The sequence below is a fragment of the Pseudomonas sp. NCHU5216 genome (genome assembly GCF_052156495.1).
Classification (GTDB): domain Bacteria; phylum Pseudomonadota; class Gammaproteobacteria; order Pseudomonadales; family Pseudomonadaceae; genus Aquipseudomonas.
In genome coordinates, this window is record NZ_JBQLIX010000024.1 from 1 (window position 1) to 56,163 (window position 56,163).

Here is a 56,163-nt window from a genome sequence, read left to right on the forward strand (position 1 = left end):
ACTTTGCCCGCAAAGTGACTCGCCCGGGAGGGCGAAACCAAAAACATCAACAAAAACGCGGCAATCCGGAACAAGCAACAAACACACACACAAACTTGCCAGTCCGGTATCAATACTGATTCCCCGAGATTCCGCGAAGAACCCACTTTTTCCGCGCGCCTCAAACCTGCGCCTGAATCACCCGTACCAAGCCCGGCTGCCGCGCCTGCGGCAAGCCCAGGCGCGCCGCATCGGCGCTGGGATCCAGCACCTGCACCTGAGCGAAACCACAGCGCTGAAAGCCTGCAATTATCTCGTTATGGTCACGGTAATGCAGGGGGTAGCTGCCGCGCGTCAGGCGGCCGACCAGATCCACGCCCCAACGCAACTGGCGATAACGCGGATGTTCGCGTAGATCCGGGTACAGGTCGGTGAGGTAGGTGCCGCCGGCGAATGCCCGCAGCTCTTCGGCCAGCCGCGTCCAGAAGCCCTCGATGACCGGCAGCTCGAAGTAATTGACCAGGCCTTCGGTGATCACCAGTACCGGCTGGCGCCGATCCAGCTCGGCGAAGAGGCTGGCCAGGCAATGGCCACCGCGCGGTGCGAGGATGTCCACGCTGCGCACCAGATGCTCCTCGCTCAGCCAGCCGGCTTCACGCAACAGCGAGCGCTTGCGCGCCGCCATCGCCGGCAGATCCGCCTCGACGTAGCGCAGCTGTGGGTAGCGCTGGCGAAAACGTCGACCACGTGGCGACAGACCGCAGGCGATTTCCACGACCTGGCTCACACCGCCCTGCTCGATGGCCTGGGTCAGTTGCGCATCGATCTGCAGATGCCGCTGCAACAGCAAGGTCTCGATATCCAGATCGAAGCCAGCCCGCGCGCCCCAGCTGATGGGCCAGAGCAGGCCATGCACGAAACGCCCGAAAGGTGTGACGAAAGCCGGGTCGGATAGCTGATGGCGATACCAGACGTAGCCGGTGTAATGTGCCGAGGGGCTGATATGGGCGCTGCTGACCCGGGCGCGTTCAGGCATTTTTAAGGCTCTTATTGGTATGCTCGCGCCCTCAGATTAGATGGCTGCGAGCCCCTTCGACAGATCATGTCCAGCGAACCCACCCTTAGTTTGCCCTGGCCCGGTGCCCGCCCCCTGCCCGATACCTTCTTCGATCGCGATGCTCAGCAGGTGGCTCAGGAGCTGCTCGGCAAGGTGATCCGTCATCGCGTCAGTGGGCTCTGGCTCAGCGCAAGGATCATCGAGACCGAAGCCTATTACCTGGTCGACAAAGGCAGCCATGCCTCGCTCGGCTATACCGAGAAGCGCAAGGCACTGTTCGCCGATGGCGGGCATATCTACATGTATTATGCGCGCGGCGGCGACTCGCTGAACTTCAGCGCCCAGGGCCCGGGCAACGCGGTGCTTATCAAGTCCGCCCACCCCTGGATCGATGCCGTCAGCGGCACCGAAGCACTGGCAGTCATGCAGCACAACAACCCCGACACCCAGGGCCAGACGCGCTCGCCTGAGCGCCTGTGCGCCGGCCAGACCCTGCTGTGCAAGGCCCTGGCGCTGAAGGTGCCGGATTGGGATGGGCAACGTTTCGACCTGGCGCGGCTATTCGTCGAGGATGTTGGCGAGCGTCCGCAGCACATCGTGCAATGCGCACGCCTGGGCATCCCCCACGGGCGCGACGAACACCTGCCGTACCGCTTCGTCGACGCGGCCTATGCCCGTCATTGCACGCGCAACCCGCTGCGTCGTGGCCAGGTCGAAGGCCGCGACTATCGTTTGATCACCCTTTGCGGAGGAGTTGCATGAGCGCCTGGCTCGACACCCTGACCACCTGGCTGAGCGGCCACCCCCAGTGGCTGGGGCTGGCGATCTTTCTTATCGCCCTGCTCGAGTGCCTGGCCCTGGTGGGTATCCTGCTGCCAGGCGTGGTGCTGCTGTTCAGCGTCGCGCTGCTCGCCGGCAGCGGCGTGCTCAGCCTGTGGGAGACGCTGCTGCTGGCCTACGCCGGCGGCCTGTGTGGCGATGCGCTGTCCTATGCCCTGGGTCGACGCTTCCAGAACGGCATCACGCGCCTGCCGATCCTGCGCAACCACCCTGACTGGTTGATGCATGCCGAGGCGTACTTCCGCCGTTACGGCGTTGCCAGCCTGCTGGTGGGGCGCTTCATCGGCCCCCTGCGACCGATGCTGCCACTGGTCGCCGGCATGCTCGACATGCCGCTGGTGCGCTTCATCGCCGTCACCCTGGTGGCCGCCGCCGGCTGGGCCGTGGCCTATCTGCTGCCGGGCTGGGCCACCGGCGCGGCGCTGCGTCTGCCGATGGCACAGGGGTTCTGGACCGAAGCCGCCGTACTGCTAGGTGCCATCGGCCTGATCCTGCTGCTGACCATCCAGGCCAGCCTGGTCGAGAAACGCCGCGCCAGCCTGATCGCTGGCGGCCTCAGCCTGCTCCTGCTGCTGGGGATGATACTCGGCTGGCCGCATCTGGACGCGCTCGACCAGGGCCTGCTGACCCTGGTGCAGGAACAGCGCCAGGCGCACCTGGACAAGTGGATCGTGGTGCTGACGCGCCTCGGCGACTTCAACACCCAGCTGATCGCCGCCCTGGTGCTGTGCGGCCTGCTGCTGCTCGCCCGGCAATGGCGCCACCTGCTGTTTGCCGGTTCGACCCTGTTGTTCACCGCACTGGCCAATACCACCTTGAAGCATGGCTTTGCCCGCGCCCGCCCGGACATCCTCAGCGAGCCGCTGACCAGCTTCAGCTTTCCCAGTGGTCACAGCTCGGCAGCCTTCGCCTTCTTCCTGGTGCTGGGGGTGCTGGCCGGGCGCGGCCAATCCGCCCGCCTGCGCCTGGCCTGGCTGGTGGTAGCGGGCCTGCCGGCACTGGCCATCGCGCTATCGCGGGTCTATCTCGGCGTGCACTGGCCCAGCGACATCATCGCTGGCGCCGTGCTGGCCTCGGCCATGTGCGGCCTCAGCCTGACCTTCTGGCAACGTCATCAGGTGCTGCCAGCGCTGCCGGCGCGCCTGTGGTGGGTGGTACTGCCGGCCTGCCTGGCGGTGCTTGGCGGCATGGCCACCTGGCAGTTGTCAGCGGCTTTGCTGCGCTACAGCTATTGAAGTCAGGCCTCGCCCTGGAGCTGATCGAGCAGTGCATGCAGGCGCTCCAGACGCAAGGTGGGGTCGCACTGCTGCAGCAGTTCGAGCTTTTGCAGCGGATCCAGAGGCAGCAGGTAGGCGAGCTGATTGGCCAGTTGCTGTTGACCGCCAACCAGGCTGGCCATGCCCAGCCCGGAGACCAGTGGGTGTTCGGCCAGGGCCGTGAGCAAGGCGGCGAGGTCGGCATGCTCGGGCAGCAGGGGCTGATCGGCCTGCTCGCCCAGCCAGGCCACCTCGGCGATGGTCAACTGATCGGGCAGCACCTGCGCGCGCTCCACGCGAAAGCGCCGCCCGCCCTCGACACGAATGCCGAGCAAGCCGTTGGGCCGCTGCTGAAAATCGCGCACCAGGGCCTCGCAGCCGATGCTGGCAAACCGGCTGGCGGCCTCACCCACTTCTTCCCCCTCGACGATGCACACCACGCCGAAGCCACTGCCCTGCTTCATGCAGCGACTGATCATGTCCAGGTAACGTGCCTCGAATAGCTGCAGATCGAGCATGCAGCCGGGAAACAGCACGGTATTGAGTGGAAACAGAGGCAGGTTCATCGGCAGGCGACCTTGCGCAGCATATCGGTGCTGCGCAGTGTGCCAGAGAGCAGCGGTCGACTCACACCAGCAAAGCGATGGCCAGGGGCAGCAACACGGCAGTGATCACCCCCATCAGGCTCATGGCCAGGGCGGCGAAGGCGCCACACTCGTCGCCTTCCTGCAGGGCCCGCGCCGTGCCCACGGCATGCGCGGTGATGCCCAGCGCCATGCCCTGGGCCGCCGGATGTCGCACCCGGCACAAACGCAGCACGGACGGCCCGACCATGGCGCCGATGACCCCGGTGATCATCACGAACACCGCTGCCAGCGCGGCGATGCCGCCAATCTGATCGGCCACCAGCATGGCGATCGGCGAGGTCACCGATTTCGGCGCCATGCTCATCAGCATCAGGTGCTCGGCACCGAACAGCCAGGCCAGCCCCACCCCCAGCACGGTGGCCAGGGTACCGGCCAGCCCCAGAGTCAGGATGATCGGCCAGAACAACTGGCGGATGCGCCGCAGGTTCAGGTACAGCGGCACGGCCAGGGCCACGGTGGCCGGGCCGAGCAACAGGGTCAGTGCGGCTACGCTGTTCTTGTACTCGGCGAAGCTCAGGCCACTGAGCAGGAGAATACCGATCACTGTGAGCATGGACACCAGCACCGGCTGCAGGAATACCCAACGGGTGCGTTCGTAGGCGGCCATGGCGAGCTGGTAGGCCCCCAGGGTGATACCGATACCGAACAGCGGATGATGGATCAGCGCCTGCCACGCGCCCTGCCAATCGAGGCTCATGCTTCCTCCCGACCTTGCTGGCGCTCGATCAGTTTCTGCATCAGCCAGCCGGCGAACGCCACCGACAGCAGCAAGGACAGCAGCAAAGCACCGGCCACCGCCCAGAAGTCCTCGGCGATATCGCTGGCATAGGCCATCACCCCCACCGCAGGCGGCACCAGAATCAGCGGCAAGTACTTGAGCAGGCTGCTGGAGGCCACACTCAGAGGCTCGCCCACCTCGCCACGCAGCATGAGAAAGACGAACAGCAACAGCATGCCGAGGATCGGCCCGGGCAGCATGGGCAAGAACAGTACGTTGAGGACGGTGCCGAGCAGCTGGCACAACACCAGCCAGGACAGGCCGCGAAGCAACATGAACAGGATCTCCAAACGACGAGCGATGACTACAGCCCAACCAAGGAAGGGGATTGTGGTCATCCGTGAAGGCAAGTCAGCAATTATAGGGCGCCTCTAAAAACGTAGGCGAGGCAGCCAGCACAAGGCAAAAACAGGCGAAAAAGCGCAGTTTACGCGTTGTAAATGAGCATTTTGAGCCTGTTTTTAACGCAGCGATGGCAACGCAGGTAGTTTTTAGAGGTGCCCTATAGGGGCTCTGGCCCCTGTATTGCTTATTCAACCTGGTCTATGCCGTGTCATTCAGGGCGCGGCGGCAGGGTTGACCGGGCGATAGCCCCATGATGATCTACCCTCAGGACATCACGCCAACAACAAGAACACCCGCGTCTTCAAGGAGAAACCATGCAGTTAGTCCCCGTTGCAGAACTCAAGGATCATGTCGGCAAGGAACTGGGCAAGTCCGACTGGCTGACTATCGATCAACAGCGCATCAACCAGTTCGCCGAATGCACCGGCGACCATCAGTTCATCCACGTCGACCCGGAAAAAGCCAAGCACACGCCATTCGGCGGCACCATCGCCCATGGTTTCCTGTCGCTGTCGCTGATTCCCATGCTGATGGAGGGCATTATGGTGCTGCCCCAGGGCCTGAAGATGGCGGTCAACTATGGCCTGGACAGCGTGCGTTTCATCCAGCCGGTGAAGGTCGACTCGCGCGTGCGCCTGGTGGTGACCCTGACCGACGTCAGCGAGAAAAACCCCGGTCAGTGGCTGCTCAAGGCCCGCGCCGTGCTGGAGATCGAAGGCCAGGAAAAGCCGGCCTACATCGCCGAACCGCTGACCCTCTGCTTCGTCTGATCCAGAAATCGTCGTTTCGCCACGAAACGACGGCGCCGCCAACGCGGGCCTTGCGGCCCGCCATTCTTCGCACCTGGAATGTGCACGGCTACAGCACGAGCCGACAAGCATGGGGCATACTGCGTGCCGATGCTCTCGACCAGGATGTCCGTCATGATTTCGCCCACCCTGCGCCTTGCCCCTCTCTGTCTGAGCCTGCTGCTCGCTGCCTGCGACGATGTGCGCCAGGTACTGCCGCCCGATGCCGTGCTGCCCGATGGTGCGCAGTACCGTGGCGAGGTGGTCAATGGCCTGCTGCAAGGGCCAGGGCGGCTTGACTACCGCAATGGCAGCTGGTTCACCGGCCAGTTCAAGGACGGCCAACTGGAAGGCCCTGGTGAATGGCAAGGGCCAGGCGGCGAGCACTATCAGGGCGACTTCCATGAAGGCATGTTCCACGGCCAGGGCACCCTGACGTATCCCGATGGCAGCCGCTACGAGGGCGGTTTCGCGCGCAACCGTTTCAGTGGTGAAGGCCTGCTGGAGCAAGCCGGGCAGAAATATCAGGGCGAATTCCGCGATGACCGTTTCCACGGTCTGGGCACCCTGGAGCTGGCCGATGGCAGCAGCTTCCAGGGGCAATTCGTCGATGGCCAACCGAAGGGCCAGGGTGTGCGCAAGGACGCCTACGGCAACCAGTTCAGCGGCCAGTTCAGCCAGGGCCTGCTGGATGGCCAGGGCAGCTACGGCAACGCCGATGGCGACACCTACAGCGGCGGCTTCAAGGGTGGCGAGTTCCACGGCAAAGGGCGCTACCAGAGCGCCAGCGGCGACGTCTGGGCCGGCGAGTTCGTCGAGGGCGTGATGCAGGGCGAGGGCGAATACGTCGGTGCCGATGGCAGCCGCTACCTCGGCCAGTTCGAGGACTGGCAGTACGCCGGCGAAGGCCTCCTGACCCTGGCCGACGGCAGTGTCTACCAGGGCCATTTCGCCGATGGCCAATACAGTGGCAAGGGCACCCTCACCCTGGCCGATGGCACACGCCAGGCCGGCACCTGGCAGCGCGGTCGGCGAATACGCGACGAACAGGGTCGTCGCCTGCCGGACAGCCTCGAGCTGGGTCTGCTCGATCAGGGCCGTCTGCTCGACGAGGCCATCGCGGCCATTCCCGCCTCCACGCCAGCACGCGAACTCTACGCCCTGACCCTGGCCGGCGACGGGAAGCAGAGCGTGTTCATGCGCGAGGCCGATTACGTCAGCCGGATGCTGCGCGAGCGCTTCGGTGCCCATGGCAGCATCAGCCTGGTCAACCACCGCGACCACCTCGCCGACCGCCCCCTGGCCACCCGCGAGAACCTGGCCCGCGCCGCCCAGGCCCTGGCCGAACGCAGCGGCGCAGAAGACCTGGTGTTCATCTACCTGACCAGCCACGGCTCGCGCCACCACGAACTGAACCTCGACCTGCCGCGCCTGCAGCTCGACGATCTGCCGGCCAGCGAGCTGGCGGCCGTGCTCGCCCCCTTGAAGGATCGCTACAAGGTGGTGGTGATCTCCGCCTGCTACTCCGGCGGTTTCATCCCACCACTGAAAGACGACAAGACCCTGGTGATGACCGCTGCACGCGCCGACCGAGTGTCCTTTGGCTGCAGCGAGGAAAACGACTTCACCTACTTCGGCCGCGCCCTGTTCGCCGAGGCCCTGGGCGAGACCGACAATCTCGAGCGAGCCTTCGAGCTGGCCAAGGAACGGGTCGCCGAACGCGAGCAGAGCGATGGCTTCGAGCCCTCCGAACCGCAAATCTGGGCACCGCGCGAGGTGCTCCAGCAATGGCGCAATCTGCGCCAGAGCCAGGCCGAGCGCGCCTTGAACGCCGTGGCCAGCAAAGCCGTAAACCATTAAGCTGGCTCTAACGGACAAGAGACCCCTGCATGCACCTGACCCCACAGCACATTCTCATCGCAGGCGCCACCGGCCTGACCGGCGAGCACCTGCTCGACCGCCTGCTCAGCGAACCCACCATAGCCCGCGTGCTAGCGCCTACCCGCCGCCCGCTGGCCACGCACCCGCACCTAGAAAACCCGGTCGGAGACCTCGCCGAGTTGCTGCCGAGCCTGAGCGGCCCGGTGGACACCGCCTTCTGCTGCCTGGGCAGCACCATCAAGCAGGCTGGCTCGCAGGAGGCCTTCCGTGCGGTCGACCATGACCTGATCCTGGCTTTCGCCCGCCGCGCTCGCGAACTTGGCGCCCGCCATCTGGTGGTGATCAGCGCACTCGGCGCCAACCCCGGTTCCTCGGTATTCTACAACCGCGTCAAGGGGGAAACCGAAGAGGCGCTGAAAGCCATGGGCTGGCCACAACTGACCATCGCCCGCCCTTCCTTGCTGCTCGGCACCCGGCATGAGTTTCGTCTCGGCGAGCGCCTGGCCGCGCCGCTGCTGCGCTGGCTGCCGGGCAAGTACCGGGCCATCGATGCCTGCGTACTGGCCCGTGCCCTGTGGCGCCTGGCGCTGGAAGAACAGGACGGTACCCGCGTGATCGAATCGGCCGATCTGCGCCGTCTGGGGCGCTGAGGGAATGGCAAGCCTGATCGTGGCGCTACAGAGCGCCGACATGCTGGAAATCGATGGCCTGCACGCCTGGCAGTTCGAGCTGGACGACGGCCTGCTGAGCGACCCGCAGGCCAATGCCGGGCAGCCGCTGCTGTGGATCGAATGCATGGACGGCCGCACCCGGCGCACCTGGCAATTCAGCCTGGCGGCCGTACAGGCCGCGCGGCACGAAGTCTCCAGCGATAGCTGGCAACTTGAGGATGAACACGGCAGCCATCGACTCAAGTGCTTCGCAGCCTTCTGCGGTGACAACCTCGAAGACGATGCTTAGGGTCTGTTGCCGTTTCGTCATGAGCGCACAGTAACAGCCCCTGGAGCGAAACGAGCCGGATCGCGCCGCGAAAACGAGGCATCTACCGGCCAAGTGCCAGCAAAGGCCTTGACGTGCCGGGCATGCAGCGAGAGCATGGCCCCTTCGTTCAGACGTGGTTGCCACCACAGGGCGCAGCATGACGAAAACGCGCTTGGCCCGCAGGAAGCTGGCAGTGGTGAAGTCGCCATCTCGACAGACCTGGGGAAACGCTTCATGAGCCTGGCCTCTGTACGCGCCTTCTTTGCCGCCAAGGCACCCGACATCGCCATCATCGAGCTGGAGACCAGCACCGCCACGGTGGCGCTGGCTGCCGAAGCCCATGGCGTATCGCCGGGACAGATAGCCAAGACCCTGGCCTTTCGCATCGCCGAGCGCGACCTGCTGATCGTCGCCCGTGGCGATGCACGCATCGACAACCGCAAAATGAAGGAATGCTTCGGCGCCAAGGCGCGCATGCTCGACGCGCAGACCGTCATCGAGCTGACCAGCCATCCGGTTGGCGGCGTCTGCCCGTTCGGCCTGGCTACTCCCTTGAGCGTCTACTGCGACCGTTCGCTGCTGGCCTTCGACGAAGTGCTGCCCGCCGCCGGCGCCACCCACAGCGCCGTGCGTATCGCCCCGCAGCGCATGGCCGAACTGGTGGATGCCGAGTGGATCGACGTGTGCCAGGAAGTGGAAACGGAGCCCTGCTGAACGGGTCAACCTACCCGTAGGGTGCGCCGTGCGCACCGAAACATTGCGGATTGACTCAAGGCAACACAGCGCCGCAGAAAACCGGTGCGCACAGCGCACCCTACGGCGTCATAGCCGCCTCAAGCCTTATCCTACAACCCGCCGCTGACACCCAGGCTCACACCGAGGGCCGCAGCCAGCGAGAACGGCAACAACAGGGTATCGAGCAGGGCGCTGGCCGGCAGATCCAGCCCGGCATATCGCGGCGCCTCGGCGCCGAAACGCTCCAGCGGGCAGCAGCCACCCCGGATGGCGTACCAGTCCAGCCGCGTGCCGGCATACACCACCGGTGCGCCCGGCTTGGCCGCATCCAGCGTGCGCACGGTAGCGCAGCCGGTGAGGCTCAGCAGCGCCAAGCCGACCAGCAGCGCCTGCCTCATCCGCGCGTAACCCGGATCTCGACCAACTTGCCGTCGAGAAAGCGCAGGTAACGATACATGCCGTTGCTTGGCCCGTAGACCCACTGCTCCACCGTTACGCCGCCACCTTGCGGACTGCTGGGTGGGATCACCTCGCGGTGGTCAGGCTCGCCGCATTTGCGTCGGACATCCACCGTCAGATCGCCCTCGTTTATCAGCATAGTGCCGCAGCGCATCGAAGCCTGCGCAGCAGGCATCATAGAAAGGGCCAACAGGCAGCCCAACAGGTAACGATTGGCCATGGACATGGATCTCCCTATTCGTCCGATACCAGATGATGCTCGCCCCACCGGGGCAGCATGTCCTGGGGGATGCCCAGGCAATTGAGAATGCGCGCGACGACGAAATCCACCAGATCATCCAGCGTCTGCGGCTGGTGATAGAAGCCGGGCGAGGCCGGCAGGATGGTCACGCCCAGGTTCGACAGCTTGAGCATGTTCTCCAGGTGGATGCTGGAATACGGCGCCTCGCGCGGCACCAGAATCAACTGGCGACGCTCCTTCAAGGCCACATCCGCGGCGCGCTCGATCAGGTTGTTGCAGGCGCCCGTGGCGATGGCCGACAGAGTGCCGGTGCTGCAGGGCACCACCACCATGGCGGTCGGCGCACCGGAGCCGGAGGCCGCTGGCGCCATCCAGTCTTCCTTGCCATAGACGCGCACCTGCCCAGGCGCCGCGCCGGTGTACTCGGTGAGAAACTGCGCCATGGCCTGCGGCTTGGCCGGCAGCACCACGTCGGTTTCGGTGGCCATCACCAGTTGTGCGGCCTTGGAGATCAGGAAGTGCACTTCGCGATCTTCCTGCACCAGGCAGTCGAGCAGGCGCAGGCCGTATTGCGCGCCAGAGGCGCCGGTCATGGCCAGGGTGATTCTCTCAGGGCCTGACATTTATCCCTCCAGGGCCTTGGCCAGCTTGCCGTGCAGACCGCCAAAGCCACCATTGCTCATGACCACCACCTGGGTGCCGGGGCGCGCCAGGGTCTTCACGCCGTCGATGATCGACTCCAGCGAGTCGCACACCCGCGTCGGGTTGCGTGCCTGGGCCACGGTGGCGGCCAGATCCCAGCCCAGATTGGGCGGCGCATACCAGAACACCGCATCGGCCTGTTCGGCAGACTCGGCCAGGCCGTCGCGGTGGGCGCCGAGCTTCATGGAATTGGAACGTGGCTCGATCACCGCAATCACCTGAGTGTTATCACCGACGCGCTTGCGCAGGCCATCCAGGGTGGTGGCGATGGCGGTGGGGTGATGAGCGAAATCGTCGAAAATGGTCACGCCATTCACCTCGGCAACCTTTTCCATGCGCCGCTTGGCGTTGATGAACTGGCCCAACGCCTCGATCCCCAATGCCGGTACCACGCCGACATGGCGCGCCGCCGCCAGCACGGCCAGGGCGTTGGCGACGTTGTGCTGGCCGGTGAGGTTCCACTGCACAGTGCCCTCGACCTTGCCGTCGAAACTCACCTCGAAGCGCGAGCCGTCGGCACTGAGCAGGCGCGCCTGCCACTGGCCGCCCTCGCCAGTAGTCTGCACCGGCGTCCAGCAACCCATCTCGATCACCCGCGCCAGCGCGGTTTCGCGGGCCGGGTGGATGACCAGACCTTCGCTGGGAATGATGCGCACCAGATGGTGGAACTGCCGCTCGATGGCCGCCAGATCCGGGAAGATATCCGCATGGTCGAATTCCAGGTTGTTGAGGATGGCCGTGCGCGGGCGGTAATGGACGAACTTGCTGCGCTTGTCGAAGAAGGCGCTGTCGTACTCGTCGGCCTCGACCACGAAGAACGGCGTGTCGCCCAGGCGCGCGGAAATCCCGAAGTTCTGCGGTACGCCACCGATCAGAAAGCCCGGGCTCATGCCGGCATGCTCCAGCACCCAGGCCAGCATGCTCGAGCTGCTGGTCTTGCCATGAGTGCCGGCCACCGCCAGCACCCAGCGCCCCTGCAGCACGTGATCGGCCAGCCACTGCGGGCCGGAGACATAGGGCAGGCCCTTGTTCAGCACGTATTCGACCGCCGGATTGCCCCGGCTCATAGCGTTGCCCACCACCACCAGATCGGGCGCCGGCTGCAGGTGCGCCGGGTCGTAACCCTGCATCAGCTCGATGCCCTGAGCTTCGAGTTGGGTACTCATGGGTGGGTAGACGTTGGCATCGGAGCCGGTGACGCGGTGGCCAAGCTCCTTGGCCAGAACGGCCAGCGAGCCCATGAAGGTGCCGCAGATGCCGAGAATATGGATATGCATGGATGACCTCGATACGTGCCCTGTTGAGGGCCTTGGCGCAATGGCGGCAGGTTAGCACAGCGCCGACGCCATGGCCGTCGCTGCCGCCGTTTGACCGAAGCGGGCGGATAAAGATCGCCGCCGCGGTAACGGCATCACGAAGCCAGGATGGACAAAAGGGGCTTGCCAAAAATCCGCTATTCGCCCTAGGCTCGACTGGTCTGACCGGTAATACCACAACAATGAATAGTGTTCGCTGTCGACGCCTCTTCAGGGAGCGCCACGAACCTACCGAACGGAGACCCCCGCCATGCTGCTCAAGCTTTGCTCCCGCTCGATATTCCTGCAGGTCATCATCGGCCTGATACTCGGCATCCTCGTCGGGGTCGCCCTGCCGGATCTGTCATCGCAGCTCAAGCCGCTCGGCGACGGCTTCATCAAGCTGATCAAGATGCTCATTGCACTGATCGTCTTCTGCGTCGTGGTCAACGGCATCTCCGGCGCCGGCGATCTGAAAAAGGTGGGGCGCATCGGCCTGAAATCGGTGATCTACTTCGAGGTGCTGACCACGGTCGCGCTGGTCATCGGCCTGGCCGTGGCCTATGGCCTGGGCCTTGGCTCCGGCGCCAACATCGACCTCGCCAACCTGTCTGGTAACGATGCAGCGGCCTTGAGCTCAGGCGCCCATCTGCACGGCCCGATCGAGTTCATCCTCGGCCTGATTCCCACCTCGGTGTTCAGCGCCTTCGCCGAGAACAATATTCTCCAGGTGCTGCTGTTCGCCGTGCTGTTCGGCAGCGCCCTGAACCTGGTGGGCGAGCAGGCGGCTGGGCTATCGAAGCTGATCGGCGAGGTCAGCCACGTGATCTTCCGCATCATGGGCATGATCGTGCGCCTGGCGCCCATCGGCGTGTTCGGCGCGGTGGCCTTCACCACCAGCCGCTACGGCCTGGAATCCCTGAGCCACCTGGGTGCACTGGTGGCGGTGTTCTACCTCACTTGCATCCTCTTCGTGGTACTGGTGCTGGGCAGCGTCTTGCGTGTGTGTGGCCTGCCATTGCTGCCGTTTCTGCGTTATTTCCGCGAGGAACTGGTGATCGTCTTCGGCACGGCCTCCTCCGACGCCGTGCTGCCGCAGGTGATGCGCAAGCTGGAACGCCTCGGCATTCGCAGCTCCACCGTCGGCCTGGTGATTCCCACCGGCTATTCCTTCAACCTGGACGGCTTTTCCATTTACCTGACCCTGGCTGTGGTGTTCATCGCCCATGCCACGGGCACGCCACTTTCGTTTGGCGATTTGCTGACCATCCTGCTGGTGTCGCTGGTGACCTCCAAGGGCGCCCACGGCATTCCCGGCTCGGCGCTAGTCATCCTCGCCGCCACCCTCAGCGCCGTACCGGCCATCCCTGCTGCCGGGCTGGTGCTGGTACTCTCGGTGGACTGGTTCATGGGCATCGGCCGGGCGCTGACCAACCTCACCGGCAACTGCGTCGCCACCGTGGCCATCGCCCGCTGGGAGAACGACATGGATCTCGAGCATGCCCAACAGTGCATCGCCAATCCGGCCCAGGCCAGCGCCGACGAAGCGCGCGCACAACTGGCGCGCCCGGGCAGCACGGATGCCTGACGGCCTGCAGGCTCAATACAGAGGAAAGGCTCAGTGTTCGCATCATCCAAACGGCTCAACGCCATCGTGCAGAAGCTACTCGAGCCCATAAAGCGTGGGCAGTGGCCGGCCGGGCAGATGCTACCCGGGCAGCGTGAACTGGCCGAGCAACTGCAAATCAGCCGACCAAGCCTGCGCGAAGCCATCACCGTGCTGGAAACCCTCGGTGTGCTGCGCTCCCTGCCCGGCAAGGGGGTGCTGGTGCTCGACGCACCGCAGCCCGTCGATGTTGCGGCAACGCAGGCCAGTGCCAGGGCCGCCACCCTAGAGAACGTGCTGCAACTGCGCTACGCCCTGGAGCCCTTCATCGCCGGCCTGGTAGCGCAGTCGGTGGACGACAACGCCCTGAGCCAGTTGCGGCTGCTGGTCATGGACATGCGCGAGGCCGTCGAGGATCGCGACCCGCCGGCGTTGGCCAGTGCCTACACGGCCTTTCATCGCAAGCTGGTCGCCATCACTTCCAACCCCATCTTCCTCAGCGTCTCTCAGCAAACCGCCGGGGCGCTGGAGCAGAGCGAAGGCCCGGTTCTGCGTGAACCCGAACACGCCGAGCAGATTCTCGAGGAACACGAAAGCATCCTGCGCGCCATCCGCCGCCGCGACAGCGAGCTGGCCAGCCGCGCCATGCGCCAGCACATCCTCAACGAAGGCAGCCGCCTCGGCCTGCAGTTGCAGCTACCCGCCACCTGAGCCCACCGGCCTGGAAGCCTCGCTGCCCCGCAACTCAGACGCTCTGCATCCCTGCGCATAAAATCAAACGCTTGCTTGGATTGCGCTTTCAACTGGCTTTGAGGCAGCATCGACAGGCCTGCCACACAACAACTCCAGCCCACCACAGAAGTCGAGGCCCGCCATGCGCATCGTCCAAGCCACCCTGGAGCACCTGGATCTGTTGACCCCGCTGTTCGTCAAATACCGCGAGTTCTACAACGAACTGCCGTTCCCGGAGTCCTCGCGCAAATTCCTCGAGAAGCGCCTGCGCCGCAAGGAATCGGTGATCTACCTGGCCCTGGCCGACGATGAAGACAAACTGCTCGGCTTCTGCCAGCTCTACCCCAGCTACTCCTCGCTGTCGCTCAAGCGCGTGTGGATTCTCAACGACATCTACGTGGCCGAAGACGCACGCCGCCAACTGGTGGCCGACCGCCTGCTGCACACCGCCAAGCAGATGGCCAAGGACACCAACGCCGTGCGCATGCGCGTGGCCACCAGCCGTGACAACGAGGTGGCGCAGAAGGTCTACGAGTCCATCGGTTTCCACGAGGACGAGCAGTTCAAGAACTATGTGCTGCCCATCAACGAAGACTGACTCGCCAGCCGCGCTGGCTTGCCGCAAGCGGCCAGCGCTCTCATGATTGTCGGGTTTTCAACCGCGAAGCTCTCCCCATGTGGTCACTCAAGGCCTGGCGCCGTCGTCGCACCCTCGAACGCAACCCGGTCGCTGCCGAGCACTGGGCCGCAGTGCGCCAGCGCCTGGCGATTCTCGACGGCCTCGACGAGCTGGAGCTGCAGCGCCTGCGCGAACGCGCCGTGCTGTTCCTGCACGACAAGCACCTGACCGCCCTGCCCGGCCTCGAGCTCGGCCCGGTCGAGCATCTGCTGCTGGCCACCCAGGCGCAGTTGCCGCTGCTGAACCTGGAGGAGCTCGACTGGTATCGCGGCTTTCACGAGATAGTCCTGTATCCCGACGATTTTCTCAGCCCTCAACGCCACCGCGACGCCGCCGGTATCGAGCACGAATGGGACGACGCGCGCAGCGGCGAAGCCTGGCTGCAAGGCCCGGTGATCCTCGCCTGGCCCGGCGTCGAGACCAGCGGCGGCTGGGAGGGTTACAACCTGGTGATCCATGAGCTGGCGCACAAGCTGGACATGCTCGACGGCAGCGCCAATGGCCTGCCACCGCTGCACCGCGACATGCGCGTGCAGGACTGGGCTAACGCCATGCAAGGCGCCTATGACGCGCTGAACGCCGAGCTGAACGCCAACCTCGAAGCCGAAACCGCCATCGACCCCTATGCCGCCGAAGACCCGGCGGAGTTCTTCGCCGTGACCAGCGAATACTTCTTCAGCGCTCCGGATCTGCTGGCGCATGCTTTCCCCGAGGTTTACCGGCAACTGGCGCTGTTCTACCGCCAGGACACCCTGGCCCGCTTGCAGCGACTGCAGGCGGAACACCCTGACTACCAGAGGGTCGAAACCGCGACCAATGCCTGAGACCAATTGCTAATTAGGCTGACGTAGTAACGCCACGCGAATCTGCCTATAATGCGCCCCACTTTTTGGCCCTCCCTGGGAGTTCCCCCATGAGCTACAGCAAGATCCCGGCTGGCAAAGACCTGCCGAACGACATCTACGTTGCCATCGAAATCCCGGCCAACCACGCGCCGATCAAATACGAAATCGACCATGACACCGACTGCCTGATGGTCGACCGCTTCATGGCCACGCCGATGTTCTACCCGGCCAACTACGGTTTCATCCCGCACACCCTGGCCGACGACGGCGACCCCCTCGACGTGCTGGTCGTGACCCCTTACCCGGTCGCACCGGGTTCGGTGATTCGCGCCCGTCCGGTGGGCGTACTGCACATGAGCGACGAAGCCGGCGGCGACGCCAAGCTGGTTGCCGTACCGCACGACAAGCTGACCGTTCTGTACAAGGACGTTCAGGAATACACCGACCTGCCCGCGCTACTGATCGAGCAGATCAAGCACTTCTTCGAGAACTACAAGGATCTGGAGAAGGGCAAGTGGGTCAAGGTAGAAGGCTGGGGCGGCGCTGAAGAAGCCCGCGGCCTGATCAACAAGGCAGTCGCGGCATACCAGAAGTAAGCCCTGACACCTCCGAAAAGCCGGCCACAAGCCGGCTTTTTTATTGTCTTTCCTAGGGTCTGTTGACGTTTCGCTCGCGGCCGCGACGGAGCCAGTTTTTGCGTGGGGCTAGGCGCGAGACGCGAAGTTTGGTCGCCCAAATGAGCCGTCGAGTAACGACGCGCCACGCAAAAATTGGCCCGCCCCTTCGGGTTGCGCGGCAAATTGCGCCATGCGTCGTTGCAGGATTTGGCAAGGGAACGACCATTACCTGCATCCTGCGCCTAGCTTGGCGCAATTTGGCGCAGCAACGCGGTTCGCGCCGAAACGTCAACAGACCCTAATCTTTTCGCATTGCGCCATCGCAGCTTTTCACGCCAGCCGCTGCGAGACCGCTATGCTGTAAATCGACACTCGCAGGGATCAGCCAGGGCACCGAGAACGATGATGAACCTGACCTTACGTAACCGAATCATTGCCAGCTTCACACTGGTCATCGCCATCCTGGCTCTGCTCGCCGCCGCCTCCTATCTGCGCCTCAAGCATATCGAGAACAGCACGCAGAGCATGCTCAGCGACTCCGTGCCGGGCGCCTATTACGTCAGCAAGGCGCAGAATGAGTGGGCTCGGCACATGCTGGAGACCCGCCGCACCCTGATCGATGCCATCAGCGGCAGCAACGTCGACAAGCTCGGTGCCCATCTCGAAGCCTTCGGCCAGATCGAAGCTGAGCTCGATGACTTGCTCGCGCTCTACCAGAAAACCATCCGCGAAGAGAGCGACAAGGCCCTGTTCGAGGCGTTCGAGGCGCAGCACGAGCAGTACATGACCCGCCATGGGCAACTGCGCGAACTGCTCCGTCAGGGCGCGCCCCAGGAGGCCAGCGCCTTCAGTTTTCAGAACGTGTTTCCCGCCTGGGACAAGGGGCAGAAGACCCTAGACGATCTGATCGAAAGCAATCGACTGCAATCGGATCGTGCCGCCAATGGCATCCGCGACGAAGTGCTCGGCCTGGAGGTCGACCTGCTAATGGCCATCCTCCTCGCCGTGCTCGCCGCAGCCGTTTGCGGTTGGCTGCTGATGCGCGCCATCACCCAGCCGGTGGAACGCATCGTCACCACCCTCAAGACACTCGAGAGCGGTGACCTGTCGGCGCGCCTCGACCTGCAACGGCGCGACGAATTCAACGCCATCGAGCTGGGTTTCAACAGCATGGTGGCCGAACTCAAGACCCTGGTCGGCAGCGCCCAGCGCTCCGCCGTGCAGATGACCACCTCGGTCACCGAAATCGCCGCCACCTCACGCCAACAGCAGGCCACCGCCACGGAAACCGCCGCCACCACCACGGAGATTGGCGCCACCTCGCGGGAGATCGCCGCCACCTCGCGCGACCTGGTGCGTACCATGGGCGAGGTGTCCGACAACGCCGAGCAGACCTCCATCCTCGCCGGCACCGGGCAACTTGGCCTGGCACGCATGGAAGAGATCATGCATCAGGTGATGGGCGCCGCTGACGTGGTCAATGGCAAGCTGTCGATCCTCAATGAGAAGGCCGGCAACATCACCCAGGTGGTCACCACCATCGTCAAGGTGGCCGACCAGACCAACCTGCTGTCGGTAAACGCCGCCATCGAGGCGGAGAAGGCCGGCGAATACGGCAAGGGCTTCGCCGTGGTGGCGGTGGAAGTGCGCCGCCTGGCCGACCAGACCGCCGTGGCCACCTACGACATCGAGCAGATGGTGCGCGAGATCCAGTCCGCCGTGTCGGCCGGAGTGATGGGCATGGACAAGTTCTCCGAAGAGGTGCGTCGCGGCATCGGTGAGATGACCCAGATGGGCGACCAGCTCAGCCAGATCATCCAGCAGGTGCAGGCCCTGGCACCGCGCATCCAGATGGTCAACGAAGGCATGCAGGCGCAGTCCACCGGCGCCGAGCAGATCAACCAGGCGCTGGTGCAACTGAGCGAGGCCAGCAGCCAGACCGTCGACTCCCTGCGCCAGGCCGGCAGTGCCATCGACGAGCTGAACCAGGTGGCCAACAACCTGCGTGTTGGCGTCAGCCGCTTCAAGGTCTGAGCATGCAAGCCTCCAGCAAGGCGTCGGCCGGCGAACTGCACCTGCAGTTCCAGCTCGGCGAGGATCGCTATGCGCTCGCTGCCCGCATGGTGGTCGAGGTGCTGCCGCTGCGCCGCCTCAAGCAGATTCCCGAGACGCCGGACTGGGTCGCCGGCCTGCTCGCTCATCGCGGGCAGATGATCCCGGTGCTCGATCTCAGCCGCCGCGTGCTCGGCCGCCCAGCCCTGGCGCGCAGCAGCACGCGCCTGGTACTGGTGCATGTCGCCGTACGCCCAGGCACGCCGGATGCCGTACTGGGGCTGATTCTCGAACAGGCCACCAACACCCTGCGCCTGCCCGACGAGGCCTTCCAGCCCACGGGCCTGGAAGCAAGCCAGCCCGACTACCTCGGCCCGGTACAGGGCAAGGGCGCCGGCCTGATCCAGCGCATCGAGGTGAACGGCCTGCTCGATGCGGCCATGCGCGCCCTGCTGTTCCAGGCGCAGGAATGAGGCTGAAGGCATGATCGAGCACATCGAACGCCTGCTCAAAAGCCGTATCGGCCTGGACGCCGAGTCCATCGGTCGCAGCGTGATCGAGCGTGCCGTGCGCCAGCGCATGACGGCGCTCGGTCAGAGCACGCTGGAAGAATACTGGGCGGGCCTGGGCGGCTCGCCGCGCGAACAGCAAGCCCTGATCGAAGCCGTGGTGGTGCCGGAAACCTGGTTCTTCCGCTATCCCGAGTCCTTCACCGCGCTGGCCAGCCTGGCCCTCGAGCGTCTGCTGCCGCTGGCCGGCAGTCGCCCGCTGCGGCTGATCAGCCTGCCCTGCTCCAGCGGCGAGGAGCCCTACTCCATCGCCATGACCCTGCTCGACGCCGGTCTGCTGCCCGCACAGTTCCAGATCGACGCGCTGGACGTCAGCGACAAGGTGCTGGAACAGGCACGTCGCGGCCTGTATGGGCGCAACTCGTTCCGTGGCGAGCAACTGGCATTTCGGCAGCGCCACTTCCAGCAACAGGCCGATGGATATCTGCTCGATGCCCAGGTGCGTGACTGCGTCAGCCTGCGTACCGGCAACCTGCTGGATCCCGCGCTGTTCGCAGGGCAGTCCCCCTACGATTTCATCTTCTGCCGCAACCTGCTGATCTATTTCGACCGCCCCACCCAGGTGCGCGTGCTGGAGTCGCTCAAGCGCCAATTGCAGGAAGGCGGCACCCTGTTCATCGGCCCAGCCGAAGCCAGCCTGGCCAGCCAGAACGGCCTGCAGGCCATCGGCCGACAACAGACCTTCGCCTTCCGCCTGGCGCCACCCAGGCCGGCGCCCGCTCCCGTGCCGCGCCCCAGCACGCCGCCGCTGCGCCAGGCGCCGCTGCCGGCACCACGGCCCAGTGTCGCGCTGCGCCCGCGCCCCAGCCCGGCAGTGCAGGCACCGGTCGCACCTGCCAGCCAAGCGCGGGACATCTGGCAAGAGGTCGCCGCGCTGGCCAACGCCGGGCGCAGCGACGAAGCCCGACAACGCTGCGAGCAGCATCTGCAGGCACAGGGCCCCAGTGCCGAGGGCTACTATTGGCTGGGCCTGCTCAGTGATGTGCAAGGCAACGCCGAGCAGGCCTGCGCCTACTACCGCAAGGCCATCTATCTCGACCCGCAACATCGCGAGGCGCTCACCCACCTGGCCACGCACCTGCAAGCCCAGGGCGACGCCAGCGGTGCACAGCGCCTATATCGGCGTGCGCAGAACACGGAGGTAGGCAAGCGTGACTGAAATCCTGCTCGAACGGACGCAGGTGGACGACTGCTGGAACCGCATCGGCGTGTTCGGCGACAAGAGCTGCCCGCTCCTGGCGCGTCATATCCACTGCCGCAACTGCGAGGTCTACGGCGCCGCCGCCATCGCCCTGCTCGACCGCTACGGCAGCCTGCAGAACGAAGCCCCGGCAGAGGACGAAACAGAGGCGGTAGCAGCGCCGGTCGGCGAGCAGCGCTCGCTGCTGATCTTCCGTCTCGGCGAACAATGGCTGGGCATCGCCACGCGGCGCCTGGCCGAGGTGATGCCGGTGTCGCCGATCCACGTGCTGCCGCATCGCAACGAGCAAGGCCTGCTTGGGGTCACCAACGTTCGCGGCACACTGGTCGCCTGCCTGTCGCTGGCCGACCTGCTCGGCCTGCCGAGCCAGGCAGCGCCGAGCGACACTCGCCGAGTGATCCCGCGCATGCTGATTCTGCACAGCGAAAGCGGGCCGTTGGTGATCCCCGTGGACGAAGTCAGCGGTACCCAGCGCGTGCCGCTGGCACGCATCAGCAACCCACGCCACGAAGATAGCCGCGCCATCAGTCGCTTCAGCGCCGGAGTGCTGCAGTGGCAGGAACGCAGCATCACCGTACTGGATGACGACGCACTGCTACAGCACATGATCAGGAGCCTCGCGTGACACCGGATCAGATGAGGGATGCATCGCTGCTGGAACTCTTCCGCCTGGAGGCGGAGGCGCAGAAGCAGATGTTCGACAGCGGCCTGCTGACGCTCGAGCGCGACCCGGTCAATGCCGGGCAACTGGAAGCCTGCATGCGGGCAGCCCACTCGCTCAAGGGGGCCGCGCGCATCGTCGGCCTGGACAATGGCGTTCAGGTCGCCCATGTCATGGAAGACATGCTGGTAGCCGCCCAGGAACACCGGCTACGCCTGTCGCCGGAACATATCGACGCCCTGCTGCAGGGCTCCGACCTGCTCCTGCGCATCGGCCAAGCCCAGCCCAACGAGGCCCTCGACGCCGAGGTGGCCAGCCTGACCGCGCGCCTGCGCACGCTGTTCGGCCAGCCCGCAGCAGCCCCGACAGCGGCAACCGTGCCCAGCGCGACCGCCGCTCAAGGGCCGGCAAATCCTGCCGCTGCCGCGGCATCCAGCGAGCCACAGGCGGACGAACGCAACGCCCGAGTGCTGCGCGTATCGGCCGAACGCTTCGATCACCTGATCGACCTCTCCGGCAAGTCACTGGTGGAGTTCCAGCGCACCAAACCCTTGAGCGCAGCTCTGCAGCGTCTCAAACGCCAACAGGAAGCGGCGCGACGCACCCTTGAGTCACTGCGCGAACACCTGCTCGGCAGCGCGCTGGATGCCACCGCCCAGGCCCTGTTCAACGAGAGTCGCAACCTGCTGATCGAATGCCAGCAGCAGTTGCAGGCTCATCAGGAGTTGTTCGACGACTTCGTCTGGCATGGCGGCCAGCGCACCCAGCAGCTCTATGACCTGGCCCTGGCGGCGCGCATGCGCCCGTTTGCCGATGTCCTCGGCGGCCAGGCGCGCATGCTGCGTGATCTCGGCCGTTCGCTGGGCAAGCAGGTGCGCCTGGAGATCGAAGGCGACAACACCCAGGTCGACCGCGACGTGCTGCAACGCCTGGAAGCGCCACTGACCCACCTGCTGCGCAATGCCGTCGACCATGGCATCGAGCAGCCGACCGAGCGCACGCGCAAGGGCAAGGCGGAGGAAGGCTGCGTGCAACTGCGCGCCCGCCACCATGCCGGCATGCTGGTGCTGGAAGTCAGCGACGATGGCGCCGGCATCGACCTCGACCGCGTCGCCCAGGCCGTGGTGAACCGTCAGTTGGCCTCGGCGGAACAGGTGGCGCAGATGACCGAGGAAGAACTGCTGGCCTTCCTCTTCCTGCCCGGCTTCAGCCTCAGCCAGCAAGTCACCGAAGTCTCCGGGCGTGGCGTCGGCCTGGATGTGGTGCAGCACGAGATTCGCCGCATGCGCGGCAATGTCCGCCTGTTGCGCAGCCCACAGGCGGGCTGCCTGTTCCACCTCGAACTGCCGCTGACCCTGTCGGTGGTGCGTGCCCTGGTGGTGACCATCGGCGGCGAGGCCTATGCCTTCCCACTGGCACAGATCGAACGCATGCTGCGCCTGCCGCGCAGCGCCATCGTCCAGCTCGAAGGGCGCCAGCAGTTCTGGCTGGAGGACGAACATATCGGCCTGATCTCCGTCGCCCAATTACTGCAGCGCCCCGAAGCACAAGGCGAGCAGGACGACATCCCGATCGTGCTGATCCGTGATCGCGAGCGCTGCCATGGCCTGGCCGTGGAGGCCTTCGTCGGCGAGTACACCCTGGTGCTGATGCCACTCGACCCCCGCCTGGGCAAAGTGCGCGACGTGGCGGCAGGCGCCTTGCTGCACGATGGTACGCCGGTGCTGATCCTCGATGTCGATGACCTGCTCAACTCGGTGGGCAAACTACTCGGCACCGGCCACCTGCAGCGGGTCGACCATGGCGGCCAGGCGCGCCAGACACAGGCCAAGCGCGTGCTGGTGGTCGACGACTCGCTGACGGTGCGCGAACTGGAGCGCAAGCTGCTGCTCAGCCGCGGCTATCAGGTGGAAGTGGCCGTCGACGGCATGGACGGCTGGAACGCCCTGCGCGCCGGGCACTTCGACCTGCTGATCAGCGACATCGACATGCCGCGCATGGACGGCATCGAGCTGGTCACGCTGGTGCGCCAGGATCCGCGCCTGCGCTCGCTGCCGGTGATGGTGGTGTCCTACAAGGATCGCGAAGAGGATCGCCGCCGTGGTCTGGAGGCCGGTGCCGACTATTATCTGGCCAAGGCGAGCTTCCATGACGAAGCACTGCTCGATGCCGTACAAACCCTGATCGGTGAGGCCCGCGAATGAGGATCGCCATTGCCAATGACATGCCACTGGCCATCGAGGCCCTGCGCCGCGCGCTGGCCACGGAGCCGCAATACCAGGTGATCTGGGTAGCGGACAATGGCGAGGAAGCCGTGCGCCGCTGTCAGGAGGATCGGCCCGACCTGCTGCTGATGGACATGCTGATGCCCGGCATGGACGGCGTGCAGGCGACCCGCCTGATCATGCAGGACACCCCCTGCGCCATCCTCATCGTCACCTCCGATGTCGAGCGCAACATGACCCAGGTGTTCGATGCCATGGGCGCCGGCGCCCTGGACGTGGTCGCCGTGCCGTCGCTCGGCCCGCAACAGACGCTCGACGCGGCGACCCTGCGCCGCAAGATCCACAACATCGCCTGGATGATCGGCCACAAGACCTCGCGCTCGGTCAGACAGTCGCCTCTGAGCGGTAACGAGAACCGTGGCCGGAGCCTGGTGGCCATCGGCGCCTCCGCCGGTGGCCCGGCCTCGCTGGTGGAGCTGCTCAGGGAAATTCCCGCAGACTTTGCCTCCAGCATCGTGCTGGTTCAGCATGTCGACGAGGTGTTCGCCGCCGGCATGGCACAATGGCTGGCCAGCGAGTCGCAGATGCCCGTACGCCTGGCCCGGGACGGCGAAGCCCTGCAACCCGGCGCCGTCTTGCTGGCCGGCACCAACAATCATCTGTATCTGACCGAGCAGGGGCATCTGGAATATCGTCGCGAACCGCTCGATCAGGTCTATCGTCCCTCTATCGATGTGTTCTTCGAGAGCGTGGCCAGCCACTGGCGCGGCGAGGCGATCGGCGTACTCCTGACCGGCATGGGGCGCGACGGGGCACAAGGGCTGAAACGGATGCGCGAACGCGGCTTCCACACCATCGCCCAGGATCAGGCCAGCAGTGCCGTGTATGGCATGCCCAAGGCCGCCGTGGCGCTGGATGCTGCGGTCGAAGTCCTGCCACTGGGCAGGATCGCGGCGCGCCTGGTCGAGCGACTGGGCTGAGCGCCTTCAACATTCACATATTGGCGGAGACAAGGTAATGCAACGGCCCATAGGGGACTCCAACCCGCACCATGGCATGCACGAGCAGCCCATGATGGTGCTGCTGGTCGATGATCAGGCCATGATCGGCGAGGCCGTGAGACGGGCGCTGAGCGCAGAGAGCGACATCGACTTCCACTTCTGCTCCGACCCGCAGCAGGCACTGAGCGTGGCGCAGCAGATCAAGCCGACGGTGATCCTGCAGGATCTGGTCATGCCCGGCATCGACGGCCTCGAACTGCTCGGCCAATATCGCGCCACCCCGGGCCTGCGCGACGTACCGATCATCGTGCTGTCGACCAAGGAAGATCCCCAGGTCAAGAGCGCCGCCTTCAGCGCAGGCGCCAACGACTATCTGGTCAAGCTGCCGGACGTGATCGAACTGCTGGCACGCATTCGCTACCACTCGCGCTCCTACCTCACCCTGCTGCAGCGCGACGAAGCCTACCGGGCGCTGCGCGAGAGCCAGCAGCAATTGCTCGACACCAACCTGGTGCTGCAGCGGCTGATCAAGTCCGACGGCCTGACCGGCCTGGCCAACCGCCGCTATTTCGATGAGTACCTGGAAATCGAATGGAGCCGCGCCATGCGCGAGCAAAACGAGCTGTCGCTGCTGATGATCGATGTGGACTATTTCAAGGCCTACAACGACCAGTACGGCCATGTGGAAGGTGACGACGTGCTGCGCCGCGTCGGTGACACCCTGCGCGCCAGTTGTTCACGCTCCAGCGACCTGGCCGCACGCTATGGCGGCGAGGAATTCGCCGTGATCATGCCCAGCACCGCAGCCGGCGGTGCGCGCCTGCAGGCCGAGAAGATCCGCCGCGCCGTGGAGGCGCTGGGCATTCCCCATGACCTGCCCACGCCAGGTTCGTCGATCAGCGTCAGCATCGGCCTCGCCACCTTGCGACCGGCGATGGGCAGCGAGCCGCTGAGCCTGGTGATCAAGGCGGACGAAGGGCTCTACCTGGCCAAGCACAGCGGCCGCAACCGCGTCGCGCAGGTCAGCGACCAGGCGTGAGTGCAGTCCCGGATTGCATCCGGGCTACGCCATTGCTGGATGGGCGCAGGCTATTCGGGCGCCCACTCCACGTAGCCTTTGCGGATTTTCTCCTCGATCAGCTTCGCGCGCTCCCTTTCTGCTTTTTCGATGCTGTCGAATGTCTTGATCAGCGTTTGCCCCTTGTTGCCCAGGCGCCCGAAGCAAATGGTTAGCTCATCACCCTGCACCGCGACCTTCCAGAACTTGGCCGAGTTACCTTGCGTGAAACGGAATTCACGCATTTTAAGTTCCATCGGTGCACCAGGATCATGCGGCAAAGCCGTTAGGCATTGCACATCGTCTTCGATACAAGGGGTGGTGACCGACTCTGTGGAAATGGCAGAGTTATCCCTAAGCACGTATTCAATACGCGCAATGACACCCGCCTGGTCACTCAGCCATTGTTTACCGGGTATATCGATGACTTTCCAACCAAAGCTGCGCAATACAGTAGGCTGGAATATGTAGCGCCCACGGACGTCCGCATGGCCTTGGGCGCGCGAGCTGTCCAAGAGAATGCCAAGGGCGTAGCTCTCTCCACTCTCATCGACGATAGCCAAATCACAACGAAACTGAGAGCTACCGACATGCTCATGTACCTGATGGCCACGCTCGCGCAATGCCTTGGCGAGTGCCTCACGCAGAGGGTTGGCAGGCATACGGGTGTCGAAAGAGCGTTGCGCACCGGGGTTGAGCGTGCCGAGAATACTTTGCGCATGCTCGGTTTCCCCACGAGAACTCGCCTCGGCAAATTGTAGAAAGGTCTTGAACGCCACCGCACCGTCATTGTGCGTATTGGTGATCGCTTGCGCATGGATGCTAGTGACCACGCCCATCCGATGACGCGCTCGACTGAAAATGACGTTGAGACGCTTCTCACCGCCGCGCTGGTTGATCGGCCCGAAGTTCATCAACATGCGGCCGTTAGGGCCTGGGCCATAGCAGATGCTAAGTAGAATGATGTCTCGCTCATCGCCCTGGACGTTTTCCAGGTTCTTCACGAACAAGCCATTGAATTGGCCATCGTCTTCGCGCAGATATTCGCGCTCCAGCAACGTGGCGAACTTCTGATCCTTCGCGGCCAGAACATCCAGCGCGTTTTCAATCTCACCTTGCTGCGCCTCGGAGAAGGCAACGATGCCTATGCTCATCCCTGTATCACGCTTGAGTAACTCGCATACGGTCGCAGCGATGACCTCGGCTTCGGCCTGGTTACGACGGTTTTCGTAGACGCCATCGGCCACCTTGAGGAAGCTGATTGGCTTGTCCAGCAAGGCATCGCAGGCAAGGCTCGGCATATTTGGGTCAGCTACCTGCAGATCACCACTTGGCGCGATCCGTTGGTTGATCCGCCGATCGGGAATCGTAATCAAACGCCCTTCGTAGAACGCCGCGTTGGAAAAACTGATGAGCGCTTCATGGCGACTGCGGTAGTGCCATGCCAGCAGTGTTGCCGGCAGATTACGAGCCGCCTGGGTCAGCAAGCTGTCAGCATCCAAAGGAATGGCGACCAACTCGCCATTCTCCTCGACCATGAGCTGATCTTCGTCATCATCGCCGCTGACCGAAAAGAAGTTCGAGGGCGGCAACTGCATTTCATCCCCGACGACCACCGCCTGCCGTGCCCGACTCAAGGCAGGAACGGCTTCCTCATTGGTAATCTGACTGGCTTCATCGAAAATCACGACGTCAAACAGACTGGATTGCAAAGGCAGGGTATCGGATACGGACAGCGGGCTCATAAGCCAGATGGGCTTGAGGTCATTGATTACCCCACCGGTGTCACCACTCGCCAACTCGCGAATGGCGCGATAACGCATGCTCTTGCCGAACTCATGTTCAAGCTCACGACGGCCTTTGGCATAAGACCTTTTGAACGACTTGTCCGCCTCGTCGAGTTGGCTGTTCACAAGCGTGGAACGCTTGACCTGCTCGAGAAAGTTCTGCTGCTGCGTGGCTTTGATGATCTGAGCATTCAAACGTAGTAAATCGCGTTCGGCGACACTGATTAGATTCACCGCCTCGGTCAACTCACGCTCATCAAACCTGGCCAATGCCGGGTCGAGTCGGTAAACGCGTGCAAGCGACTCCGCCGCAATTAGCGCTTCCAGCTCATCACGCCCCATTGCGTGCGTCTGCAACGCAGTGACATAAGTGGGGTCGGCGCCATGCAGTTCACGCAGCAAGGGTATCCAGTCCGGCAACGCTTCAAGATCTTCACGTAGGTCGCGCAGGAACTCGCCAAGCTCACCCAGCGTTAGCTGTGTACCAGCCACGACTTCTCGCAACTGTTCCTCTAGCGACGCAAAAGCCCGTGCCGCACTCAATGCCCGCTGCGCCTGCCTGGCTCTATCGGCGCTACTGGCAGCCAGGCTCTTGAGCCAATCACGCAACAGAGTAGACATCTCCATGGCCTGCGTGACCTGACTCAAGGCCGTCATCAACTGGTCACTGCTGGTGACGCCGTAGCTCGTTGCCAACACCCTTTCGGCCTTGGCGGTAGCGGCCTCAGCACTGTGAACCACGACGAGCTTTTCCAATAAGCTGCGATAGCTCGGAGCAATGGCATGCTGACTGAAGTCATAGCGCCTGTGCAATTCACGACGCAAACGCCACCATGCGGGCTTGAAGAAACGCAGCAGCGAATCCCCAACTTGCTCTTCCAGCGCCAAGGCGGCCCTGGTGTCCTCCTCGCTCAAGCGTTCACGCCAGTGAAGCGCATGTTCTTGCACTTGCTGCTGTTCAGCCATGAGCGCTTGCACGGCACTCCATCGCTCATGCAATGTTTGCCGTGCCCGCGAATGCTCATCGAGCAGATCCAGGTTGGCAATCAGGTTGGCATCCACCAACCGCGCCAGGGCCTGGGCCACCGCCTGCCCATTGGCCAAGGAGGTGTCTGCCATGAACAAGCTACCTGGTTCATCCATGTAGCTCTCGAGCGTATCGAGCAAGGGTGTCGACTTGTCGAGGAACGCCGAGAGGCGACCATAGACCTCCTCACCCTGCAGCGCTTGAGCACATAGTTGGCTGAATGGGTGGGACGCGAAATTGACCAGGCCGAACGATTCCCACAGTCGTGCATTCAGTCGCTCGGTCAGCTCTCGATTCGCGTCCCAAACAGCCCAGTTCGGCAGACGCTCACGAGCCGCAGCCCCCACCTCGACAGGCACCTGCGGCAGCATGATCAGACGCTGGATCAATTGCCGTACACTGCTACCGATCTGTGAGGTGCTATCACTCATCGCCCGATCGAAACATTCGATCTTGCTCAGCGACTCTCTCATCCGTTCGAGTGCGGTATTGCGCCGTGCTTCGAGCACCTCGCGGTTATGCGGAGTGCTCAACCAACCTTCGTAGCAATCGCGCAGATTTCCGATGAACGCCTTCTTGTCGGTTTGCGAGTCATGGATCAGACAGCACAGATCATCCAGACCGTTCTGCTGCAGTCGGTGGAAGACCACGTCGAGCGCTGCACGCTTTTCGCAGACGAACAGCACCCGCTGCCCACGCCCGGCATAATCGGCAATCAGGTTGGTAATGGTTTGCGACTTGCCCGTGCCAGGAGGTCCCTGAATGATGAAGCTGCGCCCAGTACGGGCCAGGCTGACCGCCGCATTCTGCGTCGCGTCGGCGGCGACCACGTTCCACTGCTGATCCAACGCAATGGGCGGCGGAGCATCGACCTCAACCTCTCGCGGCTCGATGGAAAACATGCGATCAAAGCCGTCGTTGGCCGCTGCCTCATCGAGCAGTTGTGCGTAGTCACGCACCAGGGACATCTTCTTGTAGTTGAAGTTGGCCAGCGTGACCTGAGTCAGGTCTATGTCCCACGCATACCTGTGCCCTTCACTCTCGGACAGGCTGTATGTCGCGCTATCGGCGCTCTGCCCATTGGCAACTGCATGCTGAGGGGCATCCGGCCCGACCGGCCGCACGCCAATGGCGTCACGCAATGGCGACTTCACAGGCTCGACCCACTGACAGAACAACGCCAGCCCCAGAGGCCGATAGTCATTGCGATCGTAACTGAAGTCCGGACGCAGCATGATCGAAGATGAAAATGCCCTGCCGCGCTTGCGATGAAACTGCTGCAAGCGTTGCACCGCCTTCTGGTGAATCAACTTGATAGCCGGTTTGCTCTGTAACCGTAGCTCGACGTTCGGTTCACTCTGATGAATCTGCTGACTGATATCAGCATGCAGATCAGCGATAGACACCTTCTGCAGGTCGATGGTTTCGGGTAGCTGGATATCATAGAGCTGGCGCAGTTGATGACGCAGCACCGGATTGAACTCGGCTATCGACTCCTCGCACTTCAATACATATTGATCTTTGACCCCCTTTTTCCTGACCAGCTCCACCGGCAACCACAACAAGGGAGAAAGGATCCGCTCGTCGGCATTGTCCTTGAGGTTGTGCCAGTGCATGAAGGCGACCACCAGGCGCAAGTTGCTGAACCCGTACTCGGCACGATCACGTCGCATGTCCTGGATCAGTTTATCCAGATGACTGGAAAGAAAGGGTTGCTCCTGAAAGCGCAGCCACTTATGCAGGCTGACTGCCTTGCCACTCAGAGCCTGTGAGGCGAAGCTGCCACCCCAGGTACAGAGTTGATCGGCGCGAATGCTCTGAATATTCATGACCATCGGCACACTGGCAATGGTCAAATTGACGTTGGCCAAGGTTGGGCGGAAGTACAGCAGGCGATTGCGTCGCGACAGGTCGAACAGACGATCACGCAAGTGTTCCAGCACCAGCAAACGTCGACTGCTCGGTTCTTTGACACCATTGAGCACACTCTCGACATCACGCCCCAGCGGCTGATCACGCCAGCTCTCCAAACGGCGAATGATCGAACCCAGGTCGCTGGCGCGTTGATGACGGTTGAGTTCGGTCATCTCGACGATGATGCTGGCCAGCACTGGATTGAGCTGATCGACCAACATGAAAAGGTTGGTACGGTGCTGAACGAAGTCACGCAGATCCTGAGCATGGCGAAAATCCAGGCCACAGGCCAGACACGCCAGAATCTGTCCCATCAGGAAGATATCCGTCACCTGATCATGATGGCCGATCAACAACTCCCAGGAGCGGAATCTGGGTACGAACACTGGCTTGTCGATGTCCCCATGCTCACTCTCCATGATCCGCAGATCCTCCACGCTCACGCCGAACTCGGAATCTCGAGTGAGGCGTAGGTCGCCGACGATGTTCAGCGCAGAACCGTGGGAGGGCTGCACCTGCTGCAAACGCTCTGTGGCATAGCTGGGCTCGAGCCCGACGGGATTACGCAGGCACAGTAAACCCTGGGCGTTACACAACACCGAGCCGGCGTCCAGATGCGCTACGAAGCCACTGTCGTGTAGACGGGCAGTCTCACGCATCAAAGGCAGGATCATGTGCAATACATCATCGATGGATGGCTGGACATCCTCCTGCTCAGACAGCAGATCTCCCAGCGTCCGTTCAGCTACTTGCCCAGTCATGCGCTGATTCCTTCCTTCAACTGTCTGGTAAGTGTGTTCAGCTCACGTCGACTCAATTGCAGATCGCGCTTGAGTATTCTCATGAATCCCGCTTGGCGATCTTGCTCGTGAGCGATATTGGCGGCCCGTAACAGCCCAGGCTCACGCAACTCCTCATCGGCCAGCGCCAGATCCAGCAGCACGTAGTGCAAGTACTCCTGAACGCTGGAGTCAATGCACTCATTATTCAGCGTGGACAGTTCTAGGGGCGGGGAGTCGTCGCACCAGTCAGGAAAGAACTGGCGCACTTGAGTCATGACCCGCTCGGAACGCAGGTCATGGTGCTGGAGAAAGTGGGCGATCAGACCACGAGTGATCTCGTACAGAGCCACCTGCCCCATCAGATCCAGGCTTGCCAGACGCAACGGGCCTCTCAAGCGCTTGTTCAGCCAATGATCCAGTTGCTCATCCCGGCGCCACCACTTGTCGATTGCCTGAGAGCGCATGAAGAACTCCGGATGAGAAAACTCCAGAGATGCTTGCTCATCCTTGCTGTCGATCTCCTGTGCCTGCTTCAGGTAGGCATCGACATCGACATCGGTGATGCCTGTGTGCACCTTGACCAACATGGCAATTGCAGCCTTCGGACAGTTGGCCGCAAGCGCGGCACCTCGGTCTGCGTACAGCTCGGTATGCAAAGCGTAAAGACGTGCCGTTTCGCTGTAACAGGGGCTATCGCGCTCCTCCGCCGAGCTGTGACCGAGCACACGATCAGCCACCAGATATTCGCCGTCATACTTGGACCAAAGGTGGTAATGAGCCAGTTCGTGACCAAGCAGGGCAAGCAGCTCGTTGTCTTGCAAACGCTCGATAACGGGGCCTTGTAGGACAATATGGGCCTCGCCAGGCAAGTAATGCAACGTGGCGTTCATACCCGCGCCGCTCGCCTGGTAAAGGGTGACAGATACGTCGAGTTGCAGCCTTTGTACAGCCTGCTGGCAGAGATCGTAGACGGCTGTATGACTCGCGGGCATCAATCGATAGGTGTCGCGTAGCAGATCAGCGCGAACCTCTTCGCTGTGCTGCTCCTTTACCACTAGCGAGGTGGCCCAGGCCCACACTTCAGGCTCTCTATCCTTCAGGAAGGACATAACTTCGGTCTGATAGGGCAGAGGGCTGAGCTCGCCGGCCTGTACCGATGCAGTAGTAGTCATTTTGAGCCATCCCTGTGCATGAATGATCGTGGGTTTATATCACGTTGCAGAAGCTACCAAGGACGGCATCGGCCTCGCCACCCTGCGCCCAGCGATGGGCAGCGACCAGGCGTGAGTGCAGCCCCGGACTGCATCCGGGCTACGCCATTGCTGGATGGGCGCAGGCTATTCGGGCGCCCACTTTGCGGACTTTCTCCTCGATCAGCTTCGCCCGTCGCAGCGCCTCAAGCGCGTCGGCTCTGCCACGCAGCCGCCAGGCCGCTCAGGCAGATGATGACGATACCGATCAGCGCGGTGGCGTCCGGTGTGTGCTGGAACACCAGCCAGCCCAGCAGCCCGGCGAAGACGATCTGCACGTAGCCGAAGGGCGCCAGCAACGCCGGTGCGGCATGGCGGAAGGCGTGGGTCAGCAGCAGGTGAGCGCCCATGCCGCAACCGCCCAGGGCCAGCATCATCAGGCCATGAGTGAGGCTCGGCACCTCCCAGACGAAGGGCACCAGCAGGCTCATCACCAGGGTATTGACCAGGCCGGCGAAGAAGTTGCTGGTGGTGGCGCTGTCCACACCGCTCAGACGGCGAGTGAGGATCTGGTAGAGGCTGAAGCACAGTGCCGCACTCAGCGGCAGCAATACCGCCGGGGTGAACAGGCTGCCGCCCGGATGAACGATGACCAGCACGCCGATGAAGCCGATGATCACCGCCACCCACTGGCCGACGCTGACCCGTTCGCCCAGCAAGGGCACCGACAGCGCCGTGACCAGCAGCGGCGCGAGGAAGATCACCGAGGTCGCCTCGGCCAGCGGAATGAACATCAGCCCCGTGGTGAACAACAGGCTGACCCCCAGCAGGCACAACGCCCGCAACACCTGTAGCCCCGGACGCTTGGTGCGCAACACGCGCAGCCCGGACTGCGGCAGGAAGATCCCGGCCATCAGCAGGGTATGCACCAGATAACGCGCCCAGACGATGAGGATGATCGGGTAGAAACCCGACAGGTACTTGGACATGGTGTCGTGACTGGCGAACAGAAAAGTCGCCAATACCATCAGGCCGATGCCCTTGAGGGGATGATTGGCGCCGGATAACGGGGTGAGGCTCATGAAATACCTGGGGACAGTGCGCAAGGCGCAAGAAAGATAGCAAGGTAACTAACTATACACCGGCCCTCCCCTCGGGCGCGCGGGTCAACCGACCGAACACCCTTGCCTGACGGCCATAGGCAAGACCATCAGGTCTGACCCGCGGCGCTCCCTTCGCTATGCCAGGGACTACGATGCCATGCGCTGGACTCGCCACAGATACAGGAAGCCGGCCACGATGGGCCGGCGTCAAGGCGGAGCGAGAGCGATGGCTGCTGGCCTCCAGAGCGACAATGTCATGTCGTTTCAAGCTGGTTATCTGTACCCTACTGGCCTCGTAAAACGTGTTTGAACTGCGCAAGACCAGCCTCCGCCTTCGGCGAATCACCGACAGAACCTGGCGCGCATCAGGATTCAGGGAACCACTATGAGCAGTGCCAAAAGAGGCAATCTGACGCGTTCCAGCCCATCAGAGCCGGCCGCCGCTTCCAGAAAGAAAGACAAGACCGAAGCAGCCACTGCGCCTCGCGTGTCACGCCGTAAAACAGAAGCCTCCACCGCGACCCAAAAGACGCCTCGCCCGGCCATGAACCGCGGCAAGGCGACCTTCGACAAACTGGTCAGAGCCGCCGCCGAGTTACTCGCCACGACAGGCTTCGAGAAACTCACCTCGAACGCGATCTGCAGCCAGGCAGGCGTCACGCCACCGACCTTTTACCACTACTTCAAGGACAAGTACGAAGTCCTCGAAGAGCTGGCCGACCAGCTTCTCGGCAAACAGAACGAAGCTTTTGCCAGTTGGCTCGAAGAATATGCAGCAGGCCAACAACTCGCCCCAACACAGGCCATGGTCGAGCGCTGGTTCTTCACCGTGGCGGACTTCGTGGCGCAGGAACCGGGAGGCATCTGGACGATAAGAGCCCTGCGCGCCTTGCCAAACCTCAGCCATGTCAGGCTCGACTGGCAACGCCGCTACACCGAACAGATCTTCGAGGTGGTTCGCCGCTTCGTCGATCAAAGCCAGTGGCCACAGCTCTGGAGCCGTATCCGTATCGTGGTGGAGTTCAGCTACGTCGTCGATGAACTGATCTACGAAGAAGACAGAATCACGCGTGACACCACCATTCGGGAAGCAGCACGCATGATCCATGCACTGCTAGCCAGTCTCACGGACTGAACACCTCAGAGATCGAGCATCAGCCGCGCACTCGCGGCACGCGAGCAACAGGGGGTGAAGCAGTCGTGCCTGTCCCGCTCCGCATCCGTGAGAAACGAGTCTCGATGCTCCAGGCGGCCATCGAGAACGCGGGTCACACAGGTGCCGCAAAACCCCGACTCGCACGACAACGGCAGCTCGACACCCAGCTCGAGCAAAACCGATGCGACCGACCTGTCAGCGGGTACGACATGCACACCACCGGTTCTTTTCAGCTCGATCTCGAAGGCGCTGTTTACCTCTCCCTGCTGGCCGCAAGCTGCACCGAATGACTCGTGGTGGATGCGTTCGGACGCCCATCCCAAGGATCGAGCAGCACCGATGACCCTGTCCATGAACCCTTGCGGCCCACACACGTAGAGATGGGCGGTCTCGACATGGGGCGTCAATACCGACGGCAGATCCAGTTGCTGGGACGCATCGCCCTCATCGAAGTGACAGAACGTCTTGCCCCCAAAGCGTGATGTGCGCAGGCGCGCCAGGAATGCAGCACGCTCTTGCGCTCGCGCACAGTAGTGCAGGGCGAACTGGCCGTGGGTGTTGCTCAACTGCTCAGCCATGGCGAGCATCGGCGTGATGCCAATGCCCCCCGCGAACAACAGGGAGCAAGCAGCCGGTTGCAGCGGGAAAAGGTTGCGCGGGGTGCTGATCTGCAACAGATCCCCTTCCCGCACCTGCGCGTGCATGGCTGCGGAACCGCCACGCGATTGCGTTGCGTGCAACACCGCGATGACATAGCGGTGGGAGTCGGCGGGGTCGTTGCAGAGCGAGTACTGACGGACGGTGCCCCCCGGTATGAACACATCGATGTGTGCACCTGCGGTGAAAGGCGGCAGTTCCCCGCCCTGCTCATCTGCCAGCTCGAACAGGCAGATATCCCTGGTTTCATGGCTCTTGCGGGTCACACGAACCCACAGACTCTCTGGTTGGGCATACATGGGCGACAGGCCTCACTGCGCGCGCTTGATTGCGACGGGCATGGCCGCGAACTGGCGCATCAGCGACATGGGCAACAGTGAGTAGTGTTCACCAACCCGTTCGATCTCCACGCCAGGCGCAGTGACGGCCTCGATCACCGACTCGATGAGCAACTGCGCCACACCACGCCCCATGCACATGCGTGTACCGCCACCGAAGGTAGTGGCACCACGTGGCGAGCGGCTGAGGTCATAGACATCTGGCCCGGCATAGACCTCGGGATCCCGATTGCCTGCGCCCCACATCATCACCACCTGCGTCCCCTTGGGAATCAGCACCCCTTCGAACAGAAAGTCTTCCAGGGCATAACGCTGGGACAACGTCAGAGGCGGATCGAGGCGTAGCCCTTCGCTGGCGGCACTGGCGATCAAAGAGGGTTCATGGCGTAGCCGCTCGAGCGAGTCAGGGTTGCTCAGCAGCCGATAGACGCAGTTGGCCGCCCCCACTCCCGCCGTGTGGAAACCGTCGAACAGGTTCGAGGCGACCAACATTCCAACGCTCTCAGGCAACTCATCCGCAGGCGCCTGCACGGACGAAGTCACTGCAGTGAAATCGGCAGCAATGGTGTTGAGCAGATCGTTATTGCCTCTTTCCAACGCTCGCTCGACAGCGTCGGATACGATGGACATGTATTCGCCCATCGCCTGGCCTGCCATCTCGAGGTCACCCTGGGACATGAGGATGTTGAACATCGGCACGATACCGTGCATCAGTTCGACGATACGCTTCTCTTCCTGTGCCGTGAGATCGATCAATACCCCCCAGAATCGAGCGGCAACCAGCCCGGCGAAATCATCGACAAAGTCGATTCGCCCTCGATTCACCACCGAATCCAGCAGATCCTTGACGATACCGCGCATGATGGGCGCATAACGCTCGATGTTGCTGCCCATCAGGTGGCGCCCCAGCACGTTGCGGTATGCACGATGCAAGGGAGGGTTGAGCGTGAAGATCTGGTTCTGCAGATAACGCGCGAGTATCGCTGCGTGATGACGAACTTCGTCTTCCTTTCCGTCATCCGCCTGCGCGCTGTAGAACGCCTGCTGCGCGAGCATCGCAGCGGGCGTATTGCCCGTCAGCGCCGGGTGAATCATCAGGCTGCGCAAGTGACGATTGCGAAATACGGCCAGTTTCAACGGACCGAATCCCTCGACCTTCATAAGCCCGAGCCCAGGATCGGCGAACAGCTCGGGATACACCGCCGCGAAGCCGTCCTCCTCGGTGAAGAAGGGCACGAAGGAAGGAAGATCGGCCAGTGCTTTCAGGTTTACTTGCTGAGTATCCGTAGACATTTCACGACTCCGGTAGTGGTCAGAGGGCGTTACATCCGCGAGAAGTCGAAGAGGCTGGTCAGGCGCATGCCCAGATCCAGATCCCCCTCTGCCTTCAGCTTCCTGAGCATCAAGCCCATGGCGGGATTCAGTTTTCCCTTGAGCAACTCCGTGAGGTTCTGCTCGGAAAGGGTGACCACCAGATCGGCACTCGGCGCAGTGCCGGCCGTCACGGTGCAGGTGCCATCGGCGATGCTGACGTAAGTCGCTTCATCGGTGACGAACTGGATGACACAGGACAAAGAGCCCGCTGCGCTCGCGTTGAATACCGTGGGGAGCTGGTTGAGCAATTTCGTGGAAGACATGGGAGAACCTCGACATGGCCTGTTGTATTTGTATAGCTAAAGCTACATTCAAAGTATAGTTATTACTATACGTAAAATGAAATTTTTCCGTCTCGCGGGTACGAAAGCGCAGTCGGAAAAGATGCTCAGGGCTCGCCGTGCAGACGAAGAAGGGCAGCAGGCTCACGCCTGAAATGGGAGGTATTGCGGTACAGAACGAAAAAAGCCGGCCACGATGGGCCGGCTGAGGACGGAGCGCGGGGCGTCAGGCGTTACTGCAGCGCGCGCGGGCGTGCATTGCGCTGTTCGGCATCCGGTGCCGGGGCCTTCTGCAACTGGAAGTCGAATTTCACCTCGGCGAAACGGTTGCCCTGGAAGCCATGGTCACGGGCGGCAGCTTCGCTCTCGACGAAGTTGATATCGCCGATCAGGCCATCGCGGGTGGCGTAGGCGAAGTCGTCCCACAGGTACTCGTCACCGGCCAGGTTGACCTGCGTGGTCAGGTGACGATAGCCGGGCGCGGAGATGAAGAAGTGAATGTGCGCCGGGCGGTTGCCGTGACGACCGAGCAGGTTGAGCACTTCCTGAGTGGTGCCGTCGGGCGGGCAGCCGTAGCCGGACGGCACGATGCTGCGCGCGCGGTAGCGGCCTTCGCTGTCGGTGACGATGCGCCGACGCAGGTTGAACTCGCTCTGGCTGGAGTCGAAGTAGGAATAGGTGCCCTTGGTATTGGCGTGCCACAGGTCAACCACAGCGCCGACGACCGGCTTGCCTTCGGCATCTAGCACCTGGCCATGCAGGTACATCGGCGTGCCCGGATCGGTGCCGTCGTCCATCCGCGCCTCGCCCTCGCTCATCGGCGCGCCAGCCACATACAGCGGGCCTTCGATGGTACGCGGGGTGCCGCCGAGCAGGCCGGCGGCTTCGTCCTGCGCATCGAGCAGCAGGTCGAGGTAGTGCTCCAGCCCCAGGCCGGCCACCAGCAGGCCAGCTTCGCTACGGGCGCCCATGCGGTTGAGGTAATCCACCGCCTTCCAGAACTCCTCGGTGGTCACTTCCATATCCTCGATGAGACGGATGCTGTCCATCAGGATGCGGTTGACCAGCGCCTTCATGCGCGGGCTGCCCTGGTCGTTGTCGAGGCCGCTGACCTCCTTGAAGAATTTCTGCACGCTTTCGGTATGCGACAGTTTGATGCTCATGATTATTTCCTCATCTTGTTTTTATCGACTGGAAGATTGATCAGCGATCGTCCTGGTGGATCGAAGACGGGTGGCGGCACAGGCCGTTCACCTCGATGTCCATGTAGGGGAACAGCGGCAACTGCATGAGGGTATCGTGCAGTTCCTCGACACTGGCGAGGTCGAAGACGCTGTAATTGGCGTAGTGCCCGGCAATGCGCCACAGGTGGCGCCACTTGCCCTCGCGCTGCAGACGCTGCGCCAGTTCTTTCTCGTCGGCCTTGAGCTTGGCGGCCTGGGCGGGATCCATGTCGACCGGCAATTTCACGGTCATCTTCACGTGGAACAGCTTATTGGCTTGCCTCCTTCAGGCAGGGTCAGGAACGGCGGAAGCGCGACAGGCGCTCCTCGTCGAGGGTCAGGCCGATACCCGGCAGGCGCGGCACGTGCAACTGGAAGTCACGGTACAGCGGCGGCTCGGTGACGATGTCTTCGGTCAGCAGCAGCGGGCCGAACAGTTCGGTGTCCCAGGCCAGCTTGTTCAGAGTGATGAAAGCATGGGCCGAGGCCAGAGTGCCGACGCTGCCCTCTAGCATGGTGCCGCCGTACAGGCCGATACCGGCCGCCTCGGCGATGCTGGCGGTGCGCAGCACGGCACGCGGGCCACCATTCTTGGCGATCTTCAGGGCGAACACCGGAGCGGCGCCGTCACGAGCCAGGTTGAAGGCGTCTTCCACGCACTCGATGGATTCGTCGGCCATGATCGGCGCCAGACTGGACTGATTCAGTCGCACCTGGCCGCCGCGGTTGTGACGCGAGATCGGCTGTTCGATCAGATCAATGCCGTTGTCACCGAGGATGCGACAGGCGCGCAACGCCACCGCCTCGTCCCAGGCCTGGTTGACATCGACACGCACGCTGGCGCGCTCGCCCAGAGCCTTTTTGATGGCGATGACATGAGCCAGATCCCTGTTCACCTCGCCGGCACCGATCTTCAGTTTGAAGATGCGGTGGCGGCGGGCTTCGAGCATCTGCTCAGCCTCACTGATGTCCTTACGGGTGTCGCCGCTGGCCAGGGTCCAGGCCACTTCCAGACTGTCGCGCACGCGACCGCCGAGAATCTCGCTGACCGGCAGGCCGAGGCGCTTGCCCTGAGCGTCGAGCAGCGCGGTTTCCACCGCCGAACGGGCGAAGGTGTTGCCCTTCACCACCCGATCGATGCGCTGCATGCATGCGTTGATGTTGCTGGCGTCCTGACCGATCAGCAGCGGCGCGAAGTGACGATCCAGGTTGACCTTGATGCTGTCCGGGCTCTCGTTGCCATAGGACAGGCCACCGATGGTGGTGGCCTCGCCGATGCCCTCGATGCCGTCGGCGCAACGCAGGCGCAGGATCACCAGAGTCTGGTTCTGCATGGTGTGCATCGCCAGCTTGTGCGGGCGGATGGTCGGCAGGTCGACGATGATCGCTTCGAGCGACTCGATCGCGGCGTGGCTCATTTCAATACCCATCAGGTTGTTGTTATCCATGACCCGATATTGATACCGCCTTTACAGAGGTTCCAATATTGATTTTGTCTGCAACAATACCCTACAGGTATCGTCACCCCTGAAGGACAACCGCCCATGGAGCTTCGCCATCTGCGCTATTTCCAGGCGCTCGCCGAAACCCTCAACTTCACCCGCGCCGCCGAACGCCTGCACATAGCCCAACCGCCGCTGAGCCGGCAGATCCAGCAACTGGAAGACGAGCTGGGCGTGGCCCTGATCGAACGTGGCCGCCCCCTGCGCCTGACCGAGGCAGGGCGCTTCTTCCACGAGCACTCCAGTGCCCTGCTGGAACAACTGGGCAAGGTCTGCGACAGCACCCGGCGCATCGGCTCGGGCGAAAAGGCCTGGCTCGGCATCGGTTTCGCCCCGTCCACCCTCTATGGCGTGCTGCCGGAACTGATCCGCCGCCTGCGCAGCGATGCCGGACTGGAACTGGGCCTGTCGGAAATGACCACGCTACAGCAAGTGGAGGCGCTCAAGGCCGGGCGCATCGACATCGGCTTCGGCCGCATTCATATCGATGACGCCGCCGTGCAGCAGCAAGTGCTGAGGCTCGACCCGCTGGTCGCCGCCCTGCCCGCCGGGCATCCGCTGCTGCCGGGACCGGTGAGCCTGGCCGAACTGGCCCGCGAGCCGTTCGTGCTGTATCCGGGCAATCCGCGCCCGAGCTACGCCGATCATGTACTGACGCTGTTCGCCACCCATGGCCTGCAAATCCGCGTGGCGCAGTGGACGAACGAGCTGCAGACGGCCATCGGCCTGGTCGCCGCCGGCATCGGCATCACCCTGGTGCCGGCCTCGGTGCAGGTGCTGCACCGCGACGACATCGACTACGCGCCGCTGCAGGAAGCGCAGGCCACCTCGCCCATCATCATCAGCCGCCGCGTCGGCGAGGCCGCGCCAGCGCTGCAACATTGCCTGGCGCTGGTGGATGAGCTGTCGCGCGCACGCGATAGCTGACGGCACAGGAAGAAAAAAGCCCGCAAGGAGGGAAACGGGCATGAAAGAGACCCTCTGCCCTACTGCAACGGCGAAAACGCCGCCGGTAGATAGAGGGTGGAATGCATTTCGCGCAGTTGCGGCCCGGAGTTTTCCGGCGGCCAGACGCCGTCGGCGACGGCGCGGGTGCGCACGTCCAGGCGTTGTGCCTGGGTCGCGTAGGGCCAGATATGCAGGTAGCGCGGAGTACGCCCGTCGGTGGCGAAGAAGGCCGCGTAAACCGCCGAGTAACCCGCGCTGGTACGCGGGCCGATGGCTTTTTCCCAACCCGCCATGGTCGGCGCCAAGCCGGAGGGAATCAGGTTGTATTCGCGCAGTTCGTAGAACGGTCCGTGCTTGCCAGGCGCCAGCGGTTCGAGGAAGGGGAATAGCGTGTAGTTCTCCACCTTCATATCGAGCATGAAGGCTTCGATGCCAAAGGCATCCGCTGCCTGAAGGAAACGCTCACGTTCCGTTTGCCGCGCCACTTCGTCACGGAAACCACGCAACACGGCGATCTGGTTCAGCGGGCCGATTTCGGATGACCAGCAGCCCATCAGCACGCAGCCATCGCGCGTCTCGCCGAGGGTTTCGCGCAGGCGTTTCAGGGCTTCGGCCGGGGTGCGCACGCGTAGGGTGAAGGTGATCAGTTCGTAGAGTCGCATGGTCTTCTCGCAGCCTGTGAATGCAGGCGGAGCCGGATCTGCACCCGGCCCCGCCGTCGGTCAGAACTTGAAGGTGTAGGAGGTGATCAGGCGGTTTTCCTGGTAGTCCGCACCCGACGCCGCGCCATTGCCGTAACGGGTCTTCACGTCGATGTTGCGCCACTCGAAGGCCACGTTCTTGAGCGGGCCACTCTGCACCACGTAGCCGAGGACGATGTTGCGCTCGCTCTCGACATTCTGATCCAGATCGTTGTTGCCGCGGTCGATACCGGTGCCGCGCAGGTAGCGGGTCATCAGTTTCAGCCCGGGCACGCCGTAGCTGGCGAAATCCAGGTCATAGCGCAGTTGCCAGGAGCTTTCGTTGGGCTTGACGAAGGCCACGGTGGACCAGTTCACCAGGTAGGGCTGCGGCGCGTAGCCGTTGAGGGTCGGGAAGGTGCTGTCGCCGAGCATGCGCTGGTAGCCGACGCCGATGGCGTGGGCGCCCTTGCGCAGGGTGGTCATCACGCCGTAGGAGCGGTTATCGATGTCACCATAGAGCGCCTTGCCGTCTTCGCGGTTGTCGAAGTAGCGCAGGTCGGTCTTCAAGCCGAAGCCGTTGCCCAGGTCGGCGTTGTAGGTGCCGCCGAGGTACTGCTGTTGGTAGATGTCTTCCAACTGACCGTAGAAGTAGGTGGCGGACAGTGCCGGGGTGAAGGCATAGGTGGCGCCGGCGAAGTTCAGGCCGTCGCTGCGGCGCTGGATGTTCGGGCCGTTGAACAGGTACATCTTCTCGCGGTTGGACGACTCACGGCTGCTGATCTCGGTGAAGCGGCCAGCGGTGAGGGTCAGCTTGTCCACCTCGCGCGACTCCAGCATGAAGCCGTGGTAGGTGGTGATCAGTTGCCGCGAGTCATCGTAGAAGGCCACCGGCAGTGTCGGGCGATGCTCGCCGATCTTCAGCTCGGTCTTGGAGTAGCGCATCTTGGCGGTCAGTGCGGCACGGCCGTAATCGCGCACCTGTTCGCCCTTGCTGTCATCGTAGGGAATGATGCTATCGGGCCCGCGACCACCGCCGCCATCGAGGCGATAGGCATATTGCGCGGATACGTCGAGACCGAATTGCACAGTGCCCTCGGTATATCCGGAAATGGCGCGGAAGTCGAAACCCTGAGTCCAACTGCCAATACGTGACTTGGGGGCGTCATGTTGTTTGAAGTCGCGGTCGATATAGAAGTTGCGCAAACCAAGACTGACTTGCCGATCATCGATGAAGTCCGCCTGGGCGGAAAGCGACGCGAACATGCCCATCAGGCCAACAGCACCAATGCTGCTGGCCAGCCAATTGTTCTGGAACATTGTTGTGATCCTTCGTTACTTGCGCAAAGCACAATGAGTGGGAGCAGATTAATTGGCAGGAAGGTGCAAATTTGGCAGTTAATCCGCAGTGTTGTTTTTATAACCACTGACTGCAAAAACGGTCGTAGCAAGGCACTGCCCTTGATAACTGGACAGTTGATTTCTTATTCAACGCTTACTGCATTTGCCAGAATGAATGATCCATTCACTCTGCATTCCGAAAGGCTTCGGAATTCCTGGAGCGGGTGAGCGAGGCCCACCCGCAAAACCTCAGCATGCCGAGCGCGACTGCTCACCCAGGCGGTGATAGGCGCGGTTGAAATACACCAGCCCGTCCTGGCTGTTGCCGTTACGAATACCCAGCACCTCGCAATAGAAGATGGTGTGCGAACCCACCTCATGGGCCTGGGTGATACGGCAATCGAAATTGACCAGGGCGCCGTCCAGCAGCGGTGCGCCGCTTTCCAGGGTGCTCCAGCGGGCCTTGGCGAAACGCTGCTCGGAATCCAGTTCGCGATTGGCGAACACGCCGGAGATGTCCTTCAACTCGGCGCTCAGCACGTTCACGCTGAGCACGCCGTTCTGTTTGAAGTGACCATTGGAGAAAGATGAACGATTCATGCACACCAGCAGCGTCGGCGGCTGGTCGGTGACGCTGCATACGGCCGAGGCGGTGAAGCCCCAGCGCCCGGCGGCGCCGTCGGTGGTGATGACTGAAACGGCGCCGCCCAACAGCGCCATGGCATTACGGAAACCTGTGGTGTCGACCATGATCTTGTCCTCTCAGATACCCAGCACCAGTTTTTTTGACTTGGCGCGCGAACAGCAGACCAGGATCTGGTCGTTGGCGGCCTTCTCGTCATCGGTGAGGTAGACGTCGCGGTGATCCGGCTCGCCTTCCAGCACGTCGCACAGGCAGGTGCCACAGACGCCCTGCTCGCAGGAGATCTCCACCTTGATGCCGACGGTGGCCAGGGCATCGATGATGGTCTGGCCTTCGGCGACCTGAACGCTCTTGCCGCTGCGCTGGGCGACCACCTCGAAGCTGTCGCCGGACGCATCCACTTCCACCTGGAAGTATTCGCGGTGGATGTGATCCTCGGCGTAGCCGGCCTGGCGTGCGCCTTCGATGACCCAGTCCATGAAGCCGGCAGGGCCGCACACGTAGACGTGCACGTCAGCGCCCGGCTGGCCGAGCACGGCCGGCAGGTCGAGCTTCTGCGCATCGCCTTCGTCATCGAAGTGGGTGCGCACGCAGGTGGCGAAGTCGGCGCTGGCCAGTTCGTCGAGGAAGGCAGAGCGCTGGCGCGAACGCCCGCAGTAGTGCAGCTCGAAGGGGCTGTCCTGGGCGGTCAGTTGGTGCGCCATGGCGATCATCGGGGTGATGCCGATACCACCGCCGATAAGGATCGAGCGGCTAGCGCCAGTGGCCAGGGGAAACAGGTTACGCGGCGCGCCGACGCTGACACTGGCACCTTCGGTGAGCAGCTCATGGACGGCCACTGAGCCACCGCGCGAAGCCGGGTCGCGCAGCACGCCGAGGCGATAGACGCTGGCGTTGGCCGGGTCACCGCACAGCGAATACTGGCGCACCAGGCCCGGCTTGAGGTGGATATCGACATGGGCACCGGCCTCGAAGGCCGGCAGATTGCTGCCCGTCGGATCGGCGAGGTCGAGGATCACCACGCCCTCGCCTTGTTCCTGCCGCTTGCGTACCACCAGGTTCAACACTTGCTCAGTCATAGCTGACCTTCCCGCACCCTTCGGGGTGCTGATTGTTCTCGTTCGTTACAGTCCGCAGCTCGCACGCGCGGCATTCTTTCTTTGTCCGCGGCGGCTGTTGGGCCGCAGCGGACGGGGTTCAACGCATAAACAGGCCGCCGTTCACGTCCCAGGTCGCCCCGGTGGTGAAGTAGGCTTCCGGGCGCGCCAATTGCACCACCAGGTCACCGAGAAAATCCGCATCGCCGAGGCGCTTCACCGGGATGTTGGCCAGCAGCCCGGCCATGCGCTCCGGCGGCACCGCCGCATGCACGGCGGGCGATTCGATGGGGCCAGGGGCGATGGCGTTGACCGTCACCCCGGCGCCGGCCAGCTCCTTGGCGAAGATCTTGGTCAGGGTGACGATGGCGCCCTTGGAGGCGGCGTAGTGCGCGCCGGTGGCGGTGCCGCCGTTCTGCCCGGCCAGCGAGGCCATGTTGATGATCCGCCCATAGCCGGCGCCGGCCATGTGCCCGCCGAACACCTGGCAACCGAGGAAGATGCTGCGGGTGTTGAGGCTCATGACCTGGTCGAACTCTTCCGGGCTGATCTGCATGACCGGCGTGGTGCGGGTCATCGCGGCGCTGTTGACCGCCACGTGCAGCGCGCCCCAGCGGGCCAGCACGGCGGCCAGCGCGGCCTCGAAGTCGGCCTTGCTGGCGACGTCGAGTCGCAGCGCCAGGCTGCGCTGACCGCTTGGATCGAGGTGGTCGGCGGCGGCCTGGGCATGCTCCAGCGTCAGGTCGGTGATCACCACCGCGTAACCGGCTGCGAACAGACGGTTGGCGATGGACAGACCGAGGCCCTGGGCGGCGCCGGTGACGAGGGCTACCTGAGTCATGACGGCGCCCTCACAGGATGTAGCCGATACCGGCAAGGGTATCGGTGGAGTTGATCAACTGGATCAGCTTGCGCTGGATCTTGAAGCAGTCACCGTCGCGCTTGAGCTGGAAGGTGACATCCGCGGTGTAGTGCTTGAGCACATCCTTGCGGAACTCGCGCAGGTTCTGCGCGCAGCGCACGGTGACCACGCCGTCTGCCTCGCCGAGCACGCGAAAGCGCGACAGGCTGCGTACGGTGCGGGCACGCGGGCTGGTGGAAATGGACTCGCCACCGATCAGGCGCTGCACGCGCAACTGGCGCATGTGGTGGTCGTCGTAGGCGTAGTTGAGGGTGTTCTCGAAGTCGGTCTCGTTGGGGTCGATGGGGATGATGTAAGTACCCTTGTCGGCCCACAGGTTCAGCCAGGCGTCGAACTCGCCGTGGTCGAGCATGTCCGCTTCCTGCCAGATGAAGGCGCTGACGTGGTTGAGCAGTTCAAGATTCATATTGGTTCTCTTCAAATAGGTGCGTGACGGGCCCCTCTCACCCACGCGGGCAGAGGGGCGCGGCGGCTCAGGCCGACATCATCTTTTTCCACTGCTGGTAGGCCGCGCGCATGCCGGTCTCGGCGCTCACGTCGCTGACCAGGCCGTCCGCGCTCGGCTTCTCGCCGGGCAGGCCGCGGTTGAGCATGATCCACAGGTCGCTGCCGGCCTGGGCGCCCTTCTGCACGCGTTCCCAGGCTTCGGAGTCGTCGGGCGTACCGAAGCCCATCGGGCCCTGGAAGTGTTCGTGCAGGCGCAGGCGGTAGCGGTTGGCCACGGCCGGGCCGCCGTCCATGGTGATCACCGCGTGGTGGATTTCGGTCTCGTTCACCGAGACCGGCTGCAGCACGCGGAAGAAGGCCATGGAACAGGCGACGTTGGGGAACAGGTTGAGGTTGAAGCCCGAACCGCCGACGGCGCGGACGATGCGGCGTACCTGCTGTTCCTCGATGCCTTCGTCACGCAGCTCCTGGGCCAGCGCCTCGAAACGCTCGGGGATCGGCTTGTCGAGGTCGGCTTCCAGATCCACCAGCTCGGGGATCATCACCATCACGCTGTGGCCGTTGCCGAGGTCTTCGACGTAGCCGGGGCCTTCGACGAAATCGAACAGCTCCAGGGTCTGCTCGTCCACCGAGGACAGGAACGACTTGTGCACCAGCGGGAAGTGGTAGGCGTCGGTGGTGTTCTCTAGCTGGATCTTCCAGTTGCCGGGGAAGCGGAAGCGATGCTCGCCGGACACCTTCACGCCGTAGCCGGCGCCCTGCTTCATGAACAGGTCGATCCACTTCTTCGCCGCGCCGAGGAAGTCTTCCAGCGGCTCGATGTCGTCCTTGAAGGTGGCGAAGATCATGCCGTTGTATTGCTCGACGCGCAGGCTCACCAGCGGCAGCTCACCCTTGTCCAGGCAGTCGGCGTAGCTCTCCGGGTGCGGCACGCCGCGCAGGCTGCCGTCGAGGGCGTAGCTCCAGCCGTGGTAGGGGCAGACGAAGCTGTTGGTCTTGCCTTTCTTGTGCTCGCAGACGGTGGCGCCACGGTGGCGGCAGCGGTTGAGCAGCACGTGCACGTCCTTCTTGCGGTCGCGCACCACGATCACCGGCTGCTTGCCGATGTAGGTGCTCTTGTAGCTGCCGTTGTCGGGAATCTCGCTGGCGTGCGCCACCCACACCCAGGTGCTGTAGAACACCTTCTCCAGCTCTTCGTCGAAGATGCGCGCGTCGGTGTACAGGGAGGTGTGCACGCGGTCGTGCAGCACCAGGTCGGCCGGCGAGCTGGCCAGGTTCACGGTTTCGATCAGATTGGTCACGGTCACTCCTCGTCGGCGCAGGTCACCGACTCATCAAAGTCATTCTTCGGTCTGCCCCGGCACGGGCAGGTGGGCATCGCTGTTCCAGGCATCGACCGGGCGACCGAACAGGTTTTCGGTCTGGAAATGGGCCATGCGCCAGACGCCTTGCTCTTCGCGAAAACGCACCGTCAGGCGCGCTGCGTTGAGGTGCGAGGCGCCGCTGGCGAAGGTGGAGGTCTGCAACATCACCCAACTGCCGCTGGCCTCGTCGCCCTCCACGCGGATCAGCTCCGAGCAGAGGAAATGCACGTTGAGGGCGAAGTGCGCCGGCTCGCTCATGTAGCCGGCGAACATGGCGCGGATCGCCTCGCGCCCCCGGTAGCCGCCGAAGCTCTTGGCGTACTTGGCACCCTTGCCTTCCCAGATGGCGTCGGCAGTGAACAGCCCGGCCAGCTCGTCCAGCGGGGTGCGTGCGTCGAGTGCGTCGCACAGCACCATGTAGCGGTTCATGCAGGCACGCACGGCGTTCTCGCTTTCCAGCTGGCGCAGGCGGGCTTCGAGGGATGGGCTCATGGCTCAGGCCCGCTGGATGATCAGTTCACGGCCGGTACGCGCTTCCACCTTGCAGTAGCGCCACAGCTTGTACGGGCCGCTGCCCACGGCGGTGGTGCGGAACAGGTTGCAGGCAGCGTGGACGGTTTCGATGTCCGGCACGTCGGCCAGCAGGTAGGTGGTCCAGGGGTAGCCGGTGGATGGGCCGACCATGCTCTGGTCGTCGTCCATGTTGCCGAATACCTTCACTCCGGGCAGGTCGTGGATGCCGTTCCACATGGCGCTGAACGCCGCCCAGACTTCCAGTTGCTCTTCACGCGGGGCGTCGAAGAAGTTCTGGTTGATGCCCATGCAAAACAGCACGCGCAAGGCTTTTTTCTCAGTCATCACAGTCACCGCTATTGAAGTTGTCGATTACAGGTAGCCGGGCGTCGGCTTGCCGCCGAAGAAGATCGCGCCGGCGTTCTGGTAGGTCATGTCGCCCATGAAGGCGTGCTGGGTGACCACCTGGGCGTCGTTGACGAAGCGCGCCAGCGGGCTCTGGCGGTACACGCCGGTCATGCCCGAGAGCATCTGCGCGGTGCGCGCCACTTCGGCGGCCACGCGGGTGGCGTGAGTCGAGGACAGGCGCAGCAGGTTGGTTTGCTCGACGCTCACCGCATCGCCGGCCAGCACGCTGGCCCAGGCGTTCTCCATGGCTTCGTAGAACCAGGCGCGAGCGGCGCGCAGTTCGGCTTCGGCCTTGGCCATCTGCATCTGCGCCAGCGGGCGGTCGGCCAGGGCTGGTGCGCCGGTGACGGAGAAACGGCCGCTGGCCATGTCGGCCAGGTAGTCCAGCGCGGCACGGGCGACACCGAGGCCGACCACGGACAGCACCTGAGTGGCGAAGGACAACGACGGATAACGGAACAGCGGCTCGTCGAGGTTGGCCGGGCCACCACGAACGAAGGTCCACTCCTCAGGCACCACCACGCCTTCGATCACTACGTCGTGGCTGCCGGTGCCGATCAGGCCGACCACATCCCAGGTCTCCTCGATCTTCACCTTCTCTCGCGGCATAACCGCGAGGCGCGGCAGGCCCAGGGTCTCGCCGTTCTTCGGGCTGATGCCGACGCCGATCAGGCTGGCCCCCATGCAGCCACTGGAAAACTTCCAACGGCCGTTGACCTTGAGGCCGCCGTCGACGAACTCCGCCGGCTGCGGCGGGAAGATGCCACCGGCGAAGACCACGTCAGGGCCAGTGGCATAGATCTGCTTGAGGGTTTCCAGCGGCAGCGCCGCCAGGTACACCGGATTCATGCCGAAGCTGGCGACCCAGCCGGCGGAGCCGTCGGCGGCGGAGATGTCCTCCACCATTTCGCAGAACTCCATGGGGCTGCGCTGCTCGCCGCCGAAGCGCGTGGGCACCAGCGCGCGATAGACGCCAAGCTCCTTGAAACGCTCGATCACGTCATGGGAGATGTAACGCTGCTGATCGAACTCCTCGCGGCGGGCGCGCTCGCGGATATCGGCCAGCAGCGTCTGAAAGGCTTCGTTCGCGGTGATCGGGGCAAGGCGCTGGTGATCCAGCTGGCTTAGGGAAGACATGGGCTTCTCCAGGATGGGCACGGTTATTGTTCGAGGCGCTGCAACAGCTCGCGGGCGACTGCCAGGAGCAGTTCGTCCGCGCCTTTGGCGGCGACCAGTTGTAGTCCTACCGGCAATTTCGAAGCGCCCTCGAAAGGGATGCTCAGGGCCGGGTGGCCAGTCAGGTTGAAAGGGCGTACGAAAGCGGTCATGCCGATCGCCGCGCGGGTGTCGGCGGCGTCTGCGACGAGCGCCGGGTAATCCGGCATGGTCGGCAGGGCGAGAATCGGGCACTGCGCCAGGGCAGCGTCCACCTCGGCGGTAAAGGCGGCGCGGCAACGTTCGGCCTCGGCCAGAGCGTCGTCGTGGGTGTCACGCGCAGCCAGCAACCGAGCGGCGACATCGGCGCCCACCAGGCCGGTTTCCAGCAGGTGCCCGCAGGCATTCCAGGTCTCGCGGTTGATCACCGCCAGGCCGGCGTCGTAGGCCGCCGGCATGCCTGGCAAGGGCGCCTCGTGCAGCTCGAAATCCGCAGCTTCGAGCACGGCATCCAGAGCGGCCTGCACCTCGGCATTAGCCTGCACCGGCACCACGCCGATGCGGATGCCGTTCACGCTCGGCAGCGCCTTGAAGGAAGGGTCGATGGCTTTCATCGCCGCGATCAGCGTGTCGATGTCGGCAGCGAAGGGGCCGACGCAATCCAGCGACGTCTGCGCCGGCATCACCCCGGCGCGACTGACGCGACCGAAGCTGGGCTTGAGACCGAATACACCGCAGCAAGCGGCGGGAATGCGCACCGAACCACCGGTGTCGGTGCCCAGGGAGAAATCGCACAGGCCGGCGGCCACGGCAGCGGCCGAACCACTGGAAGAGCCACCGGGAATGCGCCCGGGATAACGCGGGTTCTCCGCCGTGCCCGTCCAGGCATTGAGCCCGGTGGTGCCGAAGGCCAGCTCATGCAGGCTGGTCTTGCCGATCAGGTGGCAACCGGCGTCGAGCAGCGCCTGAACCACATCGGCATGGCGCTCGGCATCCGGCGCACGCTCGAGGGCACGACTGGAAGCACGGGTGGGATGACCAGCCACATCGATGGTGTCTTTCACCATCACACGGGGGCCTTGCCCACCGAGATCGAGTTTCTCGACCACTGTCGCCATCTGCTTCACCCATCACCGTTCTTGTTGGAGGTCAAAGCCGCCTCAGGGGGAGCGGCTCGCGTAAATCCAGAATCGGAAGAATTACGTGAATTGTCAATTGAATTATCAACCAGAAAACAATGGGTAGATTCGGTGCATTTTTGACACATCAAGCACCTTTACCGTGCAGTTTGGTAACAGTAAAAACCTGTAACTTTCATGCTTATCAATATATAAAATTCAATAAAATCATATAGTTAAACTACAAAAGAGATGAATTATCGTTTACCGATGACTTTCTTACGCATCAAGCCCGAATCATCAGGACGACCGATAATCGCACAGAAAATGCAGCATCAAAGCAGCCTTTAAAAGCCAATTTAAAGCTAATTTTCAAACCTAAAAAACACCTGAAAAATGCACCTCGAAGGCCTCCCAAAATGCGCCTCAAACCCTTTGTGAATCGGCCTTGAGGCGCTGGCAGACAGGCTCGCCATAACGGCTCCCTCAGGCCCGCCTCGCAGCACCGCTGCCTCTTCCCAGCCAAGCCAGGAACAGCCGTGCGCCATCTGCGCGCACGCCTTTCTGGCATGGGAGGTGCAAAACCGGCCTTGTCGGAGGGAAACCCACCGGCAGCGCCCACAGGCGCCAGAACAACAAGAAGACGACACGCCACTCGACCACCGGCCGCGATGCCGACAGCCGAATGGCCTCTGCCTCTCCAATAGCCTTGCAAACCTGGGAGTCCTCATGAATTTCAAACGAGCCCTGTCCGCCCTGCTGCTCAGCACCGCCTGTGCCTCCTTCGCGCAGGCCGAGGTGAAAGTCGGCGTCATCACCTCCTCCACCGGGCCCATCGCGCTGGTAGGACAGCCGCAGAAGAACTCCATACCGCTATTGCCCACCCAGGCCGGCGACCAACCGGTGAAGTACATCGCCCTGGATGACGGCAGCGACCCCACTGCCACGGTGAAGGCGCTGAAGAAGCTGATCAGCGAGGAAAACGTCGATGCCATCATCGGCCCGAGCGGTTCGCCCAATGCCATGGGCGTGATCCAGTTCGTCGCCGAAGCCGGCGTGCCGCTGCTGGCACCGGTGGGCACCGCCGCCGTGGTGCTGCCGATGACCGAGCAGAAGAAGTGGGTGTTCAAGACCACGCAGAACGACGACCTGATCGCCAAGGCCCTGGTCGAGGACATGCAGGCACGCGGGGTGAAGACGCTGGGCTTCATCGGCACCGCCGACCCCTACGGCGAGAACTGGTCGAAGGTGATGAGCGCACTGGCGGCCGAACACGGCATCAAGATGCTGGCCAACGAGCGCTTCCAGCGCCAGGACACCTCCGTCACCGGGCAGAGCCTGAAGGTGCTCGCCGCCCGCCCTGATGCAGTACTGGTAGCCGCACCGGGCAGCTCCGCAGTCCTGCCGCAGACCACCCTGTTCGACCAGGGCTATCGCGGCCAGATGTACCAGACCCACGGCGCCGCCCTGCCGGACTTCCTCAAGCTCGGCGGCAAGAAGGTCGAGGGCACCATCCTCGCCGCCAGCCTGATGCTGGTGCTCGAGCAGATACCCGACAGCCATCCTTCCAAAGCCATCGCCAGTGAATACGTGACGGCCTACGAGAAACTCAACGGCAGCAAGCCGGCCACCTTCGGTGCCAATACCTATGACGCCGGCCTGCTGCTGCAACGGGCCATTCCGCTGGCTGCCGCCAAAGCCGCGCCGGGCACGCCGGAGTTCCGCGCCGCCCTGCGCGACGCACTGGAGAGCACCCACGAGTTCGCCGCCACCCAGGGCGTCTACAACATGACGCCCGAGGATCACAGCGGCTTCGACGAACGTGGTCGCGAGTTGATCCAGGTGAAGAACGGCACCTGGACTCTGCTCGAGGGCAACTGATCGCAGGCACGGGTTCCCCGTAGGGTGGACAGCGCTTTTCTGTCCACCGGATGGAGCCCGGCCCCACGCCGAAAGGTGGATGAAAAAAGCGTCATCCACCCTACGCCCCGGTCACGCCGCCCCCACACGTACGCCCCATACCGCTAACGAGTTTCCGATATGAACTTCCAGATTGCCCTGCTGCTCGGCCAGGACGGCATTACCAACGGCGCCATCTACGCGCTGCTGGCGTTGTCGATCCTGCTGGTCTTCACCGTGACGCGCATCCTGCTGATCCCTCAGGGTGAGTTCGTCACCTACGGCGCGCTGACCATGGCCACCCTCCAGGCCGGCCACCCCACCGCGCTGGTCTGGCTGCTGCTGGCGCTGACCCTGGCCGACTGCGCCATGGATCTGTACGACGCCGCCCGCGCCAGCCGCCCCTTCCGCTTGCCGAAACGCATCCTGCTCAAGCTCGCCTACGCCCTGAGCATGGTCGGCCTGATCCGCAGCCTGCCGCTCGCGGAGCTGCCCCTGGCATTGCAGGCCCTGCTCACCCTGGCGCTGGTGGTGCCGCTCGGCCCGCAGCTCTACCGCCTGGTGTTCCAGCCGCTGGCTGCGGCCAGTGCACTGGTACTGCTGATCGTCTCCATCGCCGTGCACGTGGCCATGGTCGGTATCGCCCTGCTGCTGTTCGGCCCCGAGGGTGCGCGTACCGAGCCGTTCTCCGAAGCAGGCCTGACGCTCGGCCCGGTGACGCTCAACAGCCAGACCCTGTGGGTCATCGCCGTGTCCCTGGCGCTGATCATCGGCCTGTTCCTGTTCTTCGAGCGCAGCCTGTATGGCAAGGCCCTGCGCGCCACCGCAGTGAATCGGCTGGGCGCGCGGCTGATGGGCATTTCGCCGACCCTGGCGGGCAAGGCCACCTTCGCCCTGGCCACCTTCATCGGCGCGCTGTCGGGCATCCTCATCGCCCCCATCACCACCCTGTACTTCGACTCCGGCTTCGTCATCAGCCTCAAGGGTTTCGTCGGCGCCATCATCGGCGGCCTGGTCAGTTACCCGGTAGCGGCCCTGGGCGCGCTCGCCGTGGGCCTGATCGAAGCCTTCTCGATGTTCTGGGCCAGCACCTACAAGGAGATCATCGTCTTCACCCTGATCATCCCCTTCCTGCTCTGGCGCTCCCTCACCAGCCGTCATGTGGAGGACGATGAATGAAACCGCGCTACCTGATCCTCGCCCTGGTCGCCGTGCTGGCCGTGGCGCCAGCGGTGCTGCCGCCCTACTACGTCACCCTGCTCAACTACATCGGCCTGTACACCCTGGTAGTGCTCGGCCTGGTGCTGCTCACCGGTGTGGGCGGCATGACCAGCTTCGGCCAGGCCGCCTTCGTCGGCCTCGGTGCCTACACCAGCGCCTACCTGACCACCGTGCAGGAACTGCCAAGCTGGCTGGCCTGGGCCAGCGCCTCGCCCTGGCTGACCCTGCTGCTCGGCCTGGCCCTGACCGCCGCCGTGGCGCTGGTGCTCGGTGCGCTGACGCTGAAACTGTCCGGCCACTACCTGCCGCTCGGCACCATCGCCTGGGGCCTGTCGCTGTACTACCTGTTCGGCACCCTGGAGTCGCTCGGTGGCCACACCGGCGTCAGCGGCCTGCCGAGCATTTCCCTGTTTGGCTGGGTCTTGGACAAGGGCGAGAAGATCTATTACCTGATCTGGGCCATCCTGCTGGGCGCCATGCTGCTCACCCAGAACCTTTTGGATTCGCGTGAAGGCCGGGCCATCCGCGCGCTCAAGGGCGGCCAGCTGATGGCCGAGTCGATGGGGGTGAACACCTTCCGCGCGAAAATGGTGATCTTCCTCATCTCGGCATTGTTCGCCGCCCTCTCCGGTTGGCTCTACGCCCATACCCAGCGCTTCGTGAACCCCACGCCGTTCGGCCTGCACATGGGCATCGAATACCTGTTCATGGCGCTGATCGGCGGCGTGGCCAGCGTCTGGGGCGCCCTGCTCGGTGCCGGCGTGCTGACCATGCTCAAGCAGTGGCTGCAGGATCTGCTGCCGCAACTGCTGGGCAATACCGGCAACTACGAGGTGATCGTCTTCGGCATCGCCATCGTGCTGCTGATGCAGCGCGCGCCCGGCGGTCTGTGGCCACTGCTGATGCGCCTGCTGCCGGATAGCTGGAAGGCCCGCCGCGCCGCACTGCCCATCGACGACGCCAGCGAGTTGCCGCAGCGCCAAGCGCCGACTGCCGGTGAGGTGCTGCTGCAAGCCCGCGACGTGACCCGCCGCTTCGGCGGCCTGGTGGCCAACGACGCGATGAACCTGGAAGTGCACGCCGGCGAGATCCTCGCCCTGATCGGCCCCAACGGCGCTGGCAAGAGCACCCTGTTCAACCAGCTTTCCGGCGTCGATACACCCACCTCCGGTGAGGTGCTGTTCCGTGGTCAGCGCATCAACGGCATGCCCTCGCGGCGCATCGCGCGCATGGGCATGAGCCGCACCTTCCAGCACGTCAAGCTGTTGCCGGAGATGAGCGTGCTGGAGAACGTCGCCCTCGGCGCCCACCTGCGCGGCAGCAAGGGCGTGCTCGCCGCCGCCCTGCGCCTGGATCGCGCCGAGGAGGCACGCCTGCTCGGCGAGGCGCGGCGTCAACTGCAGCGGGTCGGCCTCGGTGACTACCTGCATGTGGAAGCCGGCAGCCTGGCCTTCGGTCAGCAACGCATTCTCGAAATCGCCCGCGCATTGTGCGCCAACCCCTGCCTGCTGCTGCTCGACGAGCCGGCCGCCGGCCTGCGTCACAAGGAGAAGGAAGCCCTCGGCCAGTTGCTCAGTCGCCTGCGCAGCGAAGGCATGGCGATCCTGCTGGTGGAGCACGACATGGACTTCGTCATGGGCCTGGTCGATCGCGTGGTGGTGATGGAATTTGGCCAGCGCATCGCCTTCGGCCTGCCGGCCGAGGTGCAGAAGGATCCCGCGGTGCTGGAAGCCTATCTCGGAGGAGCGGAGTGATGAACATGCCCATGCACAACCTGCAGCACACGCAGAACCAGGTGGCCAACCCGCTGCTGGAGGTCAGCGACCTGTGCGTCGCCTATGGCAAGGTGGAGGCGCTGTCCAACGCCAACCTGCGCGTCGGCCAGGGCCAGATCGTCACCGTGATCGGCCCCAACGGCGCCGGCAAGACCACCCTGCTCTCGGCCATCATGGGCGTGCTCGGCTCCCGTGGCCGGGTCGCCTTCGACGGCAGCCTGGAAGCAGTGCCGGAAGTCGAGGTGATGGTCGGCCGCGGCCTCGGTCTGGTGCCGGAGAAGCGCGAGCTGTTCAGCAGCATGACGGTGGCCGACAACCTGCTGCTCGGCGCGTTCCAGCGCCACCGCAGCGGCCAGCGCGACCACGGCCAGACGCTCAAGGAGGTCTACGAACTGTTCCCGCGCCTGTGGGAACGCCGCGAGCAACTGGCCGCCACCCTCTCCGGTGGCGAGCGGCAGATGCTCGCCGTCGGCCGTGCGCTGATGGCCAAGCCCAAGCTGCTGATGCTCGATGAACCGAGCCTGGGCCTGGCGCCGCTGATCACCCGCGAGATCTTCCGCATCATCACCACCCTGCGCCAGCAGGGCGTGTCGATCCTGCTGGTGGAGCAGAACGCCCGCGCCGCCCTGCGCGTGGCGGACTACGCCTACGTGCTGGAAACCGGACAGATCGCCATGCAGGGCCCGGCCGCGCAGTTGGCCGATGACCCTCGGGTGATCGAGGCCTATCTGGGCCTGGCCAGCCAACACCAGGAAATGCTCGCCACCTGAACCCACGGCGCCCGCCTGACGGGCGCTGTCGTCAGCCTGCAAGGAAACATGCCCATGCCCAACTCCAAGCCACTGCGTGTCTGCATCGCCGGTGCCGGTGCCATCGGCTGCACCCTTGCCGCGCGCCTGGTCGCAAGCGGCCAGCCGGTCAGCCTGCTGGCGCGCGGCAAGACGCTCGCCGCGCTGCGTGAAACCGGCATCCGGCTGAGCGACCTGGACGGCGAGCACCAGGTGGACGTCAGCGCCAGCGACGACTGCCGCACGCTCGGTGAACAGGATCTGCTGTTCATCTGTACCAA

Annotated in this window: 54 protein-coding genes (1 of these 54 only partly in view); 26 read left to right on the forward strand and 28 right to left on the reverse strand. The window is 63.6% G+C overall.

From position 1 onward, the window contains the following. Nucleotides 1–160 precede the first annotated feature (160 nt). The gene (locus ACSVIK_RS16715; protein WP_442445377.1) at nt 161–1,015 is read right to left on the reverse strand and encodes a class I SAM-dependent methyltransferase; all 855 of its coding nucleotides are present in this window, start codon (nt 1,013–1,015) and stop codon (nt 161–163) included. 66 nt (nt 1,016–1,081) lie between these two features. On the opposite strand from ACSVIK_RS16715, the gene ACSVIK_RS16720 reads away from it, so the two are divergent. Both ACSVIK_RS16720 and ACSVIK_RS16725 read left to right on the forward strand, forming a co-directional pair. Continuing rightward, entirely contained in the window at nt 1,082–1,798 is a 717-nt protein-coding gene (locus ACSVIK_RS16720) for a DNA-3-methyladenine glycosylase (RefSeq protein WP_442445378.1), read from the forward strand. Further along, nucleotides 1,795–3,111, forward strand: coding sequence for a bifunctional DedA family/phosphatase PAP2 family protein (locus ACSVIK_RS16725; RefSeq protein ID WP_442445379.1), 1,317 nt, complete (start codon nt 1,795–1,797; stop codon nt 3,109–3,111). The genes ACSVIK_RS16720 and ACSVIK_RS16725 overlap by 4 nt, the downstream gene beginning before the upstream one ends. A gap of 2 nt (nt 3,112–3,113) precedes the next feature. On the opposite strand, the gene ACSVIK_RS16730 is transcribed toward ACSVIK_RS16725, so the two are convergent. The 3 genes from ACSVIK_RS16730 to ACSVIK_RS16740 form a co-directional block, all read right to left on the reverse strand. Beyond that, nucleotides 3,114–3,698, reverse strand: a complete 585-nt coding sequence (locus tag ACSVIK_RS16730; protein WP_442445380.1) for an LON peptidase substrate-binding domain-containing protein — start codon at nt 3,696–3,698, stop codon at nt 3,114–3,116. Nucleotides 3,699–3,759: 61 nt separating this feature from the next. Further along, the gene (locus ACSVIK_RS16735) at nt 3,760–4,476 is read right to left on the reverse strand and encodes an LrgB family protein (RefSeq protein WP_442445381.1); all 717 of its coding nucleotides are present in this window, start codon (nt 4,474–4,476) and stop codon (nt 3,760–3,762) included. Further along, the gene (locus tag ACSVIK_RS16740; protein ID WP_442445382.1) at nt 4,473–4,832 is read right to left on the reverse strand and encodes a CidA/LrgA family protein; all 360 of its coding nucleotides are present in this window, start codon (nt 4,830–4,832) and stop codon (nt 4,473–4,475) included. The genes ACSVIK_RS16735 and ACSVIK_RS16740 overlap by 4 nt, the downstream gene beginning before the upstream one ends. A 384-nt stretch (nt 4,833–5,216) precedes the next feature. On the opposite strand from ACSVIK_RS16740, the gene ACSVIK_RS16745 reads away from it, so the two are divergent. From ACSVIK_RS16745 to ACSVIK_RS16765, 5 genes are all read left to right on the forward strand, one after another. Beyond that, nucleotides 5,217–5,672, forward strand: coding sequence for a MaoC family dehydratase (locus tag ACSVIK_RS16745; RefSeq protein ID WP_442445383.1), 456 nt, complete (start codon nt 5,217–5,219; stop codon nt 5,670–5,672). A gap of 153 nt (nt 5,673–5,825) precedes the next feature. Further along, nucleotides 5,826–7,550, forward strand: a complete 1,725-nt coding sequence (locus ACSVIK_RS16750; RefSeq protein WP_442445384.1) for a C13 family peptidase — start codon at nt 5,826–5,828, stop codon at nt 7,548–7,550. Nucleotides 7,551–7,579: 29 nt separating this feature from the next. Beyond that, on the forward strand, nt 7,580–8,221 hold the full coding sequence (locus ACSVIK_RS16755; RefSeq protein WP_442445385.1) for an oxidoreductase: 642 nt from the start codon (nt 7,580–7,582) through the stop codon (nt 8,219–8,221). A gap of 4 nt (nt 8,222–8,225) precedes the next feature. Continuing rightward, nucleotides 8,226–8,531 carry a DUF5629 family protein gene (locus ACSVIK_RS16760; protein ID WP_442445386.1) on the forward strand — a complete coding sequence of 102 codons (306 nt, stop codon included), beginning with the start codon at nt 8,226–8,228 and terminating at the stop codon, nt 8,529–8,531. A 255-nt stretch (nt 8,532–8,786) separates the two neighbouring features. Then, entirely contained in the window at nt 8,787–9,266 is a 480-nt protein-coding gene (locus ACSVIK_RS16765; protein WP_277373833.1) for a YbaK/EbsC family protein, read from the forward strand. 131 nt (nt 9,267–9,397) lie between these two features. On the opposite strand, the gene ACSVIK_RS16770 is transcribed toward ACSVIK_RS16765, so the two are convergent. From ACSVIK_RS16770 to mpl, 4 genes are read right to left on the reverse strand one after another with little or no spacing between them, the layout of a single operon-like run. Then, the gene (locus tag ACSVIK_RS16770) at nt 9,398–9,685 is read right to left on the reverse strand and encodes a YceK/YidQ family lipoprotein (RefSeq protein ID WP_442445387.1); all 288 of its coding nucleotides are present in this window, start codon (nt 9,683–9,685) and stop codon (nt 9,398–9,400) included. Next, nucleotides 9,682–9,966 (reverse strand): DUF2845 domain-containing protein, encoded by a 285-nt coding sequence (locus ACSVIK_RS16775; protein WP_442445388.1) that lies wholly within the window; start codon nt 9,964–9,966, stop codon nt 9,682–9,684. Before ACSVIK_RS16775 ends, ACSVIK_RS16770 begins: the two co-directional genes overlap by 4 nt. A gap of 14 nt (nt 9,967–9,980) precedes the next feature. Continuing rightward, nucleotides 9,981–10,610 carry a flavin prenyltransferase UbiX gene (gene ubiX / locus ACSVIK_RS16780; RefSeq protein ID WP_442445389.1) on the reverse strand — a complete coding sequence of 210 codons (630 nt, stop codon included), beginning with the start codon at nt 10,608–10,610 and terminating at the stop codon, nt 9,981–9,983. Then, a complete protein-coding gene (gene mpl / locus ACSVIK_RS16785) occupies nt 10,611–11,966 on the reverse strand; it encodes a UDP-N-acetylmuramate:L-alanyl-gamma-D-glutamyl-meso-diaminopimelate ligase (RefSeq protein WP_442445390.1) in 1,356 nt (451 codons plus the stop codon). Between the two features lie 289 nt (nt 11,967–12,255). Here mpl and ACSVIK_RS16790 point away from each other — a divergent pair, with 289 nt between their 5' ends. From ACSVIK_RS16790 to ACSVIK_RS16845, 12 genes are all read left to right on the forward strand, one after another. Next, nucleotides 12,256–13,572, forward strand: a complete 1,317-nt coding sequence (locus ACSVIK_RS16790; RefSeq protein WP_442445391.1) for a C4-dicarboxylate transporter DctA — start codon at nt 12,256–12,258, stop codon at nt 13,570–13,572. Between the two features lie 33 nt (nt 13,573–13,605). Continuing rightward, nucleotides 13,606–14,301, forward strand: a complete 696-nt coding sequence (locus tag ACSVIK_RS16795) for a FadR/GntR family transcriptional regulator (protein WP_442445392.1) — start codon at nt 13,606–13,608, stop codon at nt 14,299–14,301. A gap of 163 nt (nt 14,302–14,464) precedes the next feature. Then, entirely contained in the window at nt 14,465–14,920 is a 456-nt protein-coding gene (locus ACSVIK_RS16800) for a GNAT family N-acetyltransferase (protein ID WP_442445393.1), read from the forward strand. A gap of 77 nt (nt 14,921–14,997) precedes the next feature. After that, a complete protein-coding gene (locus ACSVIK_RS16805) occupies nt 14,998–15,825 on the forward strand; it encodes a zinc-dependent peptidase (protein ID WP_442445394.1) in 828 nt (275 codons plus the stop codon). Nucleotides 15,826–15,914: 89 nt separating this feature from the next. Beyond that, nucleotides 15,915–16,442, forward strand: a complete 528-nt coding sequence (ppa, locus tag ACSVIK_RS16810) for an inorganic diphosphatase (protein ID WP_013717208.1) — start codon at nt 15,915–15,917, stop codon at nt 16,440–16,442. Nucleotides 16,443–16,865: 423 nt separating this feature from the next. Next, entirely contained in the window at nt 16,866–18,497 is a 1,632-nt protein-coding gene (locus ACSVIK_RS16815; protein WP_442445395.1) for a methyl-accepting chemotaxis protein, read from the forward strand. A gap of 2 nt (nt 18,498–18,499) precedes the next feature. Next, entirely contained in the window at nt 18,500–18,988 is a 489-nt protein-coding gene (locus tag ACSVIK_RS16820) for a chemotaxis protein CheW (protein WP_442445396.1), read from the forward strand. A gap of 10 nt (nt 18,989–18,998) precedes the next feature. Beyond that, nucleotides 18,999–20,243: a CheR family methyltransferase gene (locus ACSVIK_RS16825; protein WP_442445397.1), complete on the forward strand. Its 1,245-nt coding sequence runs from the start codon at nt 18,999–19,001 to the stop codon at nt 20,241–20,243. Further along, nucleotides 20,236–20,910 (forward strand): chemotaxis protein CheW, encoded by a 675-nt coding sequence (locus ACSVIK_RS16830; protein ID WP_442445398.1) that lies wholly within the window; start codon nt 20,236–20,238, stop codon nt 20,908–20,910. Before ACSVIK_RS16825 ends, ACSVIK_RS16830 begins: the two co-directional genes overlap by 8 nt. Further along, entirely contained in the window at nt 20,907–23,150 is a 2,244-nt protein-coding gene (locus ACSVIK_RS16835; protein WP_442445399.1) for a hybrid sensor histidine kinase/response regulator, read from the forward strand. Before ACSVIK_RS16830 ends, ACSVIK_RS16835 begins: the two co-directional genes overlap by 4 nt. Beyond that, entirely contained in the window at nt 23,147–24,151 is a 1,005-nt protein-coding gene (locus tag ACSVIK_RS16840) for a chemotaxis response regulator protein-glutamate methylesterase (protein ID WP_442445400.1), read from the forward strand. The genes ACSVIK_RS16835 and ACSVIK_RS16840 overlap by 4 nt, the downstream gene beginning before the upstream one ends. A gap of 37 nt (nt 24,152–24,188) precedes the next feature. Further along, complete coding sequence (locus tag ACSVIK_RS16845) at nt 24,189–25,211, forward strand: diguanylate cyclase (protein WP_442445401.1); 1,023 nt, start codon at nt 24,189–24,191, stop codon at nt 25,209–25,211. 50 nt (nt 25,212–25,261) lie between these two features. Here ACSVIK_RS16845 and ACSVIK_RS16850 read toward each other — a convergent pair whose 3' ends face one another. The 3 genes from ACSVIK_RS16850 to ACSVIK_RS16860 all read right to left on the reverse strand — a co-directional run bounded on the left by ACSVIK_RS16850 (nt 25,262) and on the right by ACSVIK_RS16860 (nt 33,011). After that, entirely contained in the window at nt 25,262–30,718 is a 5,457-nt protein-coding gene (locus tag ACSVIK_RS16850; protein ID WP_442445402.1) for an AAA domain-containing protein, read from the reverse strand. Continuing rightward, a complete protein-coding gene (locus ACSVIK_RS16855) occupies nt 30,715–31,911 on the reverse strand; it encodes a M48 family metalloprotease (RefSeq protein ID WP_442445403.1) in 1,197 nt (398 codons plus the stop codon). The genes ACSVIK_RS16850 and ACSVIK_RS16855 overlap by 4 nt, the downstream gene beginning before the upstream one ends. Nucleotides 31,912–32,135: 224 nt before the next feature. After that, complete coding sequence (locus tag ACSVIK_RS16860; RefSeq protein ID WP_442445404.1) at nt 32,136–33,011, reverse strand: DMT family transporter; 876 nt, start codon at nt 33,009–33,011, stop codon at nt 32,136–32,138. A gap of 406 nt (nt 33,012–33,417) precedes the next feature. Here ACSVIK_RS16860 and ACSVIK_RS16865 point away from each other — a divergent pair, with 406 nt between their 5' ends. Beyond that, complete coding sequence (locus ACSVIK_RS16865; protein ID WP_442445405.1) at nt 33,418–34,167, forward strand: TetR/AcrR family transcriptional regulator; 750 nt, start codon at nt 33,418–33,420, stop codon at nt 34,165–34,167. A 5-nt stretch (nt 34,168–34,172) separates the two neighbouring features. Here ACSVIK_RS16865 and ACSVIK_RS16870 read toward each other — a convergent pair whose 3' ends face one another. The 6 genes from ACSVIK_RS16870 to ACSVIK_RS16895 all read right to left on the reverse strand — a co-directional run bounded on the left by ACSVIK_RS16870 (nt 34,173) and on the right by ACSVIK_RS16895 (nt 39,479). After that, complete coding sequence (locus ACSVIK_RS16870; RefSeq protein WP_442445406.1) at nt 34,173–35,144, reverse strand: PDR/VanB family oxidoreductase; 972 nt, start codon at nt 35,142–35,144, stop codon at nt 34,173–34,175. A 12-nt stretch (nt 35,145–35,156) separates the two neighbouring features. Then, nucleotides 35,157–36,476: a cytochrome P450 gene (locus ACSVIK_RS16875; protein ID WP_442445407.1), complete on the reverse strand. Its 1,320-nt coding sequence runs from the start codon at nt 36,474–36,476 to the stop codon at nt 35,157–35,159. Between the two features lie 29 nt (nt 36,477–36,505). Then, entirely contained in the window at nt 36,506–36,820 is a 315-nt protein-coding gene (locus ACSVIK_RS16880) for an SCP2 sterol-binding domain-containing protein (RefSeq protein ID WP_442445408.1), read from the reverse strand. A gap of 251 nt (nt 36,821–37,071) precedes the next feature. Next, entirely contained in the window at nt 37,072–38,001 is a 930-nt protein-coding gene (gene catA, locus ACSVIK_RS16885) for a catechol 1,2-dioxygenase (RefSeq protein ID WP_442445409.1), read from the reverse strand. A 40-nt stretch (nt 38,002–38,041) separates the two neighbouring features. After that, entirely contained in the window at nt 38,042–38,329 is a 288-nt protein-coding gene (catC, locus tag ACSVIK_RS16890; RefSeq protein ID WP_442445444.1) for a muconolactone Delta-isomerase, read from the reverse strand. 28 nt (nt 38,330–38,357) lie between these two features. Then, the gene (locus tag ACSVIK_RS16895; protein WP_442445445.1) at nt 38,358–39,479 is read right to left on the reverse strand and encodes a muconate cycloisomerase family protein; all 1,122 of its coding nucleotides are present in this window, start codon (nt 39,477–39,479) and stop codon (nt 38,358–38,360) included. Nucleotides 39,480–39,605: 126 nt separating this feature from the next. Between ACSVIK_RS16895 and ACSVIK_RS16900 the strand changes: the two genes are divergently transcribed. After that, nucleotides 39,606–40,490: a LysR family transcriptional regulator gene (locus tag ACSVIK_RS16900; protein ID WP_442445410.1), complete on the forward strand. Its 885-nt coding sequence runs from the start codon at nt 39,606–39,608 to the stop codon at nt 40,488–40,490. 59 nt (nt 40,491–40,549) lie between these two features. Here ACSVIK_RS16900 and ACSVIK_RS16905 read toward each other — a convergent pair whose 3' ends face one another. The 11 genes from ACSVIK_RS16905 to ACSVIK_RS16955 form a co-directional block, all read right to left on the reverse strand. After that, nucleotides 40,550–41,173, reverse strand: coding sequence for an NIPSNAP family protein (locus tag ACSVIK_RS16905; protein ID WP_442445411.1), 624 nt, complete (start codon nt 41,171–41,173; stop codon nt 40,550–40,552). 60 nt (nt 41,174–41,233) lie between these two features. After that, entirely contained in the window at nt 41,234–42,511 is a 1,278-nt protein-coding gene (locus ACSVIK_RS16910; protein ID WP_442445412.1) for an OprD family porin, read from the reverse strand. A 270-nt stretch (nt 42,512–42,781) separates the two neighbouring features. Beyond that, nucleotides 42,782–43,282: a flavin reductase gene (locus ACSVIK_RS16915; protein ID WP_442445413.1), complete on the reverse strand. Its 501-nt coding sequence runs from the start codon at nt 43,280–43,282 to the stop codon at nt 42,782–42,784. A 12-nt stretch (nt 43,283–43,294) separates the two neighbouring features. Beyond that, on the reverse strand, nt 43,295–44,254 hold the full coding sequence (locus ACSVIK_RS16920; RefSeq protein ID WP_442445414.1) for a PDR/VanB family oxidoreductase: 960 nt from the start codon (nt 44,252–44,254) through the stop codon (nt 43,295–43,297). Between the two features lie 118 nt (nt 44,255–44,372). Further along, a complete protein-coding gene (locus tag ACSVIK_RS16925; protein ID WP_442445415.1) occupies nt 44,373–45,113 on the reverse strand; it encodes an SDR family NAD(P)-dependent oxidoreductase in 741 nt (246 codons plus the stop codon). Between the two features lie 10 nt (nt 45,114–45,123). Continuing rightward, nucleotides 45,124–45,600, reverse strand: a complete 477-nt coding sequence (locus tag ACSVIK_RS16930) for an aromatic-ring-hydroxylating dioxygenase subunit beta (RefSeq protein WP_442445416.1) — start codon at nt 45,598–45,600, stop codon at nt 45,124–45,126. 67 nt (nt 45,601–45,667) lie between these two features. Beyond that, entirely contained in the window at nt 45,668–46,942 is a 1,275-nt protein-coding gene (locus tag ACSVIK_RS16935; protein WP_442445417.1) for an aromatic ring-hydroxylating oxygenase subunit alpha, read from the reverse strand. Nucleotides 46,943–46,981: 39 nt separating this feature from the next. Continuing rightward, nucleotides 46,982–47,497 carry a nuclear transport factor 2 family protein gene (locus tag ACSVIK_RS16940; RefSeq protein ID WP_442445418.1) on the reverse strand — a complete coding sequence of 172 codons (516 nt, stop codon included), beginning with the start codon at nt 47,495–47,497 and terminating at the stop codon, nt 46,982–46,984. A 3-nt stretch (nt 47,498–47,500) separates the two neighbouring features. Continuing rightward, a complete protein-coding gene (locus tag ACSVIK_RS16945) occupies nt 47,501–47,863 on the reverse strand; it encodes an IacB protein (protein WP_442445419.1) in 363 nt (120 codons plus the stop codon). 27 nt (nt 47,864–47,890) lie between these two features. After that, the gene (locus ACSVIK_RS16950) at nt 47,891–49,063 is read right to left on the reverse strand and encodes an acyl-CoA dehydrogenase family protein (protein WP_442445420.1); all 1,173 of its coding nucleotides are present in this window, start codon (nt 49,061–49,063) and stop codon (nt 47,891–47,893) included. A gap of 23 nt (nt 49,064–49,086) precedes the next feature. Further along, the gene (locus tag ACSVIK_RS16955) at nt 49,087–50,199 is read right to left on the reverse strand and encodes an amidase (protein WP_442445421.1); all 1,113 of its coding nucleotides are present in this window, start codon (nt 50,197–50,199) and stop codon (nt 49,087–49,089) included. A 729-nt stretch (nt 50,200–50,928) separates the two neighbouring features. On the opposite strand from ACSVIK_RS16955, the gene ACSVIK_RS16960 reads away from it, so the two are divergent. The 5 genes from ACSVIK_RS16960 to ACSVIK_RS16980 all read left to right on the forward strand — a co-directional run. Continuing rightward, complete coding sequence (locus ACSVIK_RS16960) at nt 50,929–52,080, forward strand: ABC transporter substrate-binding protein (protein WP_442445422.1); 1,152 nt, start codon at nt 50,929–50,931, stop codon at nt 52,078–52,080. A 159-nt stretch (nt 52,081–52,239) separates the two neighbouring features. After that, on the forward strand, nt 52,240–53,277 hold the full coding sequence (locus tag ACSVIK_RS16965) for a branched-chain amino acid ABC transporter permease (RefSeq protein ID WP_442445423.1): 1,038 nt from the start codon (nt 52,240–52,242) through the stop codon (nt 53,275–53,277). Beyond that, nucleotides 53,274–55,073, forward strand: coding sequence for a branched-chain amino acid ABC transporter ATP-binding protein/permease (locus tag ACSVIK_RS16970; protein WP_442445424.1), 1,800 nt, complete (start codon nt 53,274–53,276; stop codon nt 55,071–55,073). The genes ACSVIK_RS16965 and ACSVIK_RS16970 overlap by 4 nt, the downstream gene beginning before the upstream one ends. Beyond that, on the forward strand, nt 55,073–55,864 hold the full coding sequence (locus ACSVIK_RS16975; protein WP_442445425.1) for an ABC transporter ATP-binding protein: 792 nt from the start codon (nt 55,073–55,075) through the stop codon (nt 55,862–55,864). Before ACSVIK_RS16970 ends, ACSVIK_RS16975 begins: the two co-directional genes overlap by 1 nt. 54 nt (nt 55,865–55,918) lie before the next feature. Continuing rightward, a protein-coding gene (locus tag ACSVIK_RS16980) for a ketopantoate reductase family protein (RefSeq protein ID WP_442445426.1) crosses the window boundary here: on the forward strand, nt 55,919–56,163 show its beginning. Its footprint extends 763 nt past the window's final position; the window shows 245 of its 1,008 coding nt (coding positions 1–245); its start codon is at nt 55,919–55,921; the stop codon falls past the right edge of the window.

Excerpts from the sequence above, each read along its gene's own strand:
- ACSVIK_RS16715 (WP_442445377.1), bottom strand. The coding sequence starts at position 1,015 with ATGCCTGAACGCGCCCGGGTCAGCAGCGCCCATATCAGCCCCTCGGCA.
- ACSVIK_RS16720 (WP_442445378.1), top strand. The coding sequence starts at position 1,082 with ATGTCCAGCGAACCCACCCTTAGTTTGCCCTGGCCCGGTGCCCGCCCC.
- ACSVIK_RS16725 (WP_442445379.1), top strand. The coding sequence starts at position 1,795 with ATGAGCGCCTGGCTCGACACCCTGACCACCTGGCTGAGCGGCCACCCC.
- ACSVIK_RS16730 (WP_442445380.1), bottom strand. The coding sequence starts at position 3,698 with ATGAACCTGCCTCTGTTTCCACTCAATACCGTGCTGTTTCCCGGCTGC.
- ACSVIK_RS16735 (WP_442445381.1), bottom strand. The coding sequence starts at position 4,476 with ATGAGCCTCGATTGGCAGGGCGCGTGGCAGGCGCTGATCCATCATCCG.
- ACSVIK_RS16740 (WP_442445382.1), bottom strand. The coding sequence starts at position 4,832 with ATGTTGCTTCGCGGCCTGTCCTGGCTGGTGTTGTGCCAGCTGCTCGGC.
- ACSVIK_RS16745 (WP_442445383.1), top strand. The coding sequence starts at position 5,217 with ATGCAGTTAGTCCCCGTTGCAGAACTCAAGGATCATGTCGGCAAGGAA.
- ACSVIK_RS16750 (WP_442445384.1), top strand. The coding sequence starts at position 5,826 with ATGATTTCGCCCACCCTGCGCCTTGCCCCTCTCTGTCTGAGCCTGCTG.
- ACSVIK_RS16755 (WP_442445385.1), top strand. The coding sequence starts at position 7,580 with ATGCACCTGACCCCACAGCACATTCTCATCGCAGGCGCCACCGGCCTG.
- ACSVIK_RS16760 (WP_442445386.1), top strand. The coding sequence starts at position 8,226 with ATGGCAAGCCTGATCGTGGCGCTACAGAGCGCCGACATGCTGGAAATC.
- ACSVIK_RS16765 (WP_277373833.1), top strand. The coding sequence starts at position 8,787 with ATGAGCCTGGCCTCTGTACGCGCCTTCTTTGCCGCCAAGGCACCCGAC.
- ACSVIK_RS16770 (WP_442445387.1), bottom strand. The coding sequence starts at position 9,685 with ATGAGGCAGGCGCTGCTGGTCGGCTTGGCGCTGCTGAGCCTCACCGGC.
- ACSVIK_RS16775 (WP_442445388.1), bottom strand. The coding sequence starts at position 9,966 with ATGGCCAATCGTTACCTGTTGGGCTGCCTGTTGGCCCTTTCTATGATG.
- ubiX (WP_442445389.1), bottom strand. The coding sequence starts at position 10,610 with ATGTCAGGCCCTGAGAGAATCACCCTGGCCATGACCGGCGCCTCTGGC.
- mpl (WP_442445390.1), bottom strand. The coding sequence starts at position 11,966 with ATGCATATCCATATTCTCGGCATCTGCGGCACCTTCATGGGCTCGCTG.
- ACSVIK_RS16790 (WP_442445391.1), top strand. The coding sequence starts at position 12,256 with ATGCTGCTCAAGCTTTGCTCCCGCTCGATATTCCTGCAGGTCATCATC.
- ACSVIK_RS16800 (WP_442445393.1), top strand. The coding sequence starts at position 14,465 with ATGCGCATCGTCCAAGCCACCCTGGAGCACCTGGATCTGTTGACCCCG.
- ACSVIK_RS16805 (WP_442445394.1), top strand. The coding sequence starts at position 14,998 with ATGTGGTCACTCAAGGCCTGGCGCCGTCGTCGCACCCTCGAACGCAAC.
- ppa (WP_013717208.1), top strand. The coding sequence starts at position 15,915 with ATGAGCTACAGCAAGATCCCGGCTGGCAAAGACCTGCCGAACGACATC.
- ACSVIK_RS16815 (WP_442445395.1), top strand. The coding sequence starts at position 16,866 with ATGATGAACCTGACCTTACGTAACCGAATCATTGCCAGCTTCACACTG.
- ACSVIK_RS16820 (WP_442445396.1), top strand. The coding sequence starts at position 18,500 with ATGCAAGCCTCCAGCAAGGCGTCGGCCGGCGAACTGCACCTGCAGTTC.
- ACSVIK_RS16825 (WP_442445397.1), top strand. The coding sequence starts at position 18,999 with ATGATCGAGCACATCGAACGCCTGCTCAAAAGCCGTATCGGCCTGGAC.
- ACSVIK_RS16840 (WP_442445400.1), top strand. The coding sequence starts at position 23,147 with ATGAGGATCGCCATTGCCAATGACATGCCACTGGCCATCGAGGCCCTG.
- ACSVIK_RS16845 (WP_442445401.1), top strand. The coding sequence starts at position 24,189 with ATGCAACGGCCCATAGGGGACTCCAACCCGCACCATGGCATGCACGAG.
- ACSVIK_RS16850 (WP_442445402.1), bottom strand. The coding sequence starts at position 30,718 with ATGACTGGGCAAGTAGCTGAACGGACGCTGGGAGATCTGCTGTCTGAG.
- ACSVIK_RS16855 (WP_442445403.1), bottom strand. The coding sequence starts at position 31,911 with ATGACTACTACTGCATCGGTACAGGCCGGCGAGCTCAGCCCTCTGCCC.
- ACSVIK_RS16860 (WP_442445404.1), bottom strand. The coding sequence starts at position 33,011 with ATGAGCCTCACCCCGTTATCCGGCGCCAATCATCCCCTCAAGGGCATC.
- ACSVIK_RS16865 (WP_442445405.1), top strand. The coding sequence starts at position 33,418 with ATGAGCAGTGCCAAAAGAGGCAATCTGACGCGTTCCAGCCCATCAGAG.
- ACSVIK_RS16870 (WP_442445406.1), bottom strand. The coding sequence starts at position 35,144 with ATGTATGCCCAACCAGAGAGTCTGTGGGTTCGTGTGACCCGCAAGAGC.
- ACSVIK_RS16875 (WP_442445407.1), bottom strand. The coding sequence starts at position 36,476 with ATGTCTACGGATACTCAGCAAGTAAACCTGAAAGCACTGGCCGATCTT.
- ACSVIK_RS16880 (WP_442445408.1), bottom strand. The coding sequence starts at position 36,820 with ATGTCTTCCACGAAATTGCTCAACCAGCTCCCCACGGTATTCAACGCG.
- catA (WP_442445409.1), bottom strand. The coding sequence starts at position 38,001 with ATGAGCATCAAACTGTCGCATACCGAAAGCGTGCAGAAATTCTTCAAG.
- ACSVIK_RS16895 (WP_442445445.1), bottom strand. The coding sequence starts at position 39,479 with ATGAGCCACGCCGCGATCGAGTCGCTCGAAGCGATCATCGTCGACCTG.
- ACSVIK_RS16900 (WP_442445410.1), top strand. The coding sequence starts at position 39,606 with ATGGAGCTTCGCCATCTGCGCTATTTCCAGGCGCTCGCCGAAACCCTC.
- ACSVIK_RS16905 (WP_442445411.1), bottom strand. The coding sequence starts at position 41,173 with ATGCGACTCTACGAACTGATCACCTTCACCCTACGCGTGCGCACCCCG.
- ACSVIK_RS16910 (WP_442445412.1), bottom strand. The coding sequence starts at position 42,511 with ATGTTCCAGAACAATTGGCTGGCCAGCAGCATTGGTGCTGTTGGCCTG.
- ACSVIK_RS16915 (WP_442445413.1), bottom strand. The coding sequence starts at position 43,282 with ATGGTCGACACCACAGGTTTCCGTAATGCCATGGCGCTGTTGGGCGGC.
- ACSVIK_RS16920 (WP_442445414.1), bottom strand. The coding sequence starts at position 44,254 with ATGACTGAGCAAGTGTTGAACCTGGTGGTACGCAAGCGGCAGGAACAA.
- ACSVIK_RS16925 (WP_442445415.1), bottom strand. The coding sequence starts at position 45,113 with ATGACTCAGGTAGCCCTCGTCACCGGCGCCGCCCAGGGCCTCGGTCTG.
- ACSVIK_RS16930 (WP_442445416.1), bottom strand. The coding sequence starts at position 45,600 with ATGAATCTTGAACTGCTCAACCACGTCAGCGCCTTCATCTGGCAGGAA.
- ACSVIK_RS16940 (WP_442445418.1), bottom strand. The coding sequence starts at position 47,497 with ATGAGCCCATCCCTCGAAGCCCGCCTGCGCCAGCTGGAAAGCGAGAAC.
- ACSVIK_RS16945 (WP_442445419.1), bottom strand. The coding sequence starts at position 47,863 with ATGACTGAGAAAAAAGCCTTGCGCGTGCTGTTTTGCATGGGCATCAAC.
- ACSVIK_RS16950 (WP_442445420.1), bottom strand. The coding sequence starts at position 49,063 with ATGTCTTCCCTAAGCCAGCTGGATCACCAGCGCCTTGCCCCGATCACC.
- ACSVIK_RS16955 (WP_442445421.1), bottom strand. The coding sequence starts at position 50,199 with ATGGCGACAGTGGTCGAGAAACTCGATCTCGGTGGGCAAGGCCCCCGT.
- ACSVIK_RS16960 (WP_442445422.1), top strand. The coding sequence starts at position 50,929 with ATGAATTTCAAACGAGCCCTGTCCGCCCTGCTGCTCAGCACCGCCTGT.
- ACSVIK_RS16965 (WP_442445423.1), top strand. The coding sequence starts at position 52,240 with ATGAACTTCCAGATTGCCCTGCTGCTCGGCCAGGACGGCATTACCAAC.
- ACSVIK_RS16970 (WP_442445424.1), top strand. The coding sequence starts at position 53,274 with ATGAAACCGCGCTACCTGATCCTCGCCCTGGTCGCCGTGCTGGCCGTG.
- ACSVIK_RS16975 (WP_442445425.1), top strand. The coding sequence starts at position 55,073 with ATGAACATGCCCATGCACAACCTGCAGCACACGCAGAACCAGGTGGCC.